General features: G+C 59.8%; 52 protein-coding genes, 2 tRNA genes and 2 pseudogenes. 26 read left to right on the top strand and 30 right to left on the bottom strand.

Annotation, left to right across the window (positions count from 1 at the left end; genetic code table 11):
• Positions 1 to 29 precede the first annotated feature (29 nt).
• The 4 genes from EOS_RS27625 to hslU all read left to right on the top strand — a co-directional run bounded on the left by EOS_RS27625 (position 30) and on the right by hslU (position 4,540).
• The gene (locus EOS_RS27625; RefSeq protein WP_047895367.1) at positions 30 to 1,109 is read left to right on the top strand and encodes a CobW family GTP-binding protein; all 1,080 of its coding nucleotides are present in this window, start codon (positions 30 to 32) and stop codon (positions 1,107 to 1,109) included.
• 688 nt (positions 1,110 to 1,797) lie between these two features.
• Entirely contained in the window at positions 1,798 to 2,217 is a 420-nt protein-coding gene (gene dksA / locus EOS_RS27620) for an RNA polymerase-binding protein DksA (protein ID WP_047895366.1), read from the top strand.
• A 405-nt stretch (positions 2,218 to 2,622) separates the two neighbouring features.
• Positions 2,623 to 3,159, top strand: coding sequence for an ATP-dependent protease subunit HslV (gene hslV, locus EOS_RS27615; protein ID WP_047895365.1), 537 nt, complete (start codon positions 2,623 to 2,625; stop codon positions 3,157 to 3,159).
• 43 nt (positions 3,160 to 3,202) lie between these two features.
• Complete coding sequence (hslU, locus tag EOS_RS27610) at positions 3,203 to 4,540, top strand: ATP-dependent protease ATPase subunit HslU (protein WP_047895364.1); 1,338 nt, start codon at positions 3,203 to 3,205, stop codon at positions 4,538 to 4,540.
• A gap of 85 nt (positions 4,541 to 4,625) precedes the next feature.
• Here hslU and EOS_RS27605 read toward each other — a convergent pair whose 3' ends face one another.
• Together EOS_RS27605 and EOS_RS27600 are read right to left on the bottom strand one after the other, a co-directional pair.
• Positions 4,626 to 5,168, bottom strand: coding sequence for a response regulator transcription factor (locus EOS_RS27605; RefSeq protein WP_047895363.1), 543 nt, complete (start codon positions 5,166 to 5,168; stop codon positions 4,626 to 4,628).
• On the bottom strand, positions 5,165 to 6,499 hold the full coding sequence (locus tag EOS_RS27600; protein ID WP_047895362.1) for an ATP-binding protein: 1,335 nt from the start codon (positions 6,497 to 6,499) through the stop codon (positions 5,165 to 5,167). Before EOS_RS27600 ends, EOS_RS27605 begins: the two co-directional genes overlap by 4 nt.
• A gap of 389 nt (positions 6,500 to 6,888) precedes the next feature.
• Between EOS_RS27600 and EOS_RS27595 the strand changes: the two are divergent.
• Positions 6,889 to 7,184: pseudogene (locus EOS_RS27595) on the top strand (hypothetical protein); the annotation flags it as partial.
• 63 nt (positions 7,185 to 7,247) lie between these two features.
• Here the strand turns inward: EOS_RS27595 and EOS_RS48815 are convergent.
• Positions 7,248 to 7,442, bottom strand: a complete 195-nt coding sequence (locus tag EOS_RS48815; RefSeq protein ID WP_047895398.1) for a cysteine-rich CWC family protein — start codon at positions 7,440 to 7,442, stop codon at positions 7,248 to 7,250.
• Positions 7,443 to 7,699: 257 nt separating this feature from the next.
• On the opposite strand from EOS_RS48815, the gene argB reads away from it, so the two are divergent.
• Both argB and EOS_RS27580 read left to right on the top strand, forming a co-directional pair.
• Positions 7,700 to 8,599, top strand: a complete 900-nt coding sequence (argB, locus tag EOS_RS27585; RefSeq protein WP_047895360.1) for an acetylglutamate kinase — start codon at positions 7,700 to 7,702, stop codon at positions 8,597 to 8,599.
• Between the two features lie 59 nt (positions 8,600 to 8,658).
• Positions 8,659 to 9,363, top strand: a complete 705-nt coding sequence (locus EOS_RS27580) for a pyrimidine 5'-nucleotidase (protein ID WP_047895359.1) — start codon at positions 8,659 to 8,661, stop codon at positions 9,361 to 9,363.
• A gap of 6 nt (positions 9,364 to 9,369) precedes the next feature.
• On the opposite strand, the gene EOS_RS47200 is transcribed toward EOS_RS27580, so the two are convergent.
• Positions 9,370 to 9,516, bottom strand: a complete 147-nt coding sequence (locus EOS_RS47200) for a hypothetical protein (protein WP_160312538.1) — start codon at positions 9,514 to 9,516, stop codon at positions 9,370 to 9,372.
• Between the two features lie 149 nt (positions 9,517 to 9,665).
• Between EOS_RS47200 and metX the strand changes: the two genes are divergently transcribed.
• From metX to EOS_RS27560, 4 genes are read left to right on the top strand one after another with little or no spacing between them, the layout of a single operon-like run.
• Positions 9,666 to 10,811 (top strand): homoserine O-succinyltransferase MetX, encoded by a 1,146-nt coding sequence (gene metX, locus EOS_RS27575; RefSeq protein ID WP_047895358.1) that lies wholly within the window; start codon positions 9,666 to 9,668, stop codon positions 10,809 to 10,811.
• Positions 10,808 to 11,416 carry a methionine biosynthesis protein MetW gene (gene metW / locus EOS_RS27570; protein WP_047895357.1) on the top strand — a complete coding sequence of 203 codons (609 nt, stop codon included), beginning with the start codon at positions 10,808 to 10,810 and terminating at the stop codon, positions 11,414 to 11,416. The genes metX and metW overlap by 4 nt, the downstream gene beginning before the upstream one ends.
• A 56-nt stretch (positions 11,417 to 11,472) precedes the next feature.
• Entirely contained in the window at positions 11,473 to 12,759 is a 1,287-nt protein-coding gene (locus EOS_RS27565; RefSeq protein WP_047895356.1) for an AmpG family muropeptide MFS transporter, read from the top strand.
• Positions 12,756 to 13,679: a M48 family metallopeptidase gene (locus EOS_RS27560; protein ID WP_082163542.1), complete on the top strand. Its 924-nt coding sequence runs from the start codon at positions 12,756 to 12,758 to the stop codon at positions 13,677 to 13,679. The genes EOS_RS27565 and EOS_RS27560 overlap by 4 nt, the downstream gene beginning before the upstream one ends.
• Here EOS_RS27560 and EOS_RS27555 read toward each other — a convergent pair.
• The 5 genes from EOS_RS27555 to gatC form a co-directional block, all read right to left on the bottom strand.
• Positions 13,676 to 14,449: an exodeoxyribonuclease III gene (locus EOS_RS27555; RefSeq protein ID WP_047895355.1), complete on the bottom strand. Its 774-nt coding sequence runs from the start codon at positions 14,447 to 14,449 to the stop codon at positions 13,676 to 13,678. The genes EOS_RS27560 and EOS_RS27555 overlap by 4 nt on opposite strands.
• A 24-nt stretch (positions 14,450 to 14,473) precedes the next feature.
• Complete coding sequence (locus tag EOS_RS27550; protein ID WP_047895354.1) at positions 14,474 to 15,310, bottom strand: polyphosphate kinase 2 family protein; 837 nt, start codon at positions 15,308 to 15,310, stop codon at positions 14,474 to 14,476.
• Positions 15,311 to 15,390: 80 nt separating this feature from the next.
• A complete protein-coding gene (gatB, locus tag EOS_RS27545) occupies positions 15,391 to 16,869 on the bottom strand; it encodes an Asp-tRNA(Asn)/Glu-tRNA(Gln) amidotransferase subunit GatB (protein ID WP_047895353.1) in 1,479 nt (492 codons plus the stop codon).
• On the bottom strand, positions 16,866 to 18,359 hold the full coding sequence (gene gatA, locus EOS_RS27540; protein ID WP_047895352.1) for an Asp-tRNA(Asn)/Glu-tRNA(Gln) amidotransferase subunit GatA: 1,494 nt from the start codon (positions 18,357 to 18,359) through the stop codon (positions 16,866 to 16,868). The genes gatB and gatA overlap by 4 nt, the downstream gene beginning before the upstream one ends.
• Before the next feature lie 132 nt (positions 18,360 to 18,491).
• Positions 18,492 to 18,791, bottom strand: coding sequence for an Asp-tRNA(Asn)/Glu-tRNA(Gln) amidotransferase subunit GatC (gene gatC, locus EOS_RS27535; RefSeq protein WP_047895396.1), 300 nt, complete (start codon positions 18,789 to 18,791; stop codon positions 18,492 to 18,494).
• Between the two features lie 372 nt (positions 18,792 to 19,163).
• Here gatC and EOS_RS27530 point away from each other — a divergent pair, with 372 nt between their 5' ends.
• Positions 19,164 to 20,207, top strand: coding sequence for a rod shape-determining protein (locus tag EOS_RS27530; RefSeq protein ID WP_017772379.1), 1,044 nt, complete (start codon positions 19,164 to 19,166; stop codon positions 20,205 to 20,207).
• Positions 20,208 to 20,249: 42 nt separating this feature from the next.
• Here EOS_RS27530 and EOS_RS47195 read toward each other — a convergent pair whose 3' ends face one another.
• A complete protein-coding gene (locus EOS_RS47195; protein ID WP_160312537.1) occupies positions 20,250 to 20,408 on the bottom strand; it encodes a hypothetical protein in 159 nt (52 codons plus the stop codon).
• On the opposite strand from EOS_RS47195, the gene mreC reads away from it, so the two are divergent.
• The 4 genes from mreC (at position 20,407) to rodA (ending at position 25,695) form a co-directional block, all read left to right on the top strand.
• The gene (mreC, locus tag EOS_RS27525; RefSeq protein ID WP_047895351.1) at positions 20,407 to 21,525 is read left to right on the top strand and encodes a rod shape-determining protein MreC; all 1,119 of its coding nucleotides are present in this window, start codon (positions 20,407 to 20,409) and stop codon (positions 21,523 to 21,525) included. The two genes, EOS_RS47195 and mreC, sit on opposite strands and share 2 nt — an antisense overlap.
• Positions 21,522 to 22,034, top strand: a complete 513-nt coding sequence (gene mreD / locus EOS_RS27520; protein WP_047895350.1) for a rod shape-determining protein MreD — start codon at positions 21,522 to 21,524, stop codon at positions 22,032 to 22,034. Before mreC ends, mreD begins: the two co-directional genes overlap by 4 nt.
• Positions 22,035 to 22,104: 70 nt before the next feature.
• Positions 22,105 to 24,525: a penicillin-binding protein 2 gene (mrdA, locus tag EOS_RS27515; RefSeq protein WP_047895349.1), complete on the top strand. Its 2,421-nt coding sequence runs from the start codon at positions 22,105 to 22,107 to the stop codon at positions 24,523 to 24,525.
• Positions 24,526 to 24,546: 21 nt separating this feature from the next.
• Positions 24,547 to 25,695, top strand: a complete 1,149-nt coding sequence (gene rodA, locus EOS_RS27510) for a rod shape-determining protein RodA (protein WP_047895395.1) — start codon at positions 24,547 to 24,549, stop codon at positions 25,693 to 25,695.
• 122 nt (positions 25,696 to 25,817) lie between these two features.
• Here the strand turns inward: rodA and EOS_RS27505 are convergent, their stop codons facing one another.
• The 14 genes from EOS_RS27505 to def all read right to left on the bottom strand — a co-directional run bounded on the left by EOS_RS27505 (position 25,818) and on the right by def (position 38,482).
• Positions 25,818 to 26,468 (bottom strand): tetratricopeptide repeat protein, encoded by a 651-nt coding sequence (locus EOS_RS27505; protein WP_235442989.1) that lies wholly within the window; start codon positions 26,466 to 26,468, stop codon positions 25,818 to 25,820.
• A 26-nt stretch (positions 26,469 to 26,494) separates the two neighbouring features.
• Entirely contained in the window at positions 26,495 to 27,277 is a 783-nt protein-coding gene (locus EOS_RS27500; RefSeq protein WP_047895347.1) for an HpcH/HpaI aldolase family protein, read from the bottom strand.
• A 174-nt stretch (positions 27,278 to 27,451) separates the two neighbouring features.
• Positions 27,452 to 27,898, bottom strand: coding sequence for a 6-carboxytetrahydropterin synthase QueD (gene queD, locus EOS_RS27495; RefSeq protein WP_047895346.1), 447 nt, complete (start codon positions 27,896 to 27,898; stop codon positions 27,452 to 27,454).
• A 27-nt stretch (positions 27,899 to 27,925) separates the two neighbouring features.
• A complete protein-coding gene (gene queE / locus EOS_RS27490) occupies positions 27,926 to 28,558 on the bottom strand; it encodes a 7-carboxy-7-deazaguanine synthase (protein WP_047895345.1) in 633 nt (210 codons plus the stop codon).
• Between the two features lie 2 nt (positions 28,559 to 28,560).
• On the bottom strand, positions 28,561 to 29,295 hold the full coding sequence (gene queC / locus EOS_RS27485) for a 7-cyano-7-deazaguanine synthase QueC (RefSeq protein ID WP_047895344.1): 735 nt from the start codon (positions 29,293 to 29,295) through the stop codon (positions 28,561 to 28,563).
• A 313-nt stretch (positions 29,296 to 29,608) separates the two neighbouring features.
• Positions 29,609 to 29,684 (bottom strand) — tRNA-Phe (locus tag EOS_RS27480).
• A gap of 89 nt (positions 29,685 to 29,773) precedes the next feature.
• Complete coding sequence (esaR, locus tag EOS_RS27475; protein ID WP_047895343.1) at positions 29,774 to 30,499, bottom strand: response regulator transcription factor EsaR; 726 nt, start codon at positions 30,497 to 30,499, stop codon at positions 29,774 to 29,776.
• Positions 30,500 to 32,887 (bottom strand): sensor histidine kinase, encoded by a 2,388-nt coding sequence (locus tag EOS_RS27470; protein ID WP_047895342.1) that lies wholly within the window; start codon positions 32,885 to 32,887, stop codon positions 30,500 to 30,502.
• Between the two features lie 31 nt (positions 32,888 to 32,918).
• Positions 32,919 to 33,527: a DUF4390 domain-containing protein gene (locus tag EOS_RS27465; protein ID WP_047895341.1), complete on the bottom strand. Its 609-nt coding sequence runs from the start codon at positions 33,525 to 33,527 to the stop codon at positions 32,919 to 32,921.
• Positions 33,524 to 35,008, bottom strand: coding sequence for a 16S rRNA (cytosine(967)-C(5))-methyltransferase RsmB (gene rsmB, locus EOS_RS27460; RefSeq protein WP_047895340.1), 1,485 nt, complete (start codon positions 35,006 to 35,008; stop codon positions 33,524 to 33,526). Before rsmB ends, EOS_RS27465 begins: the two co-directional genes overlap by 4 nt.
• A gap of 204 nt (positions 35,009 to 35,212) precedes the next feature.
• Complete coding sequence (htpX, locus tag EOS_RS27455) at positions 35,213 to 36,070, bottom strand: zinc metalloprotease HtpX (RefSeq protein ID WP_047895339.1); 858 nt, start codon at positions 36,068 to 36,070, stop codon at positions 35,213 to 35,215.
• Positions 36,071 to 36,201: 131 nt separating this feature from the next.
• Positions 36,202 to 36,855, bottom strand: coding sequence for a LysE family translocator (locus EOS_RS27450; protein ID WP_047895338.1), 654 nt, complete (start codon positions 36,853 to 36,855; stop codon positions 36,202 to 36,204).
• An 81-nt stretch (positions 36,856 to 36,936) separates the two neighbouring features.
• The gene (fmt, locus tag EOS_RS27445) at positions 36,937 to 37,929 is read right to left on the bottom strand and encodes a methionyl-tRNA formyltransferase (RefSeq protein ID WP_047895337.1); all 993 of its coding nucleotides are present in this window, start codon (positions 37,927 to 37,929) and stop codon (positions 36,937 to 36,939) included.
• A gap of 49 nt (positions 37,930 to 37,978) precedes the next feature.
• Positions 37,979 to 38,482, bottom strand: a complete 504-nt coding sequence (gene def / locus EOS_RS27440) for a peptide deformylase (protein ID WP_047895336.1) — start codon at positions 38,480 to 38,482, stop codon at positions 37,979 to 37,981.
• Positions 38,483 to 38,727: 245 nt separating this feature from the next.
• On the opposite strand from def, the pseudogene EOS_RS48320 reads away from it, so the two are divergent.
• The 4 genes and pseudogenes from EOS_RS48320 to EOS_RS27425 form a co-directional block, all read left to right on the top strand.
• Positions 38,728 to 39,068: pseudogene (locus EOS_RS48320) on the top strand (DNA-processing protein DprA); the annotation flags it as partial.
• Positions 38,980 to 39,363, top strand: coding sequence for a DprA-like winged helix domain-containing protein (locus EOS_RS47190; RefSeq protein WP_160312536.1), 384 nt, complete (start codon positions 38,980 to 38,982; stop codon positions 39,361 to 39,363). The pseudogene EOS_RS48320 and the gene EOS_RS47190, both read left to right, overlap by 89 nt.
• An 85-nt stretch (positions 39,364 to 39,448) precedes the next feature.
• Positions 39,449 to 39,826, top strand: a complete 378-nt coding sequence (locus tag EOS_RS27430; RefSeq protein ID WP_047895334.1) for a thioredoxin family protein — start codon at positions 39,449 to 39,451, stop codon at positions 39,824 to 39,826.
• 249 nt (positions 39,827 to 40,075) lie between these two features.
• Entirely contained in the window at positions 40,076 to 42,712 is a 2,637-nt protein-coding gene (locus tag EOS_RS27425) for a DNA topoisomerase III (RefSeq protein WP_047895333.1), read from the top strand.
• Positions 42,713 to 42,813: 101 nt separating this feature from the next.
• Here EOS_RS27425 and EOS_RS27420 read toward each other — a convergent pair whose 3' ends face one another.
• Both EOS_RS27420 and EOS_RS27415 read right to left on the bottom strand, forming a co-directional pair.
• Positions 42,814 to 43,926: a LysR family transcriptional regulator gene (locus EOS_RS27420; RefSeq protein WP_047895332.1), complete on the bottom strand. Its 1,113-nt coding sequence runs from the start codon at positions 43,924 to 43,926 to the stop codon at positions 42,814 to 42,816.
• 327 nt (positions 43,927 to 44,253) lie between these two features.
• The gene (locus EOS_RS27415) at positions 44,254 to 46,110 is read right to left on the bottom strand and encodes a phosphoenolpyruvate carboxykinase (GTP) (RefSeq protein WP_047895331.1); all 1,857 of its coding nucleotides are present in this window, start codon (positions 46,108 to 46,110) and stop codon (positions 44,254 to 44,256) included.
• 477 nt (positions 46,111 to 46,587) lie between these two features.
• Here EOS_RS27415 and EOS_RS27410 point away from each other — a divergent pair, with 477 nt between their 5' ends.
• Positions 46,588 to 47,601 carry a D-2-hydroxyacid dehydrogenase family protein gene (locus tag EOS_RS27410; protein ID WP_047895394.1) on the top strand — a complete coding sequence of 338 codons (1,014 nt, stop codon included), beginning with the start codon at positions 46,588 to 46,590 and terminating at the stop codon, positions 47,599 to 47,601.
• Here EOS_RS27410 and EOS_RS27405 read toward each other — a convergent pair whose 3' ends face one another.
• The 3 genes from EOS_RS27405 to EOS_RS27395 are packed head-to-tail and all read right to left on the bottom strand — an operon-like array spanning position 47,602 to position 49,394.
• Positions 47,602 to 48,078, bottom strand: coding sequence for an OsmC family protein (locus tag EOS_RS27405; protein WP_047895330.1), 477 nt, complete (start codon positions 48,076 to 48,078; stop codon positions 47,602 to 47,604).
• Between the two features lie 18 nt (positions 48,079 to 48,096).
• The gene (locus tag EOS_RS27400; RefSeq protein WP_047895329.1) at positions 48,097 to 48,972 is read right to left on the bottom strand and encodes a patatin-like phospholipase family protein; all 876 of its coding nucleotides are present in this window, start codon (positions 48,970 to 48,972) and stop codon (positions 48,097 to 48,099) included.
• 17 nt (positions 48,973 to 48,989) lie between these two features.
• Entirely contained in the window at positions 48,990 to 49,394 is a 405-nt protein-coding gene (locus EOS_RS27395) for a PaaI family thioesterase (protein WP_047895328.1), read from the bottom strand.
• A 239-nt stretch (positions 49,395 to 49,633) separates the two neighbouring features.
• Between EOS_RS27395 and EOS_RS27390 the strand changes: the two genes are divergently transcribed.
• From EOS_RS27390 to EOS_RS27370, 5 genes are all read left to right on the top strand, one after another.
• Positions 49,634 to 49,709, top strand: a tRNA-Lys gene (locus EOS_RS27390).
• 152 nt (positions 49,710 to 49,861) lie between these two features.
• A complete protein-coding gene (gene dndC, locus EOS_RS27385) occupies positions 49,862 to 51,004 on the top strand; it encodes a DNA phosphorothioation system sulfurtransferase DndC (protein ID WP_047895327.1) in 1,143 nt (380 codons plus the stop codon).
• The gene (locus EOS_RS27380) at positions 50,994 to 51,206 is read left to right on the top strand and encodes a DNA modification system-associated small protein (RefSeq protein ID WP_047895326.1); all 213 of its coding nucleotides are present in this window, start codon (positions 50,994 to 50,996) and stop codon (positions 51,204 to 51,206) included. Before dndC ends, EOS_RS27380 begins: the two co-directional genes overlap by 11 nt.
• 16 nt (positions 51,207 to 51,222) lie before the next feature.
• The gene (gene dndD, locus EOS_RS27375) at positions 51,223 to 53,295 is read left to right on the top strand and encodes a DNA sulfur modification protein DndD (RefSeq protein WP_047895325.1); all 2,073 of its coding nucleotides are present in this window, start codon (positions 51,223 to 51,225) and stop codon (positions 53,293 to 53,295) included.
• Positions 53,292 to 54,836: an FtsK/SpoIIIE domain-containing protein gene (locus tag EOS_RS27370; RefSeq protein WP_053064070.1), complete on the top strand. Its 1,545-nt coding sequence runs from the start codon at positions 53,292 to 53,294 to the stop codon at positions 54,834 to 54,836. The genes dndD and EOS_RS27370 overlap by 4 nt, the downstream gene beginning before the upstream one ends.
• Before the next feature lie 22 nt (positions 54,837 to 54,858).
• On the opposite strand, the gene EOS_RS27365 is transcribed toward EOS_RS27370, so the two are convergent.
• Positions 54,859 to 56,211 carry a DGQHR domain-containing protein gene (locus tag EOS_RS27365; RefSeq protein WP_047895324.1) on the bottom strand — a complete coding sequence of 451 codons (1,353 nt, stop codon included), beginning with the start codon at positions 56,209 to 56,211 and terminating at the stop codon, positions 54,859 to 54,861.
• Between the last annotated feature and the right edge of the window lie 709 nt (positions 56,212 to 56,920).

The raw sequence follows: 56,920 nt of genomic DNA, 5'->3' as shown, positions 1-56,920 counted from the left end.
CTTCGACTTTAAAGAACAGGGCGACCACCATGATTCCCGTTACCATCCTGACCGGCTTTCTGGGCAGCGGCAAAACCACGTTGCTCAAGCGCATCCTGAACGACAAGCACGGCATGAAGATCGCCGTGATCGAGAACGAGTTCGGCGAAGAGAATATCGACAACGAGATCCTCGTCCAGGAAACGAACGAGCAGATCATCCAGATGAGCAACGGCTGCATCTGCTGCACGATCCGCGGCGATCTGGCGCGCGCGCTGGAAGATCTCGCTGAGCGCAAGAAGGCCGGCACCCTGAACTTCGACCGTGTGGTGATCGAAACAACCGGCCTCGCGAATCCTGGCCCGGTCGCGCAGACGTTCTTCATGGACAACACTATCGCCGACGAATTCTTGCTCGACGCCATCATCACGCTGGTCGATGCCAAGCACGCCAATCATCAGCTCGACGAGCACGAAGTCGTGCAGCGCCAGGTGGGTTTTGCAGACCGGCTGTTTATCACCAAGTCCGATCTGGTCGACGCCGCAGCACTCGACGCGCTCAAGCACCGGTTGATTCACATGAACCCGCGCGCCGCGATCAAAGTGGTGAATTTCGGCGAAGCGGACATCAAGGAAATCTTCGATCTGCGCGGCTTCAATCTGAACTCGAAGCTTGAGATCGACCCGGATTTCCTGGCCGAAGACGACCACGCGCATGACGACGACCACGCCGGGCACGACCACGACGACGATCACGACCACGCCACCTGCGGCCACGATCACAGCCATGACCACGAGCATGGTCACGCGAATCACCATCACGCGCACCACGACGACAAGATCAAGTCGTTCGTATTCCGCAGCGAGCGCGCCTTCGATCCCAACCGGCTCGAGGACTTCCTGGGCGGCATCTTGCAGATCTACGGCGAACGCCTGCTGCGCTACAAGGGCGTGCTTTATATGAAGGGCGTCGATCGCAAGGTCGTGTTCCAGGGCGTGCATCAGATGATGGGCAGTGATCTTGCGGCCAAGTGGCAGCCGATCGAGAAGAAGAACAGCAAGATGGTGTTCATCGGTATCGAACTGCCGCAGGATTTGATCGTCGACGGGTTGACCGCCTGCCTGGTCTGATCGAGGAAATAGAAAGCGCGAAGCCGTCATACGGCGTCGCGCCGCTCTCGCCTTCCGAAAGCCTCAGTTTTGGCACACTTCTCGCTATTTCTCTCCTGCAGCGCAACCAATGCGACACATCGGCAAGGCTAAAATCGCTGCGCTTGCAGGAGCCAGCGCTTTTCGCGATGGACGTCGTTGCAATATGTGTTCGCGCCCACCAAGAACCATCGCTTTTTAAACGTCAGCGCGTTATATTTTTGAGATAACGAACGAATTGCGCCAGTGTTTTGCTCAGGTGTAGTACGCATTTGCGATTCAGTTACAATACAGCCCCACTGGAGAAGCCGGGAAACCGTCCCGCCTTGGCTATAGTGCCCGGCGCGAGTGGTACTGGAAAGCGCTCCCACCGTTGTTGCGCAAGCCGTACGAGGGAGTGGAAGTGAAAAGTAAGGTGTTGTTCCGAACATCGAGCACTGGCCGATTCGCTTGAAAATCGATCCTGAGGAATCAGTCCAGATGCATCGGCCCCGCGTGGCGCCATCCAGCGCCACGAGAATCGCAGCCCGTTTTAGCGTAGTAAGTGCATGCAGTAGTTGTTGGCGAGTATCGCTGAAGTGCGGGTAACCCGAACGACGGCGGCGGCGAGCGCGGCGAGCGACCGCGAAGATGGCGAACGACATCGCCCCACATTGAAGAAGCAAGCCAGATGACGACGAAACGATTGTTGACCGAAGACGAAATCCTGAAGATGGCCGACAAGGATTACATGAACGAGGATCAACTCGCGTTCTTCAGGGTCCGACTGGAACAGTTGCAGGCCGACATTCTCAAGAATGCGGGCCAGACGACGGAAAACCTGCGGGAAACCGTCATCGTTCCGGACCCGGCGGATCGCGCGACGATCGAGGAAGAACACGCCCTCGAACTGCGCACGCGTGACCGCGAACGCAAGCTGCTGAAGAAAGTGCAGCAGTCGCTTGCGCGGATCGAGTCCGGCGATTACGGCTGGTGCGAGGAAACGGGCGAGCCGATCGGCATTCCCCGCCTGATCGCGCGTCCGACGGCCACGCTGTCGCTCGAAGCGCAGGAACGACGGGAATTGCGTCAGAAGCTTTTCGGCGACTGATCCGCCGGTGCAGCGTACGCTGCGGCTCAGGTCGCGGCGGGAAACCTGCCGGCCGGGATTTGTATCGAAAAGACTGGAAAACACTTGAAAGCACAAAAAGGCACACGAAAAACGTGTGCCTTTTTGTTTTTGTGCACCGTTTTCGAGCCCGGCAAGGCTTATTCGGCAAGGCGGGCGAGCCGCAAACGCCATCGCGCACAAGATGCCGCAAGAAGCGTCTTGATAAATTCCGCAGCGCCCTAAAATGCACTGGGCGCGCTCTCGTAGCGCGGGCGTGACAAGAGTCGGTTCGAGCGCACATTGGCAGCGCACCCATGCTCTTCGCGCTTCCAAAGGATTCCCCGCGGCGCGGCGGCACACCGGTCAACCGGCGGCCGCGCCCACTCCGCTTTCAAAGGAATGCACATGGAACAATTTCACGGCACGACCATCGTCTCCGTGCGACGCGGCGACAAGGTCGCCCTCGGCGGCGACGGCCAGGTTACGCTCGGCAATATCGTCATGAAAGGCGGCGCGAAAAAAGTGCGTCGCATCTACGGCGGCAAGGTGCTGGTTGGTTTTGCGGGCGGCACGGCCGACGCGTTTTCGCTGCTCGACCGTTTCGAAGCGAAGCTGGAAAAGCATCAGGGCAATCTGACGCGCGCCGCCGTCGAGCTCGCGAAAGACTGGCGCACGGACCGCATGCTGCGCCGGCTGGAAGCCATGCTGATTGCCGCCGACGCGCAAACCACGCTCGTGATCACCGGTAACGGCGACGTGCTCGACCCGGAAAACGGTATTTGCGCGATCGGTTCGGGCGGCGCGTATGCCCAGGCCGCGGCTCAGGCGCTCGCCGAAAACACCGAACTCTCGCCACGCGATATCGTCGAAAAGGCACTGACCATCGCGGGCGATATGTGCATTTATACGAACCACAATCGCGTCATCGAGACGATCGAGTAACACGCGCTTTCGCGTCTTCGCGAGCACAGGACAAGGACCAACGATGACCACCATGACTCCCGCCGAGATCGTCTCGGAACTCGATAAACACATCATCGGCCAGGGCCGCGCGAAAAAAGCCGTCGCCGTGGCGTTGCGTAACCGGTGGCGGCGCCAGCAGGTTGCCGAGCCGTTGCGTCAGGAAATCACGCCGAAGAACATCCTGATGATCGGACCGACCGGTGTCGGCAAGACGGAAATCGCACGCCGGCTGGCAAAACTCGCCGACGCGCCGTTCATCAAGATCGAGGCGACGAAGTTCACCGAGGTCGGCTACGTGGGTCGCGATGTAGATAGCATCGTGCGTGACCTGATCGAAATTTCGATCAAGCAGACGCGTGAAAGCGAGATGCGCAAAGTGCGTTCGCGGGCCATCGATCGCGCCGAAGACCGGATCCTGGACATCTTGCTGCCGAGCGCGCGGCCGGTTGGTTTCGGTGCCGCCGACACGCACGACGACAGCCAGAACAGCACGCGCCAGACGTTTCGCAAGCGCCTGCGCGAAGGTCTGCTCGACGACAAGGAAGTGGAAATCGACATCGAAGCGCCGCAAGCGAGCATGGACATCATGGGGCCGCCGGGCATGGAGGAAATGACCGACCAGATCCGTTCGATGTTCGCTAATATCGGCGGCGGCAAGAAGACACAGCGCAAGGTGAAGGTCAAGGAAGCGCTGAAGCTGCTCACCGACGAAGAAGCGGGCAAGCTGCTCAACGACGAAGAGGTCAAGACGAAGGCGATTCAGAACGTCGAGCAGAACGGCATCGTGTTTCTGGATGAGATCGACAAGATCGCTTCACGCAGCGAGATGGGCGGCGCGGAAGTGTCGCGGGCCGGCGTGCAGCGCGACCTGCTGCCGCTCGTGGAGGGCACCACCATCAATACGAAATACGGGATGATCAAGACCGATCACATCCTGTTTATCGCGAGTGGCGCGTTCCATCTGGCCAAGCCGAGCGATCTGATCCCCGAGCTTCAAGGGCGTTTTCCAATTCGTGTGGAGCTGGATTCGCTGTCGGTAGAGGACTTCGAGTCCATTTTGAACACGACCGACGCGAGCCTCGTGAAGCAGTACACGGCGCTTCTGGCAACCGAAGACGTGCAGCTCGATTTCAGCACGGACGGTATTCGCAGAATGGCCGAGATCGCGTTTTCGGTGAATGAGAAAACCGAGAATATCGGTGCGCGGCGGCTTTATACCGTGATCGAAAAGTTGCTCGAGGAAGTGTCGTTCGCTGCGGGCAATCACACGGGACAGCCGGTGAAAATCGATGCGGCTTACGTCGATAAAGCGTTGAATGACGTCGCAGAAGACGAGGATTTGTCGCGCTACGTGCTGTAACGTACTCAAGTCAGAAAAAAGGGCGGCTCGCAATTCCAGCAATTTGCAGGAGTTGTGAGCCGCCCTTTTACGTTCTACATAACATTCATTGCCGCACGGGCTTCTTCGCCAGCTTGCGCTGCAGTGTGCGCCGATGCATGTTCAACGCGCGCGCCGTGGCTGAAATATTGCCGCTGTTCTCGGCCAGCACGCGCTGGATATGCTCCCACTCCAGCCGCGCGACGGACAGCAGCGCCGGGTGCTCGATAGCCTCCTCGGCCGTCTGCTCGCTCGCCTCTTCCTGCAGCGCGGACAAAATCGTCTCGACGTTCGCCGGCTTTGCCAGATAGTTATCGGCGCCGTCTTTCACGGCCTGGACCGCCGTTGCGATGCTCGCATAACCCGTCAGTACGAGAATCCGTGCGTCCGGTTGAAGGTCGCGCAAGGGCGCCACGAGCGTCAGGCCGGAATCGTTGCCGAGGTGCAAGTCGACGGTGATTTGCCCGAACTTCTGCGTATTCGCCAGCCTCAAGGCCGTAGCGGCGTCGTGCGCCTGATGCGGCGTATAGCCGCGCCGCGTCAGGCCGCGCGCGAGAATGCCCGAGAAAACTTCATCGTCGTCGATGACCAAAAAATTTGTATCGCTCATGCTCTTTTCTCCGAGGTGACGGAAGCGGCGACGCCGCCGCGGCCCGTCTTTGCTGCTTTTTCCCGCGATTCGGGAGCGCTTGTATCGGCGAGACGCAAGATGGCGTGCGTGCCGCGCGGGCTGGCCGGCGTGAGCTCGATCGACCCGCCAAGCCGCGTTGCCGCTGAGAATGCCAGATACAAGCCGACACCGTGGCCGCCTTGCGTGCTGTCGACCGGTGTCGCGCCGAGCGAACCCCGCAATGCGGCGGGGATCCCCGGGCCCTGGTCGCGGACATCGAATTGAATCACGGGTTCGCCAAGATGCTGGCTCGCCAACGTCGCGAGCGTCACCGAATCGCTGCTGGCCCGCGCCGCATTATCCAGCAGAATGGTCAGGATTTGCCCGACCGCAACGGGATCGCTGAGAAACAGCCCCGCGCGTTTGTGCTCTTCCGCTTCGATCAACTCGAAACGCACGTGCGGGTGGCGCAGACGCCATTGTTCGACAAATCCATGCAGCCAGTCATCCAGCGGTTGCCGCGGCGCGGGCCCGCTCGCTCGGCTGCGCAGGCGCGCGAGCGCCGACGTGCACAAAGTCATCTGCTGCTCGAGCAGTTCGATGTCCGCGGAATACGGCGCGAGATGCGGGTCACGGCGGGCGGAATCGCGCAACTCCTCGCTCAGCATGGCGATCGTTGATAGCGGCGTGCCGATTTCGTGCGCAACCGTCGCGGCCTGGACGCCCAGCGCCACGGCGCGCTCGTCGCGCAGAAGCCGCTCCTGGGCGTCGGCCAGAGCGAAATCCCGCGCTCGCAGCGCCCGCGACATCCGCGCCACGAACCAGCCGATCAATCCCACGCTGACCATGAAGTTCACCCACAGCCCGATGCGGAAATATTCGAACAAATTCAGCGGGTCTTCCATGTTCAGCGGCACATAGCTGACCGTCAGCAGCGAATAACAGGCAACGGCGAACAACGCGAGCCACACCGTCAGACGCCACGGCAGCACGGCCGATGCAATCGCCAGCGACGGCAGGTACAGCGTGACAAACGGATTCGTCGCGCCACCGCTCAGGAACAGCAAAGCGGACAGCGCACCGAGATCGACCCAGAGCTGCCCGAACAGTTCGAGATTCGTTTCAGGCTGCGCACGCGCGACGCGTATCCATGTCAGTGCGTTGAACAAGACCTCCAGCGCGACAATGGTCAGCATTGCAGCTAACGGGAGATGCGCGCCGTAAAACGTCTGTACGACGGCGATCGTCACCAGTTGACCGATGATCGCCAGGCTGCGAAGCCAAAACAGGTGGCCGAGATTGACGCGGCCTGTGTTCGTTATCCGATGCATCGCAGTGAATTTCGCCTCAAATTTCAGAATAGTCTACTGGCTGGACATAACGGGTTAGCGCAACATCGAGTGTTGTCTCGTCGAGTGTTGTCTCGTCGAGTGTTGTCTCGTCGAGTGTTGTCTCGTATAGGGCGGCCAGGCCGCACACTCAAATAACTCGCAGCCACTCGTCTCCCAGCCACGCCTGCAATCGGCTTCTCAGCGAAGCGCCGCAAACCAGTGCCGTCCAGGACGCCATTATCCCGTGTGCGCTGAACGCGTTCATCGACCACGCCCGAACCGCGAATGCGCAAGGCAATCAGGTCGAACTCGCCGTGTCGCTGCAGGCCGCCTTGAGGTTGCAATCCGATCGGCCGGAAACGGGGCTCGACCTGGTCGATTCCATGCTGATCGACCCACTCGATCTCGTGATTACCGTGTGCACGAGCGTGGCGCATCTGGCGGCAGCGCTCGGCAAGCCGAGACGGATTCTCCTCGACACCCATGCGCACTGGGTCTGGCAACTGGAGCGCACGGGCAGTCCTTGGGATCCGACGGCTACGCTGTATCGGCAAAAGGCATTCTCGAAGTGGGAGCCAGTGATGGACGACGTCGCGCGCGATCTGACCGCGCTCGCGGCGGCGCATAAGGGCACGGCACCGCGCCGGCGCGCGCCGAGGAAGGCCACGGAGTAAGGCGTTTGTAGGTTTTGTGTCGTGGGTTCGCAGACTCCAGCACACGCGGCAATGCCATCGAGAAATCGCGACGTTCATAGGTTTATGCTACGTTGCGTTGCTTCACGCAGACAATCCGGACAAAGGCACGTCATGCGCGGATTCAAGCGGTCGGCCCGCAAAACCGGAAGCGATGCGCACCAGCATTCGGCGTCGCCCATTTGCTGAGCGCAGTGGAACTGCGCACCGCACAGCGCGCAGCGTTGGGAAGCGGAATCGGTGGAATTCATGTTCGGAGCCAGCTTTTTGGAAACAAACCACGCAGTCACGAGCAGCGTTTCGCGCGATGCAGCCGTTGCCGAAGCGCCACGTTTCTGGCTCATCGGCACACGCTCGACCACATCATTATTTCACGCGCCAACCCCATACTGGTGCAGCCGGACGCCAACTTTTACCCGTCGCCGGAATGCTATCGGAAACGCCTGATGCAGCGCGTCACTCCTGTACAATTCCGCCTGTTTAAACTGCTCTTCGCCTTATCGCCGCCATGTCCGAGCTTCCCGACCTTACGCAGATCGCGCCGACCCTGAAAGCCGAAATCCTGGCCGAGGCGTTGCCCTATATTCGCCAGTATCACGGCAAGACGATCGTGATCAAATACGGCGGCAATGCAATGACCGAGGAGCGCCTGAAACAAGGTTTCGCGCGCGATGTGATCCTGCTGAAACTGGTCGGCATCAATCCGGTGATCGTGCACGGCGGCGGTCCGCAGATCGACCAGGCGCTCAAGAAGATCGGCAAGCAGGGCACGTTTATCCAAGGCATGCGCGTCACCGACGAAGAGACGATGGAAGTCGTCGAATGGGTGCTGGGCGGTGAAGTGCAGCAGGACATCGTCACGCTGATCAATCATTTCGGCGGCCACGCGGTCGGTCTCACCGGCAAGGACGGCGGCCTGATCCACGCGCGCAAACTGCTCATGCCGGATCGCGACAATCCAGGCGAATTCATCGATATCGGTCAGGTGGGTGAAGTCGAAGCCATCAATCCGGCCGTGGTGAAGGCGCTGCAGGACGACGCGTTCATTCCGGTCATCTCGCCAATCGGCTTCGGTGAAGACGGTTTGTCATACAACATCAACGCCGACCTGGTCGCGGGCAAACTCGCCGTGGTGCTGAACGCCGAGAAGCTCGTGATGATGACCAACATTCCCGGTGTGATGGACAAGGAAGGCAACTTGCTCACCGATCTGTCGGCGCGGGAGATCGACGCGCTGTTCGCCGATGGCACCATTTCCGGCGGCATGCTACCCAAGATTTCATCGGCGCTTGACGCGGCGAAGAGCGGCGTGCGCTCGGTGCACATCATCGATGGGCGGATCGAGCATTCGGTATTGCTCGAGATCCTGACCGAACAGCCGTTCGGGACGATGATCCGCTCACATTGAACGTGGACTCCGCTGGCGACCGGAGCGGGAGCGGTTTGGCGCGTGCTGGCAGACGCCGGATGAACACGCATGGTCGCCCCGTCTGGTTGTTCGATCTCGACAACACGCTGCATCACGCGTCGCATGAGATCTTTCCGGCCATCAATCGCGGGATGACGCAGTACATCCTTGATCGTCTAGGCGTCGATATCGATGAAGCCAACCGGTTGCGGACCGGTTATACCCAGCGATACGGCGCCGCCTTGCTCGGCCTGGTGCGCCATCATCGCGTCGATGCCGCCGATTTCCTGCACGTTGTGCATACCTTCGCCGATCTTGGTTCGATGGTTCGCGCCGAACGCGGCCTCGCGCGGATGATCCGCGGGCTGCCGGGACGCAAGATCGTGTTGACCAATGGGCCTTCGGTTTATGCACACGCTGTGCTTAATGAGCTGGGTATCGCCAGGCTGTTTGAACGCGTGATCGCCATTGAGGATATGCAGGATCGCAGCGGATACTGGCGCGCGAAGCCCGACGCGGCAATGCTTCGGCGCGCAATGCGGCGCGCTCACGTGCCGCTTTCCGATGCGGTTCTTGTCGAAGATACACGTGGGCATTTGAAACGCTATAAGCGTTTGGGGATTCGCACGGTCTGGATTACGGGGCATCTGCCGTCGGTCTTAAATGCCAGCGGCGCCACGTCCCTTCGATCGCCCAGTAGCGGACGACCGCATTACATCGATCTCAAGATCCGCTCGTTGAAAGGCTTGCGCGGTCTCGGTTGAACAAGATTAGACGTTCCGTCGCGCCCGGCCATCCTCCGGCAGCAAAGTAGTATGGACTTCAAACTTCATCGCCTGCCGCGCTGCTGCGGTCGGCTCTTCGCCTGCCTTTCCCGTTTTTCCGATATACTTCATCGCTATCTTGATTTGTTTCATCGCGCCGATTTGCTGACTCGATTGCGGGCGCGCGAACCCTGACCCGGTTCACTATAAATGCGGCTAAAGAGGTTGTCAGCCGCGCCGCTTATCTCCCCCCGCGCATCGCCGACGCCGTTTAGCCGCCCTGTTTTCTCTAGGCGGAATGAATGGAATCAATCGGCATCGTCACTGCCCAAACACTGCATTTCACCGAACCGCTGCGCATGCAGAATGGCAGCTTGCTCGGTGACTACGATCTCGTCGTCGAAACCTACGGCACGCTCAACGCCGCCCGCTCGAACGCCGTGCTGGTGTGCCACGCTTTGAACGCCTCGCATCACGTAGCGGGCGTCTACGCCGATGACCCCAAGAACATCGGCTGGTGGGACAACATGGTCGGTCCCGGCAAACCGCTCGATACCAATCGGTTCTTCGTCATCGGCATCAATAATCTCGGCTCGTGTTTTGGCTCGACCGGACCCATGAGCGTGAATGCCGCAACCGGCAAACCCTACGGTGCGAGTTTCCCCGTTGTTACCGTCGAAGACTGGGTCCACGCGCAAGCTCGCGTAGCGGACCAATACGGCATCGAACGTTTCGCCGCGGTCATGGGCGGCAGCCTCGGCGGCATGCAGGCGCTCGCCTGGAGCATGATGTATCCGGATCGTGTGGCGCATTGCATCGTGGTGGCATCGACGCCGAAACTCTCCGCGCAGAACATTGCGTTCAACGAAGTCGCGCGCTCCGCCATCCTCTCCGATCCCGATTTCCACGGTGGCGATTACTACGCGCATGGCATCAAGCCGCGTCGTGGACTGCGCGTGGCGCGGATGATCGGCCACATCACATATCTCTCCGACGACGACATGGCCGCAAAATTCGGCCGCGCGCTGCGCCGTGCAGAAGGCGCTCTGGATGCCTACAACTTCAACTTCGATGTCGAGTTCGAGGTGGAGTCGTACTTGAGATACCAAGGCGATAAATTCGCCGAATACTTCGACGCGAACACGTATCTGCTGATCACGCGCGCGCTGGATTACTTCGATCCGGCCAAAGCCTTCGAGGGCGACCTGACCAAGTCGCTCGCCCACACCACGGCGAAATACCTGATCGCCAGCTTCTCCACCGACTGGCGCTTTGCGCCTGCGCGCTCCCGCGAGCTGGTGAAAGCGCTGCTCGATCACAAACGCACGGTGAGCTACGCCGAAATCGATGCGCCGCACGGCCACGACGCCTTCCTGCTCGACGATGCGCGTTATCACAACCTGATGCGCGCCTATTACGAACGTATTGCCGCCGAGGTGGGCGCATGAACCAAATCACGCTGGACTCTCTTTCGCTACGCTCGGACTTTCGGGCAATCGCGCGCTGGGTTGAACCCAGCTCATCGGTACTCGATCTGGGTTGCGGCGATGGGTCGCTGCTCTCGCTGCTCGCCGAAGAACTCGATGTGACCGGCTACGGCATCGAAATCAACGACGCCGGCGTGCTCGCCTGCGCGCAAAAAGGCGTGAACGTTATCCAGCAGAACCTGGAAGACGGCTTGCGCCTGTTCGAAGACGACAGTTTCGACTTCGCGATCCTGTCGCAGACGCTGCAAACGATCCATCAAACGGCCGCGATCCTACGTGAAACCGTGCGCGTGGGGCGCGAATGCATCGTGTCGTTTCCTAACTTCGGCTACTGGCAGCATCGGCTGACGGTGTTGCAGGGGCGCATGCCGGTGTCGAAAACGCTGCCGTATCAATGGCATAACACGCCGAACGTGCGTGTTCTCACCATCCGGGATTTTGAGGCGCTCGCGCCGGAAGTGGGTATCGAAATCCTCGATCGCGCCGTGCTGCATGGCGGGCAGTCCATCCGGTGGGGCGCGAACTGGCGTGGTAGCCTTGCGGTCTATCGCGTGAAGCGAAGCTGAACTGAGCTTGCCGGTTCGCCGCTCGCGCACCGCTCACTGCATCAGACCTGTTCAATATGTCCAACTCGCCACACGAGGCGCCCGCTCTTACCGCTCACGAAGATCACCCCGGCTGGCGCGCGTTTCTCAACAAACGCATGCTGATTTGCGTGTTTCTCGGCTTCACGTCGGGGTTGCCGCTCTTCACGCTCATCTATCTGGTGCAAGCGTGGTTGCGCACCGAAGGCGTGAACCTGAAGGAAATCGGCCTGTTTGCGCTGATCCAGTTTCCTTACACCTGGAAGTTCATCTGGGCGCCGCTGATGGACCGCTACGTGCCGCGACTGCCCGGCTGGCGGCCGGGACGGCGGCGCGGCTGGATGATCGTCACGCAGTTGCTGGTGGCGGTGGCGATTGGCGCGCTGGGGTTTGTATCGCCGAAACAGGAGATCTGGACCGTCGCCGCACTGACCGCGCTGGTGGCGTTTTTCGGCGCGAGCCAGGATATTTCGATCGATGCCTACCGCCGCGAACTCCTCGCCGATACCGAGCAGGGACTCGGCAACGCGGTCTTCGTGAATGCATACAAGATCGCCGCGCTCATCCCCGGCTCGCTCGGGCTGATTCTCGCCGATCACTTGCCATGGTCCACGGTCTTCATCGTCACGGCTGCGTTCATGCTGCCGGGTATGGTGTTGACGCTCGTGGTCAACGAACCCGAAATTCATGGCACGCCGCCCAAGAATCTGCGCGATGCCATCATCCAGCCATTTCGCGAGTTCATCGCTCGGGATGGCTGGCGCACGGCGCTGCTGATCCTTGGCTTCATCTTCCTGTACAAGCTCGGCGACTCGATGGCGACCACACTCTCCACGTCGTTTTTCCTCGATATCGGCTTCAACAAGACACAGATCGGTGTGATCGCGAAGACGGTGGCGTTCTGGGCGAGCCTGGCAGGCGGGATTATCGGCGGCGTGTGGCTGGTGAAGATTGGCATTGGGCGCGGGCTCTGGATCTTCGGCGTGCTGCAGATTGTTTCCACGCTCGGCTTTGCGTGGCTGGCGAAAATCGGCCCGTCGCCTGTGGCACTGGCCGCGCTCTATGGCTTCGAGACATTTGCCACCGGCCTCACCACGGCGGCGTTCGTGGCTTACATCGCGAGCACGACCGATCCGCGTTATACCGCCACGCAATTCGCGCTCTTTACGAGCCTCGCTTCGGTGCCGCGGACGCTGGCGTCGGCATCGAGCGGCTTTGTGGTCGCGCAAACCGGCTGGTTCGAGTACTTCATGATCTGCGCTGCGCTGGCTATTCCGGGCATGTTACTGTTGCCGAAAATCGCGCCCTGGAGACCTATCCGATGAAGGTGCACGCCCTAATCCGCGTCGTGGCTTACGCCGTGACGCTGCATGCTGGCCTGACCTTCGCGGCGTCCGATGCAGCGCCGGCTTCACCGGCCGCTTCACAAGCGCCGTATTCCGCGGCGAGCGACCAGATCCGTTTTGGCAATGCGGCGTTGTTCCGCAACCTGATTCCATCGGCGACATTGGAACAGCAGTCCGCCGATGAATACGCTCAAATCCTGCGCGAAGCCCGGCGTACGAAGCACCTTCTCGGCGACGACAATCCGCTCGTGAAACGCGCACGCGATATCGCCAATCGCGAGATTCCGTTTGCGCTGAAGTGGAACGACCGCTCGAAGAACTGGAAGTGGGAAGTCAACGTGGTGCGCTCGGACGAGATCCGCATGTATTGTCTGCCGGGCGGCAAGATCGTGATTTATAGCGGGCTGATCGACCGGCTGCGTCTGAACGATAACGAACTCGGCATGATGATCGGCCACGAGATTGCGCACGCGTTGCGCGAGCACGCGCGCGACCGGCTGGGCCGTCAGCAGGCGGCGCAACTGAGCACGGGAACGATTCCGCCGCTATTCGGTTTCGCCGATATCAGCTCGACCACGCTGGGTATTGGCGAGCAATTGCTGGCCATGCGATACACGCCCGCCGATGAAACCGAAGCCGATGTGATCGGCAGCGAGATTGCGTCGCGTGCGGGTTACGATCCGCGCGCTGCCGTGACGTTGTGGAAGAAAATTGATGCGCGCACGCGGCGCACGCCGAACGGTTTTATCTGGATGCATCCGTTTGGCGCTGCGCGCGTACACGACCTGATGAAGCGCTTACCCGACATGATGCCGCTCTACGCAAAAGCGATCGGCAAGACGGTGGACCAGTTGCCGAATTACGCGGGAATGGGCCGGTTTAAAAAGCCGCGGCTTTAAACCTTCCAGTCGTAGTCAATAATCAGCGGCGCGTGATCGCTGAACTTGATATCGCGGAAAACGGAGGTCGCGCTCGCCGTGTGCGCAACACCCTTCGTCGCGATCTGGTAATCGATCCGCCACCCTACGTTCTTCGCGTAAGCCTGGCCGCGATTGCTCCACCACGTATATTGCTCAGGCCGCTGATCGAGCGTTCTGAAGACATCGACGTAAGCTTTTTCGTCGAACAGTTGCGTGAGCCACGCGCGCTCCTGCGGCAGGCAACCCGAGTTCTTCTGATTGCTCTTCCAGTTCTTGATGTCGATTTCCTTGTGCACGATGTTCACGTCGCCGCACAAAATCACTTCCCGTTTCTTAGCCAGCGCTTCAAGGTGCGGCATGAACTCGTCCATGAACCGGTACTTGGCCTGCTGCCGTTCTTCACCGCTGGACCCCGAAGGCACATACACCGAGATCACCGATAAATCCCCAAAGCGCGCCTCCACATAACGCCCTTCAGGATCGAACTCCTCACTCCCGAACCCGATGATCACTTCATCCGGTTCGTGCTTCGTATAGAGCCCCGCACCCGAATATCCCTTCTTCACTGCGTGCTGAAAGTAACCCTGAAAGCCATGCGGCGCAAGGAACTCCGGCGTCAGGTCGTCTTGCGAGCACTTGATCTCCTGCACACAGACGACGTCGGCATCCTGCTCGCCGAACCAGTCGAAGAAACCCTTCTTGGCGGCCGACCGAATGCCGTTCAAATTAGCGGTGATGACACGAAACATGAAGCATCCTTGTATGTTGGTGAACTACTCGACCTTGATCCCTTTCAGCGACTCTTTCGCCGGCGGATATTCGAGCTTCAAACCCTGCAGCGTACGCGCCATCAACTCCGCAACCATCACGTTGCGGTGCGTCTTCGAATCGGCGGGAATCACGAACCACGGTGCAATCTGCGTCGATGTCGCGCCCAGTGCGTCTTGATAAGCCTGGCGATAATCGTCCCAGAGTTTGCGGGCTTCGAGATCCGATGGGTCGAACTTCCAGTGCTTCTCCGGATTGTCGATACGCGCCTGCAATCGCGCTCTCTGCTCGTCCTTCGATATATGCAAAAAGCACTTCACGATCGTCGTACCGTTTTCGGCAAGCATCGCTTCGAACTCGCGAATCTGCCGATAACGGCGTTCGCATTCTTCCTGATCGATCTGTTTGAGCACGCGCGGCACGAGCACGTCTTCGTATTGGCTGCGATTGAAAATGGCGAACTCGCCCGCGGCCGGCACCTGTGAATGAACGCGCCAGAGAAAATCGTGCGCGGCTTCGCGTTCGGAAGGCGCCTTGAACGGCACGATGCGCAAACCGAGCGGATCGACGTCGTGAAAAACACCGCGAATCGTGCCGTCCTTGCCGCTTGTATCCATGCCTTGCAAGATAAGCAAGACGCGCTGCGAGCGTTGCGCGTGCAGCTTCTCCTGCAATTGATCGAGTGCGGCATTCAACTCGCTCAAACGCACGCGATCCTGATCTTTCGTCCCCAACGAAAACGGCTTCGCTGCGGTGTCGACGGAAGCAAGATTGAACGGCTTGAATTTCTTACCATCGAAATAAGGCACGCGATAATCGTCGAGATCAGGTTTTTTGGCCACGCGTGCGTTCCCGGTTAATAAAACAAAGGGTTGCTGCCAGAACGGACCGGCAGCAACCCGCGAATAGTCCAGCAGTCAGCTCAAGAGGATAATTTCCTCTTCAAAAGCTCGTTGACCTGCTGCGGATTCGCCTTGCCCTTCGTCGCTTTCATGGCCTGGCCGATCAGCGCGTTGAACGCCTTCTCCTTGCCTGAACGGTACTCGTCGACGGACTTCTGATTCGCGGCCATCACTTCGTCGATAATCGCCTCCAGTGCGCCCGTATCCGAAATCTGCTTCAAGCCCTTCGCTTCGATAATCCGGTCGGCGGCAGCGTCATCGGTGGCTTTCTCTTCCCAGATCGCCTGGAAAATATCCTTCGCGATCTTGTTCGAGATCGTGCCATCGGCCACGCGCTGAATCACGAGTGCGAGCTGCGCAGGCGACACCGGCGAGTTTGCGATATCGAGCGAATCGCGGTTCAACTGCGACGATACTTCGCCCATCAGCCAGTTGGCCGCGAGTTTCGCGTGCGCCGGCCCGACAACCGCGACCACGCTTTCGAAATACGCCGACATCGCTTTCGACGACGTCAAGCCCGCCGCGTCATACGGCGTCAGACCGTATTGCTCGACGAAACGCGTTTGCATCGCTTCGGGCAGTTCGGGCAATTCGCTGCGAACCCGCGCGATCCACGCTTCATCGATCACTAAAGGCATCAGATCAGGATCGGGAAAATAGCGGTAATCGTGCGCATCTTCCTTGCTGCGCATAGACCGCGTTTCGCGCTTGTCGGGATCGTAGAGACGCGTTTCCTGCACGACCGTGCCGCCGTCTTCGATCAACTCAATTTGCCGGCGCACTTCGTACTGGATAGCTTCTTCAAGAAAACGGAACGAGTTCAGGTTCTTGATCTCGGCGCGCGTACCGAATTCGGCTTGTCCGAGCGGGCGCACGGAGACGTTCGCGTCGCAGCGAAACGAGCCTTCCTGCATGTTGCCGTCGCAAATACCGAGCCATTGCACGAGGCTGTGCAGGCTTTTAGCGTAGGCCACGGCTTCAGCGGCGCTGCGCATTTCCGGCTCGGTCACGATCTCCAGCAACGGCGTGCCCGCGCGATTCAAATCGATACCCGTCATGCCCGCGAAGTCCTCGTGCAGCGACTTGCCGGCGTCTTCTTCCAGATGCGCGCGCGTCAGGTTGACGGTCTTTTCGTACGCGGCCGTGCCGGTTTTTTCGTTCGCCGGAACCTGGATCGTGACGCTGCCGCCCTGCACAACCGGGATTTCAAACTGACTGATCTGATAACCCTTCGGCAGATCGGGATAGAAATAGTTTTTACGCGCAAAAATGCTGCGCGGCGCAATGGTCGCGCCGATGGCGAGGCCAAGACGAATCGCACGCTCCACGGCGCCGCGGTTCATCACGGGCAACGAGCCCGGCAGCGCCAGATCAACAGGACACGCCTGCGTGTTTGGCTCTGCGCCGAACTGCGTGGCCGCGCCTGAAAAAATCTTGGAGACGGTGGATAGCTGCGCGTGCGTCTCAAGGCCAATAACGACTTCCCATTGCATGCTCATACTCCTGCCGGTGATTGCAAATGCCAGTCGCTCGCGCGCTGAAACGCGTCGGCGACCTGCAGCAACCGGGCTTCGTTGAAATAGTTGCCAATAATCTGCAAGCCTACCGGCCGCGTGGAATGCGCGCTGCCGGCCGCGCCGAAGCCGCACGGCACGCTCATGCCCGGCAAGCCGGCGAGACTGATCGACAGCGTGTAGATATCGGCGAGATACATCTGGACGGGATCGTCGGCTTTCTCACCGAGGTTCCATGCCACCGATGGCGCTACCGGCCCCATGATCACATCGCAGTGATTAAACGCTTCCTGGAAATCCTGCGCGATGATGCGGCGGATTTTCTGCGCCTGAAGGTAATACGCGTCGTAATAGCCGTGCGACAGCACGTACGCGCCGACGAGAATCCGGCGCTTCACTTCCGGCCCGAAACCTTCGGCGCGCGACTTCTTGTACATATCCAGCAAGTCGGTGTACTCGGCCGCGCGATGTCCATACCGCACGCCATCGAAACGCGATAGATTCGACGACGCTTCCGCCGGCGCGATGATGTAGTACACGGGAATCGACAACTCGGTTTTCGGCAGTGATACCTCGACCAGCGTTGCGCCGAGCGCTTCGTATTGCTTCAAGGCGACGTCGATGGCGCTGCGCACTTCAGCGCTCAAGCCCTCTCCGAAGAACTCCTTCGGCAAGCCGATGCGCAAGCCGGCGAGCGGTTTGGCCGCATCGTCGCCGGACCAGCGCTGGCCGAGATAGCGCGTGTAATCTTCGTCCTCGCGCTGGAGGCTGGTCGAGTCGCGCGGATCGAACGACGCAATCGCGTTGAGCAGCAGCGCGCAATCCGCGGCACTGCGGGCCATCGGTCCGCCCTGATCGAGCGACGACGCGAACGCGATCATGCCGTAACGCGAAACGCGGCCGTACGTGGGCTTGATTCCGGTGATGCCGGTGAACGACGCGGGCTGGCGAATCGAGCCGCCGGTGTCCGTGCCGGTGGCAGCGGGCGCGAGGCGCGCAGCGACGGCCGCAGCCGAGCCACCCGACGATCCGCCCGGAACAGCTTTCAAATCCCAAGGGTTTTTAACGGGACCGAAATACGAATTCTCGTTCGACGAACCCATCGCGAATTCGTCCATATTGGTCTTGCCGAGCGTCACCACGCCTGCATTCTTGAGGCGGTCGACGACCGTGGCATCGAATGGGCTCGTGTAGTTGGCGAGCATCTTCGAGCCGGCCGTCGAGGTCCAGCCACGCGTGACAAACACGTCTTTATGCGCGATCGGCAGGCCAGTCAGCACGCCTGTTTCGCCTTTGGCGATCAGCGTATCTGCAGCTTTGGCCTGGGCGAGCGTGAGGTCGTGGTCGACGCTGATGAACGCGTTGAGATTCTTCGCGGCTTCGATGCGCTGCAAAAAGAGCTGCGCAAGTTCGACGGCGGAGAGGGTTTTTGCGTCGAGTGCCGCGCGCAGTTCGGTCAAGCTTTTTTGATGCATTGCGTTCTTCCTGAGGGGCGCCGCGTCCCGCGCGCCTTTTAGTTTTCGTGCGTATATTGCGTTGCCCTTGCCTGGAGTCGTGCATGGGCTCAAGGCGCGACGTTCATTCGATCACTTATTCGATCACTTCACTTATTCGATCACCTTAGGCACGAGATACAGCCCGTCGCGCACGGCCGGCGCGGGCCGCTGGAACTCTTCACGGTCTACTTGCTCTGTAACGGCGTCGTTTCGCAAACGCAGCTCGGCTTTCTCGATCTGCTCGATCGGGTGCGCAAGCGGTTCGATACCGGTGGTATCCACCGCCTGCATTTGCTCGACGAGACCGAAGAAGTCGTTCAGCCGCGCCAGCGTGGGTTCGGCCTCGTGCTCGGGCAATTCGAGCCGCGCGAGGTGGGCAATGCGTTTTACATCGGTCAGGGTCAGGGTCAGGGACATTCGATCACCGGTTTTTTTCAACTTACGCGCTAGCAAAGAGCGCCACTGCAATTCGAGATAAAGGAGCCCTGAAAAGCAGGCTTGACGATGGCAAAATGTACCGTCCTTTTCCTTCGAACACCCCAAAATTATAAGGTATCATTACGCGTTCGACCCAAATCCGGATCGACTTACCAGCGGCCTGTTCTTAGTTACAGAATTTTAAGAAAAGTGCCCGCCTGGTTCGCTTGCATCCTCCGGTAGATTTCTTCGCAGTCTTGCAATTTGCGCGGCCAAAAATGGGTCTCGCTGCAGGCTGTCATTTTTTCCGCTGCCGTCCTTTGGCGCTCGAAGCGAGGCACGGCTCCCAGCGAGACAGGATTTTGAATGTTCGGTTTTTTGCGCAGCTACTTTTCAAACGATCTGGCGATTGATCTCGGCACCGCCAACACGCTGATCTACATGCGGGGCAAGGGCATCGTCCTTGACGAGCCATCGGTGGTTTCCATCCGCCAGGAAGGCGGTCCGAATGGCAAGAAAACCATTCAGGCCGTCGGCCGCGAAGCGAAGCAGATGCTCGGCAAAGTGCCGGGCAACATTGAAGCCATCCGGCCGATGAAGGACGGCGTTATTGCCGACTTCACCGTCACGGAGCAGATGATCAAGCAGTTCATCAAGACTGCGCATGAATCGCGGATGTTCTCGCCTTCGCCGCGCATCATCATCTGCGTGCCGTGCGGTTCGACCCAGGTCGAGCGCCGCGCCATCAAGGAAGCGGCACATGGCGCCGGCGCGTCGCAGGTGTACCTGATCGAGGAACCCATGGCAGCGGCCATTGGCGCCGGCTTGCCGGTGTCCGAGGCAACAGGCTCCATGGTCGTCGACATCGGCGGCGGCACGACCGAAGTGGGTGTGATTTCGCTCGGCGGTATCGTGTACAAGGGTTCGGTGCGCGTGGGCGGCGACAAGTTCGACGAAGCCATCGTCAATTACATCCGTCGCAATTACGGCATGTTGATCGGCGAGCAGACGGCTGAAGCGATCAAGAAAGAAATCGGTTCGGCTTTCCCGGGCTCCGAAGTCAAGGAGATGGAAGTCAAGGGCCGTAATCTTTCGGAGGGCATTCCGCGCAGCTTCACCATTTCGAGCAACGAAATTCTCGAAGCACTGACCGATCCGCTGAACCAGATCGTCTCGTCGGTGAAAATCGCGCTGGAACAGACGCCGCCGGAACTAGGCGCCGACATTGCCGAGCGCGGCATGATGCTGACCGGCGGTGGCGCGTTGCTGCGCGATCTCGACCGGCTGCTGGCGGAAGAGACCGGCTTGCCAGTGCTCGTCGCTGAAGATCCGCTGACGTGCGTCGTACGCGGTTCGGGCATGGCGCTCGAACGCATGGACAAGCTCGGCAGCATCTTCTCCTACGAGTAAGCCTTGACGCCTTTCACGAAGGCGCCAACAGCACGCACTCGCTCAATGCACCGACTGCGACGTGCGCGTAATATGCGACTCGCGCAATCGTTCATTCGGCCCGGCTTTAACCGGGCCGGTGTGAATGGCGCTGGGCAGGGCCGCGTTTCCACGCGGACCCGCAGCATCGAACCAACCGATCACGCCCTCGGCGCCGACCATGGAATACAGTCCGCCGCCACTTTTTAAGCAAGGTCCATCCGCTCTCGCGCGATTGATCTTCTTCGTGGTGCTTGCCCTCGCCCTGCTGATCTCCGACGCGCGCTTTAACACGCTCGAGATCGTGCGCGGCGTGCTGGGAGCGGGTTTGTATCCGCTACAGCGCGCGGCGCTCGTGCCACGCGACATTTTCATGGGCGCCGCCGATCTGGCCGTCACCAGTGCAACCCTGCGCAATGAAAACACCAAGCTGAAAGAAAAGAACCTCGAGTTGTCGGTGAAAGCGGGCGATGCGACCCAGCTCAACGCCGAGAACGCGCATCTTCGCGCGCTGCTGCAGCTCGGCTCGCGCGCGAGCACGCAAACCACGCCGGTCGAAGTCCAGTACGACACTCGCGATCCTTTCACGCAAAAAGTCGTGATCGGCAAGGGTGCGCAACAGGGCATCCAGAACGGCGCGCCGGTGGTCAACGAAGACGGCGTGATCGGGCAGGTCACTCGCGTGTTCCCGCTGCAATCGGAAGTGACGCTGCTCTCCGACAAGGATCAGGCCGTGCCCGTGCAAATCGTGCGGACCGGTTTGCGCAGCGTGATCTACGGCACGCCGAAGGGCGACACGCTCGACCTGCGTTTCGTGCCGATCAGCGCCGACGTGCAAACCGGCGACGAACTCGTGACGAGCGGCCTGGACGGCATTTATCCGCCGGGGTTGCCCGTGGCGAAAGTGGTTCGCGTGGATAAACAAGCCGATACCGCATTCGCCCGCGTGGTCTGCCTGCCGATCGCGCCGGTGCGCGGTGCGCGTCAGTTGCTCGTGCTGCATTACGAGATCAACCAGCCGCCAAATCCTGAAGAAGTCGAAGCAGCGGCTGCAGCCAAGGAAGCGAAGGACAGCAAGGGCAAGAAAGGCAAGGCAGCCGCGGCGAAAAGCGCCAGCGCGACCGCGACCGCGAATGCGGCGAGTACGCCCACCGCCACGGCCGCCGCTGCTACGAAAAACCCGGAACCGGCTGCCGTCGCGAAGAAAACCGAGCCCGCCGCCGCGAAGAAACCTGAAAAATCCGAGCACGCGAGGAAAGCTGAACCTGCCCGCAAGCCCGCGCCCGGAGCCGCACCATGAACCGTCCGCAATACATCCTGCAGCCGGTCAATCCGTACTTCATTACGTTCAGTCTGGCCACTGCGTTCCTGCTGAACCTGATGCCGTGGGGCCGGACCTTCGGCATCCCCGATTTCGTCGCGCTCGTGCTGCTGTTCTGGAACGTTCACCAGCCGCGTCGTGTGGGCATGGGTATCGCGTTCATGCTCGGCATGCTCATGGACGTTCACAATGCCAGCCTGCTCGGTGAGCACGCGCTGGCGTATACGCTGTTGTCGTATGGCGCCATCACGATTCACAGGCGCGTATTGTGGATGTCTCTGCCGGTGCAAACGTTCGTGGTCGCGCCCTTGCTGATCGGCGCGCAAATCGTGCCGTTCGTGATCCGCCTGCTGACGGGCGCGGCGTTTCCCGGTTGGGGCTATCTGATCGACGGGTTCGTGGAAGCCATTTTGTGGCCGCTCGCGAGTTTCCTGCTGCTGATTCCGCAGCGCCGAGCAACCGATCCCGACGACACGCGCCCCATCTGAGTAGATTCAAGCGCCTGCCGCAACTGCTGCACGCCACCTGGGCCACACACGCGCTCCCCGCGAAGATTGCATGACCGAATTTCAGAACGCCGAACAACAGTTATCGAAGTTTCGCCTGCGTGTGGCTGCCGCCGGCCTGTTCGTGTTCGTCTGCTTCGGGCTGATCGGCGTGCGGTTCCTGTATCTGCAGGTCTGGCATTTCAGCAAATACTCGCTGCAAGCCGATGAAAACCGCATCTCCGTCGCACCGATCGTGCCGAACCGCGGCATCATCACGGACCGCAACGGCGTGGTCCTCGCGAAGAACTATTCCGCGTACACGCTGGAAATCACGCCGTCGAAGATCGACACCACGCTCGACGATGAAATCGATCGCATCGCGACGGTCATTCCCGTCGATCAGCGCGACCGGCGGCGCTTTAAAAAGCTGCTGGAGGACTCGAAGAATTTCGAGAGCCTGCCCATCCGCACGCGCCTCACCGACGAAGAAGTCGCGCGTTTCACCGCGCAGCGGTTCCGCTTTCCGGGCGTGGAAGTGCGCGCGCGGCTGTTCCGGCAATATCCGCTTGGGCCGACAGCGGCGCATGTGATCGGCTATATCGGGCGGATTTCGCAGCGCGATCAGGAACGCATCGACGAAGCGAGCGACCAGAACGACGCCGATACCGATCACTACGACGCGCGTCTGGACGCGAACAATTACAAGGGTACTGACTACATCGGCAAGATCGGTGTGGAGCAGAGTTACGAGACGGAGCTGCACGGTTTGACCGGCTTCGAGGAAGTGGAAGTCACCGCAGGCGGCCGGCCGGTGCGCACGCTGTCGCGCACGCAAGCTACACCGGGGAACAACCTGGTGTTGTCGCTCGATATCGGCTTGCAGCAGGTCGCCGAACAGGCCTTCGCGGACAAGCGCGGTGCGTTGGTCGCCATCGAACCCTCAACGGGCGACGTGCTCGCGTTTGTCTCGGCACCGAGTTTCGACCCGAATTCGTTCGTCGATGGCATCGACCAGCAGACCTGGGATTCGCTGAACAACTCGCCCGATCACCCGCTGCTGAACCGGCCGCTGCACGGCACGTATCCGCCCGGTTCCACCTACAAGCCGTTCATGGCACTCGCCGCGCTCACGCTGCACAAACGCACGACTAGCTGGGGTTTCCAGGACCCGGGTTCGTACACGTTCGGCGGCCACACCTTTCGCAACGACGTGCGCGCAGGGCAAGGCTGGGTCGACATGAATCGCGCGATCGTGGTCTCCAACGACACCTATTTCTATATGCTCGCGCACGATCTCGGCGTGAATGCGATGGCCGGTTTCATGAAGCCGTGGGGATTCGGCCAGATCACGGGTATCGATATCAACGGTGAAGCGCGCGGCATTCTTCCGTCGACCGAGTGGAAAAAGAAGGCGTACCGGAAGCCGGAACAGCAGCGCTGGTATGAAGGCGAGACGATCAGCCTAGGTATCGGGCAGGGCTATAACTCGTTCACGATCCTGCAACTCGCGCACGCGACCGCTACGCTTGCGAACGACGGTGTGGTGATGAAACCGCACCTGGTGAAGGAAGTCGAGAATCCGATCAGCAAGGCGGTACGCATCACCGTGCGCGATCCGAGCGACAAGATTGCCGTCAAGCAAGCGGATGTCGACTTCATCAAACGGGCGATGGAAGGGGTGATCACTAGCGGCACGGGCGCCAAGATTTTCCGCGGCGCACCGTATGTGGCGGCCGGTAAAACCGGGACGGCGCAGGTTTATTCGCTGCAAGGCGCGAATTATTCGCACGGCGCGATAGCGGAACATTTGCGCGATCACGCGTTGTTTATCGCGTTCGCACCGGCGGATCATCCGACCATCGCCGTTGCGCTGATCGTTGAAAACGGTGGCTGGGGCGCCGAAGCGGCCGGGCCGATCGCGCGCAAAGTGCTCGATTATTATCTCGTCGACAAACTGAAACCCGGTGCGGAAGCCGCGGCCGTGGCAGCGGCGGCATCGGCGACGGAAGATGCAGGTGCTCCGGTGATCGGTGGCGCGCAAAGCCCCGTGGACGCAGCGCTGCCCGCTTCAGTGACGGCCGCCTCGCCGGCGTTCAAGCCGTTGGCGGCGTCCGATGCGGCGGCTGGGGCTGCTGCGTCCGATTCGGCTGCCTCGGCAAGCAGCGGAGCCGAAGCTGCGTCGGGCGCCTCGGCGGCATCCGCCGTTCCCGTCACACCGAGCATGTTGCGCGCGCTCGAAGCGCCGCGCGTGCCGATCCCGCCTATCGCGACGGAAGCGCGGGAAATAGCGCGGCCAGCAACTGCATCGAAAGCGCCGGCTGTGGCCATCGCGAAGGAAGCCACCCGCACCGCCGAGCCCCGCAAGGCCCCCGCCGCACCGACACCGCCGCCACCGCCGCCGAAGGAACCCGCGCCGACTGCCGCAATTCCCCGCAACACCGGCAAAGGCGCCATCCAGACGTTGACGCCGTCTGGCGGCATCGACGAGTAAAGGAGAATCGCCATGCAAGCACTGCAATTCGACAAGCGCGTCTGGCTCGAACGCACGAAGCGCTTGTTCGCGGGCTTCGACAAACCGCTCGCGCTGATCGTGTTCTTGCTGCTGTGCGTGGGCATCGTGACACTGTATAGCGCGAGTCTCGATGTCCCGGGCCGTGTGGAAGACCAGTTGCGCAACATCATGCTGACGTTCGGGTTGATGTGGATTCTCGCCAACGTGCCGCCGCCCACGCTGATGCGCTTCGCCGTGCCGCTTTATACCATCGGTATGGCGCTGCTGATCGCGGTCGCCACGTTCGGGCTGACCCGCAAAGGCGCGAAACGCTGGCTGAACGTGGGCGTGGTGATCCAGCCCTCGGAGATCATGAAGATCGCGATGCCGCTCATGCTCGCCTGGTATTTCCAGCGGCGTGAGGGCGGCATCCGCTGGTGGGATTACATCGTCGGCTTCGTGATCCTGATCCTGCCGGTGGCGATAATCGCCAAGCAGCCGGACCTCGGCACCGCCGTGCTGGTGTTCGCCGCGGGCCTCTTCGTGATCTATTTCGCGGGCTTGAGTTTCAAGCTGATCGTGCCGATTCTCGTTGCGGCTGTGATGGTAGTCGCGAGTATCGGTGTATTCCAGGAGCGGATTTGCCAGCCGGAAGTGAACTGGCCGCTGATGCACGACTACCAGAAGCACCGTATCTGTACCCTGCTCGACCCCACCTCCGATCCGCTCGGCAAGGGCTTTCACACCATTCAGGCCGTGATTGCGATTGGCTCGGGCGGGACCTTCGGAAAAGGCTGGCTAAAGGGAACGCAGGCGCATCTGGAGTTCATCCCCGAGAAACATACCGACTTCATTTTCGCGGTGTTTTCGGAGGAATTCGGGCTCGTGGGTGGGCTCGTGCTGCTCTTTCTCTACATGGCCTTGATCGCGCGAGGGCTGTTTATCGCGGCGAACGGGGCCACCTTGTTTGGACGCTTGCTGGCCGGGTCGCTGACCATGGCGTTCTTTACTTACGCGTTCGTGAACATCGGGATGGTGAGCGGGATTCTGCCGGTGGTCGGTGTACCGCTGCCGTTCATGAGTTACGGAGGAACCGCGCTCACGACCCTCGGCGTCGCGGTCGGGCTCATCATGAGCGTGTCGCGGCAAAAGCGACTGATGAAAGGCTAGGGGTTTCTCCAAATCACACGTTGTTACAGCCAAGCCCGCGATGATGTTTTCATCGCGGGCTTTTGTTTTATTGCGGTTTTATTGCGGTTTTATTGCGGTTTTATTGCGGTTTTATTGCGGTTTTATTGCGGCCGCTCGCGCGCGAGTTCCGCGCTGAGCTGCTGATACTTCAGCTTCGCCGCAGGATCGCCCTGCGCCGCTGCCGCTGCGTAATACGCGCGCGCCACGTTGATGTTCTTCTGCACGCCATCGCCACCGCGTTCATAAAACGATCCGGCCACGTATTGCGCCGTCATATCGCCGCCTTCGGCCGCCTTCTTGTACCAGACGAACGCCTGCGCGTTGTCGCGCGGCGTGCCGCGGCCATCGAGGAATTGATTCGCCAGCGCGAGCTCCGCCTGAACGTGGCCCTGGTTCGCTGCACGCAGGAACCAGCGGTGCGCCTCGACCGGATCGCGGTCAACAAACTCGCCGTCGTCGAACATCTTGCCGTACACGTATTGCGCTTGCGTCATGTCGGCATCGGCGGCTTTGCGCAGCCACTTCTTGCCTTCGTCCACATCCGCCGGGCCGCCCTCGCCGTTCACCAGCATCATCGCGTAATTGAATTCGGCGAGACGGCTGCCCTTCTTCGCCGCATGTAGAAACTCCGAGCGCGCCGCGCCAAAGTTGCCCGCGTTGTAATCGGCGACAGCACTTTGCGTCGCCAGGTCACTGTTCTTGATGGTCTGCGCGTTTGCTGCACTGCACGCCAATGTCACCGTCACCGCCATGAAAACTGCGCCCAATATTCCGGGTTTCATGCCCTTGCCTCCTGCAGCGCCTGTCGCGTTGCTTTTAACAGCCAGCCCACATCGGCCGACAACGCAATCACTTTCACGCCGGCTTGCGCATACAACCGCGCGCTCGCAACATCGAGCGCGAAGATACCGCTCGCGATCCCTGCGTGTTTCGCGGTATCGATGATCTTCGTGATCGCCGCCTGCACATCCGGATGTTTGGTATCGCCGAGATGGCCGAGACTCGCGGCCAGATCCGCTGGTCCGATGAACAGGCAATCGACGCCGGGCGTCGCTGCAATTGCGTCCACATTCGCGAGCGCCTGCTCGGACTCGATCTGCACGATCGTCGATATCTGCGCGTTGGCCGAACCGACGTAATCGCGCCGGATTCCGTATGCCGCTGCGCGCACAGCGCCTGCGGCGCCGCGCAAGCCCTCGCGTGCATCGGCGCTCGGATACTGCGTGAGACGCACAACGTGTGCCGCCTCTTGCGCCGACTCCACGTTCGGGAACATCAGCGTTCGCGCGCCCGCGTCGAGCACGCGCTTCACGAGCCAGCCTTCATGCGCCGGCACGCGAACGATCGGCTCAGTCGGCAAGTGCGCTGCGGCAATCGCGCGAAGCTGCGCGACGACGTCGCGGCTGTCGTTGGGCGAATGCTCCATGTCGATACAGAGCCAGTCGAAGCCCGCATGCGCCACGGCTTCGGCCACGTCCGCGCTGCCAAGCGACAGCCACAGGCCGAACAACGTGCCGGATTCGTTCAAACGCTGCTTGAGGAGATTGGTGTAGGTGCTCATCGCGGGACCCCGGGTAGAGCAAACGCGGCGGGATGGTAGGCAGGCATGTCTCGCTCCGATAGGGCTATGTCGCTGGAATGCACCGCAGCAAAACGTGCGGCTTGTCCAACGATCATACCGTGACAAAAGCGCGCTGGCAGGAGGCCCGCCTTGGAAGCTTAGGCGCGGGAGACTTTAGATGCCTTCAACGTCAGCCCAGCAATTCGGCGTTTCGTACAGGCGTATGCGCTTGAGCTTCAGATTGACGCCGTAGTGCGCGTCGTAGACGCCGGAGAGAATTCGGAACGCCTCGGCGGCGAGATTTTCGACGGTCGGAATACGGTCGAGCACGATGGTTTTATGCTCAGCCATGGACTCGAGAAAGCCGCGTACTTTTTCATCGCGTGCATAGACGATGAACGCGTGGTCCCACTTGTTGACCAGGTGTTCCATTGCCAGCGCCTTGACATCGGCGAAATCCATCACCATGCCCCGATCTGGCGCGCCTTCGGTTTCGACGAGTTCGCCTTGCAGCGTGATTTCGAGCACGTAGCGATGGCCGTGCAGGTTACGGCACTGGCTGCGGTGATCGGGGATGCGGTGGCCCGCATCGAATTCGAGTTTTCGGGTAATCGTCTGCACGTCGGCTCAGCTTGGGCGTGATTCGCGTTAGGGGATGTTGAGGTACTTGTGCGTCTGCATGGACAGGCGCCATTGCGGATGCCGCTTGCACCAGTCGATAGCGAGCTTCGTATTGATGTCGCGCGACGGGCCGTCCATGGGTTGCACAAGGAAATACTGGAAGTCGAGTTTCGCGTAATCGGCCAAGGGCTGATTGTCTTGTGGCACGACGACTTTCAACTCGTTGCCCTTCGTCACGACCAGCGGCGCGCCGGCTTTCGGGCTCACGCAAATCCAGTCGATGCTATCCAGCACCGGCAGCGACCCATTCGTTTCAATCGCCATTTCGAAGCCCGCTGCATGCAGGGCATCGACGAAAGGCTGGTCGATTTGCAGCATCGGCTCGCCGCCCGTACAGACCACGAACTTGTGCGCTTCGCCCTCGGGCCATTGCGATGCGATCATCGCGACGAGCTCAGCCGGCGTGCGATATTTGCCGCCGTTCTCGCCGTCCGTGCCGACAAAGTCCGTGTCGCAAAACTGGCACACGGCGTCTGCGCGATCTTCCTCGCGACCCGACCAGAGATTGCAGCCGGCGAAGCGGCAGAACACGGCCGGACGGCCGGCGTTGGCGCCCTCGCCCTGCAACGTGTAGAAAATTTCCTTTACTGCGTACGTCATGATTAAACCGGTTCGGTGGTGACTTGCTCGCCCGACTTGTAGGCTTCGTAGCCGCGCTTGCGCAGCTTGCACGCCGGGCATTGGCCGCAGCCGAAGCCCCACTCGTGGAGCTCGGCGCGCTCGCCGACGTAACACGTGTGTGTCTCGACGCGCACCAGTTCCACCAGCGCCTCGCCGCCTAGTTGTTCGGCTAGCCGCCAGGTATCGGCTTTATCGAGCCACATCAACGGTGTCTCGAGCAGGAAGCGGCTGTCCATGCCGAGATTGAGCGTGATTTGCAGCGACTTCATGGTGTCGTCGCGGCAATCGGGATAACCCGAGAAATCTGTCTCGCACATGCCGCCGACCAGCACCGTCAATCCCCGTCTGTACGCAATCGCGGCTGCGATCGTCATGAACATGAGGTTGCGCCCGGGTACGAACGTGTTGGGCAAACCGCTCGCGCTCGCCTCGATTTCGATCTCGCGCGTCATGGCGGTATCGCTGATCGCACCGAGAACCGACAGGTCGATCATGTGATCTTCGCCGAGCCGCTCGGCCCACTGCGGGAACTGCTGTTTCAACGACGTGCGAAAGCCTTCGCGGCATTCGAGTTCCACGCGATGCCGCTGGCCATAGTCGAAGCCGAGCGTCTCGACGCTCGTATAACGATCGAGCGCCCAGGCGAGGCATGTGGCCGAATCCTGGCCGCCGGAAAACAGCACCAATGCGCTGTCTTTAGCGTCTGTCCGAGTCACGGTGAAACTCCATGAATGAAGGCTTGAGTGGCGCGCCGTGGCGTGGCGTTTCGTGCCAGGCCTGGTGACTACCGTATCAGCGCCGGGCCACACCAGTATAGGTGGCGCAAGCGGGTGCGCTGCGGGCTCGCTGCGTGTTCATTGCGCCCCAAGTCTTTGAAGAACCAAGGATTTTACCATGGCGCCGTTTTGACGCACCGGGGCGGCATGGGACGACGAGCGTTGACAGATCCCTTGGCAGCTCAAACGCGTCTTCCGGACACAATGGAAAATGCCCGGAAACCTTGCGGTTTCCGGGCATTTTTTGCAACTGTGGTGGCCTGGGACGGAATCGAACCATCGACACGCGGATTTTCAATCCGCTGCTCTACCAACTGAGCTACCGGGCCACGAAGAACGAAAGTATATCAAAGTGGATTATGTCGCTCAAGTGCTTTTTGGCGCCTTTTTACTGTAACGATCCTGGAACCCAAGCCAGTCAAGCCTCGCTCTTGTTTTTACCAAGGTCGACGCCAAGCTGCTTGAGCTTGCGGTACAAGTGCGTACGCTCCAGTCCTGTCTTCTCCGCCACGCGCGTCATGCTGCCATTCTCACGGGCCAAGTGATACTCGAAGTACGCGCGCTCGAAGGCATCGCGTGCATCGCGCAGTGGGATGTCGAAGGAGATGGATGCCGTCGCGCCAGCCGGACCCGCCGCGGCACCCGCGCCCAACGCGCTACCATCGCCACCGCCCAAGTTCAGCGACGAAGCCACCGGCAACGCAGCCGATGCCGGCACCGTCGAACCGCTCAGCGGCAACGCCGGGCGCAGGGCCGCGTTTGCGATCGGCGCTGCAGCCGTTCCGCGAGCAAGCCCTTGCTCGACAGCCTTGAGCAATTTTTGCAACGCGATCGGCTTCTCAAGGAAGTTAAGCGCGCCGATCTTCGTGGCTTCAACCGCCGTATCGATAGTCGCATGGCCCGACATCATGATCACCGGCATGGTGAGCTTGCCCTGCGCCGCCCATTCTTTGAGCAGCGTCACGCCGTCGGTATCGGGCATCCAGATGTCGAGCAGCACGAGATCGGGCGCCTGCCGCAATCGATATTCCCGCGCATGCTGCGCATTCTCCGCCGTCTCCACCACGTGACCTTCGTCGCTCAGGATCTCCGAGAGCAATTCCCGGATTCCCATTTCGTCGTCTACCACCAGGATGGTTGCCATTTACGCTGCCCTTGTCTGCACTAATGCTTTTGTCGTTCCGTGGCTCGCAGCCGTCGAGGGCGGCGTCGCGCCCGGTTCGGCGGTATCGTCCGCGAGTTGCAGGAACAGAATCGAGATCTGCGCGCCTTCGATCACGTCAGCGGTCTTCGAACGATTACGGATGTCGATGCGCGCGCCATGCTCGTCGACAATCTTCTTCACCGTTGCAAGACCCAGACCCGTGCCCTTGGCCTTTGTCGTCACATAAGGCTCGAACGCGCGCGAGAGAATTCGCGCGGGAAAACCAGGACCGTTATCCGATACCGTCAAGCGCACCGCCACGCGGGCATGTCCTGAGGCATCGGGCTCGCCATATTCTACTGTCTTCGTTTCAAGCAGCACGCGCGGCTCGGCGACATCGGCCACCGCGTCCTGCGCGTTCTGCAAGAGGTTGTGAATCACCTGACGAAGCTGCGTGGCGTCGCCCCGAATCACCGGCAATTTTGTCAGCTCGATGGTGAGATGACTCTTGCCCTCTTCAATGCCATACAACGTCAGTACTTCCGTCACAAGATCGTTGAGCTGCAGGTTGCCAAGCACAGCCGGGGGCGTACGCGCGTATTCGCGGAAGTCGTCGACCATCTGCTTCATTGCCTGCACCTGATTCACGATGGTGGTCGCGCCGCGCTTGAGCACGTCAGCGTCGGCGGGGGTGAGCTTATCAGCCAGCTTCATCTGCAGCCGTTCGGCCGACAACTGAATCGGCGTGAGCGGGTTCTTGATCTCATGCGCAAGCCGCCGCGCCACTTCACCCCATGCGACCGAACGCTGTGCCGAGATGACGTCGGAGATATCGTCGAATACGACTACGTAGCCGGTTGTTTCGGCGTCGTCGGTATCGCTTTCGGTCAGGGTCAGCAACTGCGTACCGCGTACCAGCAAGGTCAGCGGATCGGTCTCGCCGGGTACGGGAACGGCAAGTTGTTGCTGCCAGTGACCGCGATCGCCGATCGGCCGGCCGCTGCCGCTTGCCGCCGCGTCGCGATCAGCGAAGGCTTTACGGACCATCGCGCCGAACTCCGCCAACACGCCAATTTGCTCCAGCGGCAGATTCAATGACCCATTGAACGGCTGCCGGAAAATACGCTCGGCGCCGCGATTGGCCGTGGTCAAACGGAACTGGCGGTCGAACACGAACACGCCCGCCGTCAGGTTCGCGAGAATACTCTCGAGATACGCCTTCGAATGCTCCAGCGCGATGCGATTGTTCTCGACCGCCGCGCGCGCCTCGGACAACTGCCGCGTCATTGCGTTGAACGACTGCGTGAGGAAACCGAGTTCGTCACGCGACTTCACTTCGCGCTTGGGCGTGTAATCGCCCTCGGCCACTTCCTTCGTCCCTTGCGCCAATAGGAACAACGGCCGCGCGAGCTGATTGCCGAGCGCGAGCGCGAGCATCATCGCAATGAAGGTCGCGAGGAACAACGCGAGCGTCAGCGTGCCGATGTACATCTTGCGCAAACCGGTGCGCCCAAGTGCCTTTTCCTGATACTCCCGATACGCGCGCTGCACAGCGTCGGCATTGCGGGCGAGTCCGGTACTAACCGGCTGTTCGATCTGCAGGAAACGTTCCGTTGGCTGCAACTCGGTGGTGGAACTGTCGGGAATCTTCACGATCACCCGCAGCCTCAATGCGCCTTTCGGCCCGGTCTGGCTCGAATCGCCATCCACCTCGCCTTCGATTGCCCCATAAGGCCGGCTGCGCGCCTGATTCAGTTGCAGGGGCGTCGGCAAATTGTCGGGCACGAGCGCGGCGAAGTTACTCGATGCCTGCGCCACCACGCGCACATCGGGCGCGGTGCCCGAGCCGCTTCTCGCCGGCTCGACGATGGTCGCGTCTTGCACGTTGAACTGATCGCGCAGGCGCAAGAGCGTGAGCGTGAGACTGGTTGGATCGGCGCTGGCAAGCTGGTCACCCATCAGACGGCCTTTGTTCTGCAGATCCGACAACGACGCGTCGAGCATGCCGCGCCCAAGATTCAGCCCCGAGGTGAGCGCGGTTTCCACATTCACGTCGAACCATGATTCGATACTGCGTGACACGAACTGATACGACACCACGTAGATGATCCCGCCCGGCACCACGCCCACGAGCGCAAAGATAAACGCGAGTTTCGCGAGCAGCCGCGTGCCGAACTTGCCCTGGCGCACCCGCGTGATGATGATCGCCAGCAGCCCGATGACGATGAGTATCAGCACGACCGCCACCGCGAGATTCGCGGCGTAGAGCCACTGATAATAGCGATCGAAGAACTCGGTGTTCGCGCTGGCGAGCGCCAGCATCACGAGCAGCAAAATGGCCGTGAGCGCGACCGTTGCCACGAGCACGCGAACCACGATGCCCGTCATGTTCGTGCGGCGCAGCGGCCGGCGGCGTAGTTTATTTAGCACTGGTCGCCGCCGTAAAAGTGAAACGCTTCCACTCGGAAGAGAGATTCCAGTCACGGTTGTTGACCGCGTCGATCTGGAACGGCTTGGGCATCAACGCGATGTCGAGCTGCATGCGCACCGACGCGTTATACGTCTCGCCGGGCTTGACCTGATTACGATCGATCACATGCCACGACGTTACGTGCTTGACAACCGCGAGCGCCTCCTGAAGCGTGGCAAAGCCGAGCTGCAAGCCTCCTGTGGAGACACGATACTCGCGCGTGAGCGGCTGAAACGAAAGCCTGATGCTTTGCGACACGCTCACCGGTTCTTCGTCGAACCAATACCAGCGTGGCCGCGACAAATTGAAATCGGTTGTGAAATACAAAGGCACGCCCTTGTTCACGGCGTCTTCAAGACTGCTGTTGAGATCGAAGTCGAAACGCGCGTCGAGGCTCCAGCCGGATCCGTCCGCCTGCAACGACGCGCGCTGCACAGCGACGGGATCGGCCTGCGCGGCCGAAACGGGCATGAACGACAGCACAAGGCTCAACAACAAGGCCAGCACGGCCTGGCCGGCAGGCGCGAGCCGCAGCGAAAAAAAGCGTTTGATCGTCACCGTTTCTGAAAGCGCGCGTAGAAGAATCCGTCGTGGTCCGCAAAGGCTTGCGCGTCCCGCGTTAATGTTGAGCGGGTACGTTGCGCCTCGCCTGAATTGTCCGTCAGCGAGTTCGTGACCGGGTCCGGTGATACTTGCAAGCCAGCCGTGCCGGCTCGGCTGACTGTCGGCAATAATTGCCCCGGCGCGTCCAATCGTACCGCATCTTCGTGCACCGCTCCAAACCACTGCGCCTGCAACTCGCCCTCTTCGGGAAAGATCGAGCACGTCACGTAGAGCAACTCGCCACCGGTCGCAACCAGCGGCCAGAGTGCGGCGAGAATGCGGCGCTGTTCTTCGACCAGCGCGGCGATATCGGTCGGACGGCGCAGCCAGCGAATGTCAGGATGACGCCGCACGATCCCCGAGGCCGAGCACGGCACGTCGGCAAGAATGCGATCGAACGGATCACCGTCCGACCAGCCGGCCGGATCTCCGGCATCGCCTACGCGAATCTCGGCTTGCACATTCAGACGCTGCAGATTCTCGCCGATACGCCGCGCTCGGCCTGCATCGCTTTCCACCGCGATCAGCTCGACGTTCGCGAGTTCGAGCACGTGGCCCGTTTTGCCACCGGGCGCAGCGCAGGCATCGAGCACACGCATGCCGTCGCGCGCGTTGAGCAACTGTGCGGCGAGTTGCGCGCCCGCGTCCTGAACCGAGACGACGCCGTCGGCGAAACCGGGAATCTTCTCGACCGCCATCGGCGTCTTGAGGCGTACCGCATGAATGCCCGCGGCTTCGGCTTCAATGTGCTCGGCCTTGAGGACGTCGAGATATTGCGCGACGCTCATGCGCCGTGCGTTCACGCGCAAGGTAAGCGGGCCTTGCCGATTACCTGCGTCCAGGATGTTTTCCCATTCGTCGGGCTGGCCACGCTTGACCGCGTCGATCCACCACGCGGGATAGTTGAAACGAGCGACCGGATCGCTTTGAACCTCGGTCAGCAGCGCGTCGCGTTCACGCAGGAACGAGCGCAACACCGCGTTGACCAGACCCTTCGCAAACGCAAATTCACGCCGCGCCGCGATGGCGTTGACGGCTTGATCGACGACGGTAAACGGCGTGTAAGCGGCCTCGGCTTCGTCGTCCACGAGCAGTGCGAACGCGCAGACCATCACATTCGATACGTGCGGCGGCGGCGCCTTGCGCACCAGCTTCACGAGCAGCGCGTCGGCCACGGCGAGGCGCCGCAACGTGCGATAAGCGATGTCCTGCGTCGCTCCACGCGATACCGCCACGTGCGTTGCCGCGATCACCGTCTGCAACGCCGCGGGCAGCGCGGAACCGGCGCGCACTGCGCCGACCGCTTGCGCGGCGGCATCGAGCGCGAACGCGAGTGAATCGGGAGCGAGGTGAAGCGTAGCGAGACGAGCGTCGAACGACGCTCGGCTGCTATCCGCAGATGAAACAGCGCGGCGTCGGGAAGGCTTTTCGGTCATGTCGGGGCGAAGGCGTTCGAGCCGGCCAATGCCGGTCCGCACAAACGAAGCATTGTAACTTGCGAGGGGTTTGGGCCTGAGATCGGCGCCTGCATGCGGGCCGAACGGACGGGATTGAAGGCGCTTGCGCTGTTTATGAGAAGACCCATCGCCGCTTGCACGGCAATGGGTCCATGGCCTGCGCCCTTAATGCACTTGTTGCAATCACTCCATCCGACCGGTTCGCGCCATCTCCATCAGGCGTGCGACGCGCTCTTCGGTGGCAGGGTGCGTCGAAAAGAGCTTGGAGATGCCACCGCCCGCCAGCGGGTTCATGATCATCATCTGCGCGGTGGCCGGATGTTGCTCGGCGGTCGGAAACGGCACGCCCGCTGCATAGGCGTGAATTTTCTCGAGGGCGCTGGCGAGCGCCTGCGGGTCGCCCGAAATCTGCGCGCCGCCGCGATCAGCTTCGAATTCCCGTGCCCGCGAGATCGCCATCTGGATCAGCGCACCGGCCAGCGGCGCCAGCATGGCGACAGCAATACTGGCGATCGGATTCGTGCGCCGGCCGTCGGAATCCCGGCCGCCAAAGAACATGGCGAAGTTCGCCAGCGCCGAGATCGCACCGGCCATGGTCGCCGATATTGTCGAGATCAAAATGTCGCGATGCTTCACGTGCGCCAGCTCATGGGCCATCACGCCGCGCAATTCGCGCTCGGACAACACTCGCAGAATGCCAGTAGTGGCCGCAACGGCCGCATGCTCCGGATTCCGGCCGGTGGCGAACGCGTTCGGCGCGGCTTCGTCAATGAGATAAACCTTCGGCATCGGCAACTGTGCGCGCGTAGCGAGATCGCGAACCATGCGGTAGAACTGCGGCGCGGTGGTTTCGTCGACTTCCTGTGCGTTGTACATCTTCAGCACGAGCTTGTCGGAGAACCAGTACGAGAAGAAATTCATCGCGAGCGCGACGATCAGCGCAAGCGCCATACCCCTGCTGCCGCCGATCATTCCGCCGATCACGACAAAAAGGGCCGTGATCGCAGCCATCAGCATCGCGGTTTTGACCCAATTGAACATGTCTTGAACTCCTCACCCAATATCAATGCGCGTTAAGCGCGAGCGGCCGAGACGGCCTTTTTGCCTGACCGAGCAGTTCGGCCACAGGTTGTAAGCAAAATGTTAGATAAGGGCATCCCGGAAAAATTCAATCACCTGTGCGAAGTCGCCAGCTTGATGCCCAATCCGACGAACGCACTCCCTACGACCCTATCCAGCCATAGCTTTACGCTCGGCTTGCCGGAGAAGCGCTGCGTCACGCTACCCGCAATCCAGGCAACGATCGTGTTCCAGAAAGTGCTGACGAGCACGAACACAAAACCGAGCGCGAGGAATGCAAGCGTCTTGTGCGCGCTGTCGGTGGCAACGAACTGCGGAATGAACGAAACGAAAAACAGCACCACTTTCGGGTTCAGCACGTTCGTGACGAAGCCTTGCGCGAACAGTTGCTGCAGCGACTTCGGCGCGGCGCGAACACGGGTTTCTTCGGCCTCGTTGTCACGCGCTTTGGCGGCTGCGGGTTTTGCAAAGACCAGTCGCACGCCCAGATAGATCAGATAAATCGCGCCGGCAAACTTGACGATGGTGAACGCCGTCGCCGACGCAGCCAGCAACGCCGTGAGCCCGAACGCACAAGCCAGCGTATGCACAATGCACCCAAGCGCGATGCCCAGCGCCGACACCACACCCGCGCCACGTCCTTGCGCGACACTCCGGCCAACGATGTACGCCGTATCCGGCCCGGGCGTGACGCTCAGCAACATGACGGCGACGACAAACAGCGTGAAACCGGTGATTCCAAGCATCGCGGGACCTTTGGTGAATTTTGTTTTCGGCTGACTTAGCCGTTGCGGCTACGGCGTGGGTGAATGCGCGCGGTCACCGTTTCAGGCTTCCGGCGCGACTTCCCGAAGTTCGAATCGTTGCCCTTTAACAATAGGCGATCCGGCAAGAAATTCGCGCGCAGAAAGACGTTTGCCGCCAGGCTTTTGCAACTGCGTGAGACGCAAGCCGCCCTGGCCACACGCAACCACGACACCCTGCGCGTCGCTTTGCACGATCACGCCGGGGTGCGCGTCGCCCGTCAATTCGACGGGCTCGGCCGCCCAGATCTTGACGACGACGCCCTCGAGCGTCCCGAACGCGCCGGGAAACGGATCAAAGGCTCGAATCTGACGTGCGAGGATGCTCGCCGGACGGCGCCAGTCGAGCGCCGCTTCGTGCTTGGCGATCTTCTCCGCGTAAGTCGCGCCGTCTTGCGGCTGCGGCGTGGCGGGCAAGGCGCCGTCGCGCTCGAGATCGCGCAACGCTTCGACGATCAGATCGGCGCCCAGTTCCGCCATGCGCTCATGCAGCGTGGCGGTGGTGTCCATCGGAGCAATTGTTATGCGGCCCTCGCGGATCATCGCGCCGGTATCGAGTCCCGCGTCCATCTGCATGAGCGTGATGCCCGTCTCGGCGTCGCCAGCTTCGAGTGCACGATGGATCGGCGCGGCGCCACGCCAGCGCGGCAACAGCGAGCCGTGAATGTTGATGGCGCCAAGCGGCGCGATGTCGAGCACTTCCTGCGGCAGGATCAGCCCGTACGCCGCAACCACCATGACATCGTGCGGCGTAGTCTTCAGACGCTCGATAGCAGCGGCCGCTTCCTCGGGATACTTGCCATGGCGCCTGAGCGAGCTCGGCTGCGCCACCGGCAAGCCGTGTTCGACGGCAAAGCGCTTGACCGGGCTTGCGGCCAGTTTCATCCCGCGCCCGGCGGGACGGTCCGGCTGCGTCAACACGAGCGGCACCTGAAAACCCGCCGCGTGAATGGCGGCCAACGCGGCGGCGGCGAATTCAGGCGTTCCAGCAAACACGACACGCAGCGATTGAGTCATCGATTCAGCAACCTGCAAATTCCAGCATCAATCTTCGTGAATCGACGCGTTACAGCGCCTTTTCGAGCTTTTTCATTTTGCCGCGAATCCGCGTTTGCTTGAGCGGCGACAAGTATTCGACAAACACGTGCCCCATCAGGTGATCCATCTCATGCTGGATGCACACGGCGAGCAACTCGTCGCAGTCGATCTCGAACGTCTCGCCCTTCTCGTTCAGCGCACGCACGCGAACCTTTTCCGGCCGCTCGACGAAGTCGTAAATGCCCGGCACCGACAAGCAGCCTTCCTCGTGATCCTTCTTCTCGTCGCTCGCCCAGATGATCTCCGGATTGATGAACGCCTGAAGCTGGTCGTGCGTGTCCGACGTGTCGATCACGACCACGCGTTCGTGTACGTCAACCTGGGTCGCGGCAAGGCCGACGCCGGGTGCCGCGTACATGGTGTCGGCCATGTCAGCGACGAGTTTGCGAATCCGGTCATCGACGACTTCTACGGGCTTCGCGACCTTGTGCAGCCGCTTGTCCGGGTACTTGAGTATGTTGAGCAGAGCCATGATTCAGATTATCGACGCACGCCGCAGCGCGCGATAGTCGGCCATTCGGCCAGGTTGTAAAAGAGTGCCGGTATCGAGAAGATGATTGGGCTGAAACGCGTCGATTCAACGCCGCGTCAGTGCTGCTCGTGGAGCGACAACGCCTTGCCCGAACGACCGGCAACATGACCGTTCGGCAATCCTTTCGTATTTCGGGATATGAAAATTTTAACATGACGCCTTTCCAGTTGCCGACGGCCGACGCCATGCCCCATCTGGGCGAAACCGATTCCCAGGACATGTCAGCCTGGCTGCGACTGGCGAATGCGAGCGGTTTGCCGCCCATCGCGCTACGTGCGTGGCTGGCAGAGTTCGGCGGTCCGCCGGCGCTTCTGACCATGCCCGATCCACCGCCGCTGCTATATGTAAAGGGGCTGTAAAGGGGCGGCTGGACCGGCTCCAGGCGCGGGCAGTCGCGATTGTCGGCCGCCGCAGCGCCACGCCGCAAGGTATCGAAGATGCCCGGCGCTTCGCCCACGCGCTATCGGATGCGGGGCTGGCGGTGGTGTCGGGGCTTGTGCTCAGTATCGATGGCGCAGCGCGTCGGCGCAGGCTCCCGTTCCGAAGCCACGGAGAACGGGGAAAAGCACGTCCAGCGGAGGAAGCCCTGCGCCGACCCCGCAACCAGCGAATTCGCGCGGGAACTCGATAAAACCTGCCAACCCCGAAGCCAAACGCCTGCTCGATGCACTCGGACACTCGGACACTCACCCGCGACGCTTGAAATACTTGCCGAACGCACCGAAATGGATGGGGCGACGCTACAAAGCCTGCTGCAACCCGAACTGGCGGGGCGGATCGGCGCGTTGCCGGGAGGACGCTTTACCCGGCTTGAACGCTGATTTTTCGACGTCATGCTACATTCGCGACAAAATCTGCTGCTTGCAACGCCAGACAAATCACTTACGAAGAGGACTGCAAGGAACCATGCCCGCGCTGAATCTCGACACCAACGCCGATCAGATTGCCGAGCGTCTGGCCAGCGCCGGCACGCTGCTCGTTGCCTGCCTGTGTGCCGAATGGTGCGGGACGTGCCGCGATTATCGCGAAAGTTTCGATCAGCTCGCAGACGCCCATCCGGACGTCTGCTTTGCGTGGATCGACATCGAAAACCAGGCGGATCGCTTCGACGATCTTGATGTGGAAAATTTTCCAACCATCTTGATAGAGGACGCCGTCACCACCCGTTTTTTTGGAACGGTGTTGCCACAAACGTCCATCGTTGCGCGGATGTTGACGGACTTCAGCGCGTTGCCGGGGGTCGTCGGCGCGCCGAAGATACGACCCGCGCTGGTCGCCGCTTAAATCGAATCCGACCGGCAAGACCAGGCTGCGCGGAGAACCTGCGCAGTTAAGCGCGTTCGTAAGCTGAAACGGCTTTCGCGGTCGCATCACAAAGCGCTCACATTCACCGTTCGGCATCCCGCGTTTCATCAAATGCCAGACCGCGCGCCGCACGCCATATGCTATAAAGCGGACGTTAACGGGTCCGAACCGTGGCGGCGCGAGCCACCCAAACCCGGCCTCATGCCAGTCCCTAACTAGAATCGAGTCATGTCCAAAGCCCTGATCATCGCTGAAAAGCCTTCTGTCGCGAACGACATCGCGCGCGCTTTGGGCGGCTTCACCAAGCATGACGAGTATTACGAAAGCGAAGACTACGTGCTGTCGTCGGCTGTCGGCCACTTGCTCGAAATCGCTGCGCCCGAAGAATACGAGGTCAAGCGCGGCAAGTGGAGTTTCGCCAATTTGCCCGTCATTCCGCCGCATTTCGACCTGAATCCGATCGCGAAAAGCGAATCGCGGCTCAAAGTGCTCACCAAGCTGCTCAAGCGCAAGGACGTCGATCGTCTGATCAACGCCTGTGACGCGGGGCGCGAAGGCGAGCTGATTTTTCGCCTGATCGCGCAGCACGCGAAAGCCAAGCAGCCGGTGCAACGCCTCTGGCTCCAGTCGATGACCGCCGGCTCCATCCGCGACGGTTTCGCGAATCTGCGCAGCGACGCGGACATGCAGCCACTCGCCGATGCCGCGCGCTGCCGCTCGGAAGCCGACTGGCTCGTGGGCATCAACGGCACGCGTGCGATGACCGCGTTCAACAGCAAGGGCGGGGGTTTCTTCCTGACCACCGTTGGCCGCGTTCAGACGCCAACGTTGTCTATCGTCGTGGAACGCGAGGAAAAGATTCGTCGTTTCGTGCCGCGCGATTATTGGGAAGTGCGCGCGGAATTTATCGCGGCGAAGGGGATTTACGAAGGCCGTTGGTTCGACCCGAAATTCAAGCGCGTCGAAGGCGATCCCGAGCAACGCGATTCGCGGCTCTGGAGCCTGCCGGCGGCCGAAACGGTCGTTGCAGCCTGTCGTGGCAAGACCGGTACGGTCACGGAAGAAGCGAAACCGTCCACGCAAATGTCGCCGCTGTTGTTCGACTTGACGAGCTTGCAGCGCGAGGCCAACGGCCGCTTTGGTTTTTCGGCCAAGAACACGCTCGGCCTGGCTCAGGCGCTGTATGAAAAGCACAAGGTGCTCACGTACCCGCGTACCGACGCCCGCGCGCTGCCCGAGGATTACATCTCGACGGTGAAAGACACGCTCGCGATGCTCAAGGAGAGCAACAACTATCTGCCGCACGCGAAGCAGGTCCTGGACAAAGGCTGGGTGAAGCCGAACAAGCGCATCTTCGATAACTCGAAGATCAGCGATCACTTCGCCATCATCCCGACCCTGCAGGCGCCGAAGGCGTTGTCCGAGCCCGAGCAGAAGCTGTACGACCTCGTCGTGAAGCGCTTCCTCGCGGTGTTTTTCCCGGCGGCCGAATTCCTGGTCACCACGCGAATCACCGAAGTCGCCGGCCATCATTTCAAGACTGAAGGCAAGGTGCTGGTCGAACCGGGCTGGATGCAGGTCTACGGCAAGGAAGTGAGCGGTGAAGACGCCAATCTCGTGCAGGTTCAGAAGGACGAGAAGGTCGATGTCGAGAAGGTCGCGGCGCACGGTCTCGTAACGAAACCGCCGGCACGCTACAACGAAGCATCGTTGCTCTCGGCCATGGAAGGCGCGGGCAAGCTGATCGAAGACGAGGAATTTCGCGAGGCGATGGCCGCGAAGGGTCTGGGCACGCCGGCTACGCGCGCGGCGGTGATCGAAGGGCTGCTCGGCGAGAAGTATATGGTGCGCGAAGGTCGCGAGCTGATTCCGACGGCGAAGGCGTTCCAGTTGATGACCTTGCTGCGCGGTCTGGGCGTAGAGGAATTGACGGCGCCGGAGCTGACCGGCGAATGGGAGCACAAGCTGTCGCAGATGGAACGCGGCAAGCTCCCGCGCGACGAGTTCATGCAGGAAATCGCGCGCATGACGCAGACCATCGTCAAGCGCGCGAAGGAATACGACTCCGACACCATCCCCGGCGATTATTCGACGCTCGAAACGCCGTGTCCGAATTGCGGCAGTCAGGTGAAGGAGAATTATCGGCGCTTCGCTTGTACGAAATGCGAGTTCTCGATTTCGAAGATTCCAGGCGGACGGCAGTTCGAAATTCCCGAAGTCGAGCAGTTGATCAAGGACAAGACAATCGGGCCGCTGTCGGGTTTCCGCAGCAAAATGGGCCGGCCGTTTTCCGCGATCCTGAAGCTTTCCTTCGACGACGAAATCAAGAACTTCAAGCTGGAATTCGACTTCGGTCAGGATTCGGGCGGTGAAGACGGAGAACCGCCGGACTTCTCGGAGCAGACGCCGGTTGGTGCGTGCCCGAAGTGTCAGTCGCGCGTGTACGAGCACGGCATGAGTTATGTCTGCGAGAACTCGGTCGCGAATCCGAAGACCTGCGATTTCCGTTCTGGCAAAGTGATCTTGCAACAGGAAATGTCGCGCGAGCAGATGTCGAAGTTGCTCGAAGAAGGCCGCACGGATTTGCTGACGGGCTTCAAGTCGTCGCGCACGGGCCGGAACTTCAAGGCGTTTCTCGTGAAGCAACCGGACGGCAAGATCGGTTTCGAATTCGAGAAGAAAGAGCCAAAGCCCGGTGCGAAGCCGGCCGTTAAGCGCGGTGCGGTAGCGGCGCCTGAAGTGGACGACGACGGTGACGGCGACGTGGCCGTGGCGGCGAAGAAAACGACGGTGAAGGCGGCGGCTAAGAAAGCGCCGGCGAAGAAGGTGGCGGCCAAGAAAGCGCCAGCTCGGAAAGCGGGCTAGGCTTCAGTCGTTCAGAAGCTCGCATCATTAAAAAAGCCGCTCATATCGAGCGGCTTTTTTTCGTTCAACTGCGCGCGGCCGCGGCACCACGGCGGCCGCCATCAAAACGGCGAAGGCATGGCCAGCGGCGAACGCGTGCGCGACTTCGACGGCTTGCTGCCGAGCTTGTCGTCATCGGCGGGAGGCGCTTCGAATCGTGAACCGCCCTCCGCCTCCGCATAGGCCGCGTGGGCGACCAGCGGCTCGGAATCGTGTCCATTGATTGCCGGCAGTCCCGGCTTGACGAAACCGTCCTTCACCCACTGCTCGCCAAGCTGATGATTCGGCGTCTGGCTGAAATGCTCGACGAGGTGGTCGATGAACGTGCGCACCTTCGCCGGCAAGTGCCGCCGGCTCGGATAGGCAACGTTGATCTCGACCTGCGGCAGTTGATAATCACTCAGCAGCCGCACCAGCTTGCCGCGCGTGGTGTCGTTGCCAATCAGATAACTCGGCAGGATCGCGATGCCCATGCCGAGCAGCGCGAACTGGCGCAGCATCTCGGTATTGTTCGCGACGATCACGTTCGTCGGGCGCACGCGCACTTCGCCATCCGGACCCGTGAACACGCGTTCATCGCCGAAATATTCCGACGGCAAGCTCAGCGACGGATGTTCGGCCAGGTCTTCCGGCCGCGTTGGCACGCCATGTTTCTCGAGATACCCGGGCGTGGCGCACACGGTCAGGCAACCGGTCGTGAGGCGCCGCGTAACAATGCTCGCACTGCGCATCTGGCGCGCGATCACAATGCCCACGTCGAAACCCTCTTCCACCAGATCGACTTGGCGATCGACCAGCGTGACGTCGGGAATGACTTTCGGATAACGTTCCGTGTACGTCTGCAGCACGGGCGCGAGATTGTGCAGACCGAACACGACGGGTGCGACAATTCGTAGCGATCCAACCGGCTCGTGGTTACGTGCAACCACCATTTGTTCGACGTCCTCGAGCTCATCGAGGATCTGCCGGGCGCGCTCCAGATACACCTGGCCGGACTCGGTCAACGACAAGCTGCGCGTGGTCCGGTTGAGCAAACGGGTGCCAAGACGCCCTTCCAGGTCGGCGATATGACGCGTCGCCACTGCATTCGAGATATCCATTGCGCCGGCTGCGCGGGCAAAACTGCCGAGATCCGCCACTCGGACGAATACTTTCATCGACTGCAAATGATCCATGAGACAACTCCTGCTGCTAGACGGCCTCTTTAAAATTCGAGAAGCAATTCGGAATTATCCTAGGACTCGCGTTTTCGTGCAGAAGTTGCCAGAAAAGTGACATTTTTCGACGAAAGTTTTCTGCTTTACCAATCGGTAAGGTAAAAGGCGCCGCATTGTTGCTGATATCGGAACGATGTGAATATTAATGGATGGTCGTCTTAATTCTGAAAAGCTGGCTGACGCAATTTTGACGCAGTACAGCGGGAAATGCATAAGGGCCGCTAATGCGGCCCTTATTTAATCGATTATGTCGACTTCCGTCACTAATCAGACTTAATAAAAAAGTTAAGCCACGAGCCGTTTTTCGATTTCGGCTTTCGTCTCTGCAAGCTCCGTGGGCAATCCTTGCGCGAGTTTGGTGAACAACTCATCGTGTAATTCAAGTTCTTCGCGCCATGCCGAGTCCTGCACGGAAATGACGCGTTCGAACTGCTCGCGGGTGAAATCGAGCGCGCCCCAGTCGATGTCCTCAAAGCGCGGCGAGAGCCCGAACGCGTGTTGCTCGCCCTGCGCGGTGCCTTCGATGCGCCCGATCATCCAGCTCAGCACGCGCATGTTGTCGCCGAAACCCGGCCACACGAACTTGCCGTCCGTGCCCTTGCGGAACCAGTTCACGCAGAAGAATTTCGGCAGCCTGGCGTCGAGTTGCTCCAGCCGCTCGCCCACTTTCAGCCAGTGGCCGAAATAGTCGCTCATGTTGTAGCCGCAGAATGGCAGCATCGCGAACGGGTCACGCCTGACCACACCTTGCTGGCCGGACGCGGCCGCCGTGGTTTCCGAGCCCATCGTCGCGGCCATGTAGACGCCCTCGTTCCAGTTGCGCGCCTCGGTCACGAGCGGCACGGTGTCCGAACGGCGGCCGCCGAAGATGAACGCATCGATAGCCACGCCCGCGGGATTCTCCCAATCGGCGTCGATAGACGGACATTGCGCGGCCGGCGCCGTGAAACGCGCGTTCGGATGCGCCGCCTTTTTGCCAGAGTCAGGCGTCCAGTCATTGCCCTGCCAGTCGATCAAATGTGCCGGCGGCGTGTCCGTCATGCCTTCCCACCAGACGTCGCCCTCGTCGGTGAGCGCCACGTTCGTGAAGATCACGTTTTCCTTGAGTGTCGCCATGGCGTTGAAGTTGGTCTTCTCGCTCGTGCCCGGGGCCACGCCGAAATAGCCCGCTTCCGGGTTGATCGCGTAGAGCCGGCCGTCACGGCCCGGCTTGATCCAGGCAATGTCGTCGCCGATCGTGGAAACCTTCCAGCCCGACATATCCTGCGGCGGGATCAGCATGGCGAAGTTGGTCTTGCCGCACGCCGACGGAAACGCCGCCGCGACGTGATATTTGCGCCCTTCCGGCGAGCTCACGCCGAGAATCAGCATGTGTTCGGCGAGCCAGCCTTCGTTGCGTCCCATGGTCGATGCGATCCGCAGCGCGAAACATTTCTTGCCGAGCAGCGCGTTGCCGCCGTAGCCCGAACCGAAACTCCAGATCTCGCGGCTTTCGGGGAAATGGACGATGTACTTCGTGTCGTTGCAGGGCCACGGCACGTCCTTCTGCCCCACCGATAGAGGCGCGCCAACCGAATGCACGCACGGCACGAACTCGCCGCCCGCACCCAGCACGTCGTACACCGCGCGGCCCATGCGCGTCATGATGCGCATATTGATCACCACGTACGGACTATCGGTCAGTTCCACGCCGATATGCGCGATCGGCGAACCGAGCGGCCCCATCGAAAACGGAACGACGAACATCGTGCGCCCGCGCATGCAGCCGTCGAAAAGACCGTCCAGCGTGAGACGCATTTCCTTCGGATCGATCCAGTTGTTCGTCGGACCGGCTTGCTCCGGGCGGGCCGAGCAGATGAACGTGCGATCTTCCACACGTGCGACATCGGACGGGTCTGAGCAGGCGAGATAGGAATTCGGCCGTTTGGCGGGATTCAGGCGTTTGAGCGTGCCGGCCTCGACCATCTGCTGGGACAAGCGGTCGTATTCCTCCTCCGATCCGTCACACCATTCGATCCGGTCCGGTTTCGTCAGCGCGGCGACCCGCTGGACCCAGTCGATGAGTTTTTGATTCTTCACGTGCGCCGGCACATCGCTGTCGTCGGCCACCACATTTTGATCTACTACTGCGGGCTGGTTCATCGAGCACACTCCGTTCTTAGATGAGAAAACGGTTTGCAACCCGCCGGCGCTGCTCGCGAGAGGCGCATTCCGGTCGCCTGATGATTGACTGCACGGACTCACTCACGTGGCAGACGGCGACACAAAAACAAGGCATGCGTCGGGAGTTGACTAGTCTGGTGGCGACTGCCGTCTGAATCGCGGCTTGCGTCGGCACGGAACAAACTGTTAAAAAGAGATAGGGTTGTCTCCGTCGTTGCCGGTTTTCCGGCGCTAGCGACGCGTGAATGGCTAAACTGCCGCATTCCGCATTCGATATTCTTTCCATTACGTATCCGGCGACCGGTAAATTCGTCGGATACACCAGCAGCTTAACGCGAGGCGATGCCCTTATTTCGGCGAATTTATACGTAATTACCCGAACTTAGCACATCGATCCCTGTCCATCTTCGAATTTCTGCAGCACGTTTGATGCCTATCAAAAGCCAATCCATGCCAATCAAAATTGCCATCCTGGACGACTATCAAGACGCCGTTCGCAAGCTCGATTGCTTCAGTCTTCTCGCCGATCACGAGGTGAAAGTATTCAATAACACCGTGCGCGGGCTCGGACAGTTGGCTAGCAGACTCTCGGAAGTCGAAGCCTTGGTGTTGATCCGCGAGCGCACCCGGATCAGCTCCCAGCTGCTCGATAAACTGCCCCGGCTGCGCATGATCAGCCAGACCGGCAAGGCGGGCGGCCATATAGAACTCGAAGCCTGTACCGAACGCGGAATTGCCGTGCTCGAAGGCACCGGTTCGCCGATCGCGCCGGCCGAGCTGACGTGGGCGCTGATCATGGCCGCGCAACGCCGGATTCCGCAGTACGTCGCGAACCTGAAGCAAGGCGCGTGGCAGCAATCGGGTCTGAAAACCTCCGCGTTGCCGCCGAATTTTGGCCTGGGCCAGGTGCTTCGCGGCCAGACGCTCGGGATCTGGGGCTACGGGAAAATCGGCCAGTTGCTCGCCGGTTACGGCAAGGCGTTCGGCATGAAAGTGCTGATCTGGGGACGGGAGCATTCGCAGGCCGCCGCGCGGGCGGACGGTCTGGATGTCGCCGAAAGCCGCGAGGCGCTGTTCGAACGCAGCGATGTGCTGTCGCTGCATCTGCGGCTGAACGACGACACGCGGGGTATCGTCACGGCGGCCGACCTGATGCGCATGAAGCCGACTGCGTTGTTTGTGAACACGAGCCGCGCCGAGTTGCTCGAGGAAAATGCGCTGCTCAACGCGCTGCATCACAACCGGCCGGGGATGGTTGCCATTGACGTGTTCGAAAGCGAGCCGATCCTGCAGGGCTATAGCCTGCTGCGCATGGAAAACGTCATTTGCACGCCGCACATTGGTTATGTGGAGCGCGAAAGCTACGAGCTCTATTTCACGGCGGCGTTCAAGAACATCCTCGCCTTCGATGCGGGCGATACGTCGAGCGTCGCCAATCCGGAAGCGCTGGTGGGCGGACGGCGGCGGTAGTCAGAGGGTGGAAATATCGGTGGATGGCTCGCATCGGACGGGGAAGTTGACCGAGTTCGCGATGAAGCAGAACTTATGCGCTTCCTCGTGCAGACGCTCGGCCAGCTTCACGTCGCCGCCCGCGCCGATGCGCACTTGCGGGCGCAGGAGGACATCGGTGAAACGGCCGCTTCCCTGCACCGTTTCCTCCATCGTGCCGACGGGGTCGTCCACATACCCCGTCACCACAATGCCGTTGACGGCGCACAGGTGCAGGTACCAGAGCATGTGACACGACGAGAGCGACGCGACGAACAATTCCTCCGGATTGTGGCGCGTGGCGTCGCCGCGGAACGCCGGATCGCTCGAGGCTTCGATGGCCGGTTTGTTCACTGCCCGCACCAGATGGTCGCGGGAGTAGGCGTCGTAGCGCGAGGTGCCCGAACCCTGATCGCCCGTCCAGACAACTTGCAGCGTGTATTTGTGATGTTTGACCATCGGTTCAAGACTCCCTATTTAAAGATGCGCGGCGGCGCTGAGCAGATCGGGCAAGCGCGTCAGGAATTGCTCGCCGTCTGTTCGGCCGAGGTCGTACGCGGGCCGCATCTGCGACGGACTCGTGTAATCCCACGCTGAGATTGGCACCTTGCGCGATGGCTGCACATACACGCGGCGCTGGTCGCGGTTCGCACCGTGCTCCACGACAAACATCTGCGGCCGCGGATACATGCGCGTCACCATCACGAGCACCAGTCCTGGCGATGCATCCAGCGCGCCGACCGGCACATTGTCGACCATTCCGCCATCAAGCACGGGCCGGCCGTGTCGGCGCATCACCGGCGTGAAGGGCGGCGTACACGACGACTGCAGGATCAGATCGGCGAGATCTTCGACGGTCGCACACTCTTGCGCCTTCACGAATTCCGGATGAAAACCGAGCGCCTGACCGAGCGTGGGATGCAGCTTCTTGCGCAGATACTTTTCGATGTTATAGGCGATCAGCCCCGCCGCCACCGCGCTGCGTGCGCCGAGCCAACGCGGCAAATGCGATACGCCGATACGAATTTCCGGCGCGTTTTGCAGCGTCGCAAACTCGGCGCCGTAGATGTCGAGCAAAGCCTGACGATAGATCCGATAGTGCGGAAACACCGATTCGCCGCGCAACAAATTGCTCCAGTACGCGTTCTTCGAGTTGTCGCGCAGCACGTGCGCGTAGTAGTCCATCACCCATTCGGAGTGGTTCATGTACAGCATGCAGGCGGTGGCCGCGCCGGCCGAGATGCTGGTGATCACACGCGGGCGCAGCTTGAGTTCCGGCTGGACAACGTCCCAGAAACCGGCTTGCCACCAGCAGCGGTTGCCGCCGCCGGCGAATACGACTTGATCGAACATAGGTGTGGTGTTTGGCCTTAGGCGAGGAGCATGACCGTGGTGGTGGCGTGCGCGGCGAGCGCGCCGGCTTCGTCGTGGAGTTCGATGTCGCCGAAGATCAGGTTGCGGCCACGGCGCAGGATGGAAGCGCTCACGAGGACATCGCCGGCTTTCACCGGGCGTAGAAAGCTTGTCGTGAGCGAAACGGTGGTCATCGGCTGGAAACCGCCGAGCGCGTGCGAAATGGCGACGATCATGGCTGTGTCCGCGGCGGCCATGAAAACCTGGCCGCAGATCACGCCGCCCGCATGGCGGAGTTTGTCCGCGTGAGGAAGGCGCAAGGTGACGCTGGTATCGGTAGAGCTTTCCAGTGCCAGGCCCAGATCGCGGATCCACGGCGCGAAAGTGGTGTCCAGCAAAGCGCGGATGGTGGATTCGTCCATGGGCGGATGACTTTTTGACGTTGATTCATTGACGTTAAAGCACGGCCGTTCGCCGCGTGAGCGTCATGATAACGGCTACCGGCTTCCCCCTGGGCGCCGCTTTTTGGGATCGCTAACGCACGGTTCCCCCATGTGCCGCGCGGCTTTCACGCGTCATCGAGACGGTATTTTAGGATTTTCTGTTCCGCACGGTTGCATGATCTGCGAAAACGTCGCTATAATTCGGATTCAGTTTTTCCGGGGCGTTAGCTCAGCTGGTAGAGCAGCGGACTCTTAATCCGTAGGTCGACAGTTCGAATCTGTCACGCCCCACCAAGTATTTCAGAAGGCCGGTCAAGCTTGCGCTGACCGGCCTTTTTCTTGTCCGGTTCATTTCCTGTTGCAAACCGGAGGACATAGGCGTTACGCTCGGCCAACGTATAATCCTCGAAGCCGAATTCGTGCCACCAAATGCGGGAACAGGTCATATGAGCAGCATTGAACTAGAAGTTCTGAACTCTGACGACGTTGTCGTTCGCTGGCAGTCCGTAGTCAGCGAAGTCCGGGAAGAATATCTTTCCGAAACACAGCATTTCCCTTGGATCATTGGCTTCTCAGGCGGCAAAGACTCCACCTTAGTGGCCCACGCTGTGTTTGAGGCGCTACTGTCGGTCCCGCCGTCCGCACGGAACCGCGAAGTCCATATCGTCTCAAACGATACGCAAGTGGAAAGTCCATTTGTAATGCTGCACTTAGACGAAGTGACATCCAAGATTCGGCAAGCTGCTGAGGACCTTGATCTTCCAATCACGGTCGCCCGCACACATCCTGACCTAGACAAAACGTTTTGGACCCTGCTAATCGGAAAAGGTTATCCAAGCCCGAACCAGTCAATGCGTTGGTGTACCGACCGCCTAAAAATAATGCCAACAAGCGGGTACATCAAGAAACACATATCGAACTTCGGCGCTGCAATCGTGGTCCTCGGAGTTCGTCGCGCAGAAAGTAACAAACGGCAACAAACGATCGACGCGCACAAAAACTTGCGTGCCTCGCGGTTAAACGAACATAGCGAAATATCCGGCGCCTATATTTACCGCCCGATCGTCGATATGACGACCGATGAGGTTTGGGAAACGCTAGGGACGTTTCACGCCCCATGGGGGGGGAGCCACGGCGCTCTTTTCAAATTGTATAGAGATGCGGAAGGCGGTGAATGTCCCGTCGTGCTTAGCAAGGAAGAGGCCCCTGGCTGCGGAACCTCGAACAGCCGCTTTGGATGCTGGACCTGCACGGTTGTCGAGAAAGATCGGAGCCTTCAAGGTTATATTGACTCCGGAAATCACCAATATCGGCCATTGGTCGATTTCCGAGATTGGTTGAAGTCAATTCGCAACGACCCGGAAAGGAGGCAAGCCGTGCGGCGGAATGGCAGACTTACCTTCGATCTGACGGGTAGGCACATTCCAGGTCCATTCACTATCCAGGCCCGTAAGGAGATCTTGGAGAAACTTTTGAGCACGCAAACGGAGTTCGGCAGCAAACTGATTTCCGATGCCGAACTAGATCTTATCCACGAGATTTGGGCAAAAGACCTCCAACAAGAAACGGGTGCAGCGAATGGACTTTAATGTTGACGAGATCTATCTGAGCGATCTTCCGCTTTGGTCGGAAGATGAGGCGCAAAAAATATTAGAAGAGATAAGCCTAAAGCATGGCATATCAGTTGACGTCATTACGGAGCTAGTGATGCTCCAGCGTGAACGGCAACACCAAGAACGAGCACACGGGATAAATTTACGCATCGAGGAAATTCTCGGGCGCGTCGAATAAAAATATCGGGCCAAGTATGTGGATTTCACGCATTGAGTTAACAAACTTTAAATCGTATCAGCATCAGGTTTTCGAATTTCCAGCTCCCGCCGATGGACGAAACCTCGTCCTAATTGGTGGATTTAACGGCTATGGCAAAACGTCAATTCTGGAGGCCCTTTATCTCTGCCTGTACGGTAAAGACGCGCTTGTTCATTTAGCCCGCGCAGGGCTAAATTCCGACGATACGCGTGGCTATCCAACGTTCCTGGAACGAGCGTTCAATGGGGAAGCGAAGCGCGATAGCCGCGACACGATGACGGTTCGTGTAGTTGTGCATCGGACGAAAACTAAAGCGGTCGATATCACGCGCAAATGGTACTTCCGTAGCAATGGGAGCTGGGCCGCGGACGAAGAAGCAATTGTTCGGAGCGTTATCCGCGACATCCCCGAGTCACCGCGAGTTGACGGGAAAAATGGCTTCCATTTGGCCGATTTTTTAGACGAGATATTTGTTCCTGCGCACGTCGCACCATTTTTCTTTTTCGACGGTGAGGAAGTCAAAAAATTAGCCGATCAATCGCGCGTCGAACAGGTCAAGCAGGGGCTTGAGGGTTTGCTTGGCGTCGTGCTTCTGCGAACTCTTGCAGATCGACTGAAAAACTTTGAAGCAACAAAGCGCGGCGACGTAACCTCGGTAAATGAAGAGAAACTAAGCCGGGTTCTGGACGAGCTAACGCGCAACGAAGATCAACTGAACACAATCAGCATCGAGGCGAAAGCCTGGGAAGATGAGACGAACCGCCTACGTGCCGAAAGGCAGGCACTGATTGGACGAATCACGGCTGCTGGCGGCGGCGGCGGCGACATTGCGACCGTCAAAGACCTCGTTGAAGAGCGTGAACAACTCCGCAATAAGCGAAAGGATTGCCTCAAAAAGATCGAAGAAGTGTTGGCTGGAAGGCTTCCGTTTCATCTAGTCACAAAAGACCTTATGTCGAGTTTCAAAGGTCAACTTGAGGCGGAAATCCGATGGTTTTCTTGGGAGAACGAGAAGAAAGCTCTTGAACCTCGCAAAGCGCAATTCGAACGAGCGTTCCTCGAGGAAACGTCTCCCGAATTCGCGCCCCCTCTATCAGATAGCCAAGTCCAATGCATCAGGTCGCGGCTGGAAGCTGCATGGGCGAGTTTATTTTACCCGCCGCCAGCCGATGCCGCAGCGGAGATCATTCACGACTATCTACAAGGATCGATGCGAGACGAAGCACTAGCTTTTCTCGACTCTATTCCTCTTGGACAACAAGAGGTACAAGAGCTTTTAGGCGAGCAGTCAGGTCTCAGTAAACGAATCGACGAACTCGGTCGTAAGGTTTCAAGGCTCGAAGGGATAGACCGCGATGGAACTCTCGCTACGCTGAAACAGCAACTTGAGGCGGTCCAATCTAGGTTGGATCAGATCTCTGAAAGCGCAAGAATCAGTGATAGGAAATTGGTGTCACTGGAGGCAAACGTCGCAAGCCAACGCTCCGAATATCAGCGCGAACGTCGCAAGCTCGACGAGTCGAGTCCTGTTCGCGCAATGATCCAGAAGTCTGAGCGCGTACGCAACATACTTGATGAGGTTATCCCAGCCTTGTTTCCGCTGAAGGTAAAACAGCTGGGGACCGCAATGACAACGGTCTACAAAGCGCTGGCTCATAAGGATCTAGTAGCCAAGATAGAGATCTTGGACGATGGGACCACGACTATCTTAGGCAAGTCAGGGAAGGAAATTTCTGTCGATAGATCGGCCGGCGAGAACCAAATTTTTGCTACGGCTTTAATTGCAGGACTCGCTAAGGTGTCAGGCGTTCGGGCTCCGATGGTAGTCGACACGCCGTTGGGACGACTCGACAGTATGCATCGTGCAAATATTCTCAAGTTCTGGACGAGCGATGCGAACAAGCAGGTAATTTTGCTTTCGCAGGACGAGGAAATTGATCATTCGTTTTACAAGCAAATCCAGCCAAATGTTTGTAAGAGCTACCTTCTTGAGCACGTGGACGTCGGCGACGGTATCGGCCGCACAACCGCCAAGGAAAACGCATATTTTGCTAAAGGGCGCAAATGAGTGATCTCTCCATCTCGCAAGTGTTGAGTTCGCGCTATCGAACGAGCGCGGAAGCCGATCGCTATACGAACGCATTGATGAATGGGCTCGGCCTTTCGACGCGCGCCGCTGTAGCTCGCTTAGCGCTCGGGCGTTCGCTTGCGCTTGGTGCGCTTCCTGAGGAGGGTGTGGACGCAAAGGGACTGGAAATTCCCGCGCAGATTCTTTTCAGTACCCAAGACATCATGGTTTGGGTAGGACTTATCGTGACACACGCCGTGCGGCATGCCGACAAACCGCTCAATTCTTCCGATGCGTTCAGAGCAGCAGTTCGTTCGCATTGGCATCGCGGAGCCTCCCTCTTAATGGAGGATTGGCTAGCGGCCAACGAAGACTATGATCGCTTTGTGGAAACACTGATCAATCGCCGTGCGTCTTTGCCAGAAATTGCCGAGCGAGGAGGTGCGGTTCCTAGCGTCAAGCAGCCGACTGAAAGTACGGACATTAGTGGCGAGCTACTCAAGGCACTTTCCGACATAGGAATTACTGGGGAAGCCCGTGGATATACTCACGGACCAAGAGTAACGCGCTACAAGATACTACTTCCAGATATCAACCAATTCGATAAGTTAAGGCGGGGTCTCGAACGCCTAGGACTTGTCCTTGGATTGAATGGTGCGCTTCCTAGCGTCTCGCCGGGCGACGAGGCAAAAACCGTTTTCATCGACGTGCCGCGACCAGTCGACACGTGGAAGAACACTGGCTTCTCCGACCTGAAAGCATGGTGCGCTGACGCCCCGGACGACCCTAATCGGTTGACAGTATTTCCAGGTGTCGATGTAATGGGAAAGCCATTCTCATTCGATTTGGCATCCGCACCTCACGTACTGGTCGGCGGCGCTACCGGCATGGGAAAGAGTGTTTGCGTCCATGCGCTGATCTTGTCCCTGCTTCTGAAGCACTCTCCCTCGACCCTTCAATTGGCGCTAATCGATCCGAAGCAAGTCGAGTTCGCGGTCTACGCTGACAGCGAATTCCTGTATGGCGGCGCGGTTGTCAGCGACGCGGCGAAGGCGCGCGATCAAATACGGGCATTAGTTCAGGAAATGGAAAGCCGCTACGCTCAATTTGCTAAAGCGGGCGCATCTAGTATTGCGGAGGCGAGAGCGAAAGGCATTCGCTTACCTTTCATCGTCGTATTTATCGAAGAGCTCGCCGATCTAATCGTGCAAAACCGGGATGTGGAAACCCATATCGTGCGCCTGGCACAGAAAGCACGAGCCGCTGGAATCCATCTAGTCCTTGCAACACAGCGCCCCGATGCTAAGACGTTTTCTGGCTTGATTAGAAGTAACATTCCGGCCCGCATTGCATTGACAGTACAAAAAGCAAGCGAATCCTCGATCATCCTCGATGAAACGGGAGCAGAGTCGTTGCTAGGGCGAGGTGACATGTTGATCAAGACCACCGGGTCGAGTCCTGTTCGCGTACACGGCGTCTACATTGCGCGCACGGATGCGCAAGAGCAAGTCCGCCGACAGAGAGCACCGATGCGCGCATAACAACTCGCTTGCGGAAGGACCGCTAGTGCTCTGGCGGAGGCCATATGCCCTCACGTATGGCTTGCTCTATCGCTGTCATGAGGTCGTTGCGTATCTCCGTTCTGCCAATACCAGACGCTTGGTACCGCGACCTGTCAAGTCCAACATCCTTGCAAGCCGTGAGCAAATCGAACAACGCCTTCTCCGAAAAGCTGACTGCGTTAATAGATGAAAGCGTTACGAGCCGCTGCAATACATCAAAAAGGGCCTGCACACCAACGGTCTTTCTGATGTAAGCGTCGGGTGAAGAGTTCTTCCAGATCGCATCTTCGACCGCTGCAAAGAAATGGTTCAATATGTCCAGGATCGCTCGATCGTTTCCTTTTAAGTAATAGTCCCGGAGAGGCAACCCAACGTCGGGAAGCAACGAGCGCCTACCCAACTTCAAATTTTCCGGTCTACGTATAAAGTAGCGATCGTCCTTAGGCTTGCGTGAGATAAGGCGAAGTATGCCATCAACAACTGTCGCCATTGAAACACGTATCACAGGCCGATTTTCATCTGCCTCCGCTGTCTCCGCTGTCTCCGCTGTCTCCGCTGTCTCCGCTGTCTCCGCTGTCTCCGCTGCCTCCGAGTTGTTCACGTTGACCTCGGTGCCCGGCTGGGCCGCAAGAAGGGCTTTTGCGTCGGTCGCGTGCGAGATGCGTTGAAAAAATGGCGAAGTCGGCTCGGTGTTTAATACACGGGCGAGGTAGACGGCAAGCGTCTCGGGCGCCCAAAGACTGGGTTCGCGCTGTTCTACGTCAAAGCCAAACAGCTCGTACGCAAGACTTCGATCGACCTTTTTTTGATTGAAGTTGATTGTCGCAAATACGTAGGCATGGTACGCGGTAGGCAGGTCGAGGAACACGACACATAACAATTCCATCTTCCGCTGTGGCGCACCGGGAGGAAGCTCCTGAAAGGCGTGAAGACGATGCTGCCCGTCAATGATCGACGCTACAGGGTGCCCTCCATTCGGGATAGACAAAACGTACCCACAATCGCCCTTTTCGACCGACCATCGCTCGGCCGGCTCTACGATCAAATTCCCGTCCTCGTCGTAATTTGCACCGAGAATTATGGCGTTAGGAAACGTCGCGTCGCTCGTCGCAATGAACTTCGCGATCTCAGCTAAGCGCGACAAACTCTCCTTACGCTGTGAACCGAATACCCCATATCCCGATTGATCGGAACTCTCACCCTTTATTTTGACCTCAGCACGTGCCGGTAGAGAGTACGCCACATGATTGAGCGTTTCGGCATCTAGTGAGAAGACAAAAAAACTTCCCATAGGCTGATTAATGAGAATTGCCGGACGACGGATCACTGCATCATTGACAGACGTCGTATTCATAACCCAGATCCATTGACGTTTTGTGTGCTCGGAGTGGCTCCGCCAAGGACGCTTTGCGGATCCTCGGTCTTAAACCTCCCAGTCTTACCCATCGCCAAGACCCAGACGAACAGCGAAACAACGACTCCGCCGGCGCCACATGTCCAAGCCACGATGCCCCCGTCCCTTACCAACGCAACAAGCGCCAGCACGCCAGCAATCGTTGAAATCATTAGGAGGACTATTCGCATGTCTTTGCTGACCGTTCGCAGTAGCGCCTCCGAATCTAAAAGCATGTCGGCGAAAAGTGGAGATAGAACGGCAAAAACGTAGGTCCCCAAAGCATCACTTCCAATGGAATGGCCAAGTATCGGTGGGAACCAAGCACCCATTCCGCCCCCGAGCAGAAGGGCGACTATTAGATAGCAGACCGCCGTCGGAGAGGACACAATCAGAGCGCAACACTCAGCAATCTCTATCCAAAGCAAAAGCCATTGACCCACGATTTAGCCTCCAAGATGTCCATCACAGTCGCCCAAAAGCGCAATTGAGCGCCAACAAAGCTACAAGTCTCCGATTGCCTCGCCATAAAGACACCAGACTACGCAGGTAATGCCCGCCACGGCGTCCATTTTGCCTTGGAAAAGATGCGATGCCAATGAGCTGCATCGTTTCTGTAATAACGGATATTGCAATATCACGCACGCTCAAGGCATTGCATCGTCTCTAG

The sequence above is a fragment of the Caballeronia mineralivorans PML1(12) genome (assembly GCF_001028175.1).
Classification (GTDB): domain Bacteria; phylum Pseudomonadota; class Gammaproteobacteria; order Burkholderiales; family Burkholderiaceae; genus Caballeronia; species Caballeronia mineralivorans.
Note: the sequence above shows the minus strand (reverse complement) of the source record. Positions and strands in the feature narration are given on the sequence as shown.

Excerpts from the sequence above, each read along its gene's own strand:
- EOS_RS27600 (WP_047895362.1), bottom strand. The coding sequence starts at position 6,499 with ATGCATCGGATAACGAACACAGGCCGCGTCAATCTCGGCCACCTGTTT.
- EOS_RS27395 (WP_047895328.1), bottom strand. The coding sequence starts at position 49,394 with ATGGACGAATCCACCATCCGCGCTTTGCTGGACACCACTTTCGCGCCG.
- dksA (WP_047895366.1), top strand. The coding sequence starts at position 1,798 with ATGACGACGAAACGATTGTTGACCGAAGACGAAATCCTGAAGATGGCC.
- def (WP_047895336.1), bottom strand. The coding sequence starts at position 38,482 with ATGGCTCTGCTCAACATACTCAAGTACCCGGACAAGCGGCTGCACAAG.
- mreD (WP_047895350.1), top strand. The coding sequence starts at position 21,522 with ATGAACCGTCCGCAATACATCCTGCAGCCGGTCAATCCGTACTTCATT.
- gatB (WP_047895353.1), bottom strand. The coding sequence starts at position 16,869 with ATGAGCATGCAATGGGAAGTCGTTATTGGCCTTGAGACGCACGCGCAG.
- mrdA (WP_047895349.1), top strand. The coding sequence starts at position 22,105 with ATGACCGAATTTCAGAACGCCGAACAACAGTTATCGAAGTTTCGCCTG.
- argB (WP_047895360.1), top strand. The coding sequence starts at position 7,700 with ATGTCCGAGCTTCCCGACCTTACGCAGATCGCGCCGACCCTGAAAGCC.
- esaR (WP_047895343.1), bottom strand. The coding sequence starts at position 30,499 with ATGGCAACCATCCTGGTGGTAGACGACGAAATGGGAATCCGGGAATTG.
- EOS_RS27420 (WP_047895332.1), bottom strand. The coding sequence starts at position 43,926 with ATGGATCATTTGCAGTCGATGAAAGTATTCGTCCGAGTGGCGGATCTC.
- EOS_RS27380 (WP_047895326.1), top strand. The coding sequence starts at position 50,994 with ATGGACTTTAATGTTGACGAGATCTATCTGAGCGATCTTCCGCTTTGG.
- EOS_RS27430 (WP_047895334.1), top strand. The coding sequence starts at position 39,449 with ATGCCCGCGCTGAATCTCGACACCAACGCCGATCAGATTGCCGAGCGT.
- EOS_RS47195 (WP_160312537.1), bottom strand. The coding sequence starts at position 20,408 with ATGGTCGGCGCCGAGGGCGTGATCGGTTGGTTCGATGCTGCGGGTCCG.
- dndD (WP_047895325.1), top strand. The coding sequence starts at position 51,223 with ATGTGGATTTCACGCATTGAGTTAACAAACTTTAAATCGTATCAGCAT.
- EOS_RS27560 (WP_082163542.1), top strand. The coding sequence starts at position 12,756 with ATGAAGGTGCACGCCCTAATCCGCGTCGTGGCTTACGCCGTGACGCTG.
- EOS_RS27565 (WP_047895356.1), top strand. The coding sequence starts at position 11,473 with ATGTCCAACTCGCCACACGAGGCGCCCGCTCTTACCGCTCACGAAGAT.
- EOS_RS27370 (WP_053064070.1), top strand. The coding sequence starts at position 53,292 with ATGAGTGATCTCTCCATCTCGCAAGTGTTGAGTTCGCGCTATCGAACG.
- EOS_RS27555 (WP_047895355.1), bottom strand. The coding sequence starts at position 14,449 with ATGTTTCGTGTCATCACCGCTAATTTGAACGGCATTCGGTCGGCCGCC.
- queE (WP_047895345.1), bottom strand. The coding sequence starts at position 28,558 with ATGACGTACGCAGTAAAGGAAATTTTCTACACGTTGCAGGGCGAGGGC.
- EOS_RS27530 (WP_017772379.1), top strand. The coding sequence starts at position 19,164 with ATGTTCGGTTTTTTGCGCAGCTACTTTTCAAACGATCTGGCGATTGAT.
- rsmB (WP_047895340.1), bottom strand. The coding sequence starts at position 35,008 with ATGACCGAAAAGCCTTCCCGACGCCGCGCTGTTTCATCTGCGGATAGC.
- EOS_RS27605 (WP_047895363.1), bottom strand. The coding sequence starts at position 5,168 with ATGAGCGATACAAATTTTTTGGTCATCGACGACGATGAAGTTTTCTCG.
- dndC (WP_047895327.1), top strand. The coding sequence starts at position 49,862 with ATGAGCAGCATTGAACTAGAAGTTCTGAACTCTGACGACGTTGTCGTT.
- hslV (WP_047895365.1), top strand. The coding sequence starts at position 2,623 with ATGGAACAATTTCACGGCACGACCATCGTCTCCGTGCGACGCGGCGAC.
- EOS_RS27505 (WP_235442989.1), bottom strand. The coding sequence starts at position 26,468 with ATGGCGGTGACGGTGACATTGGCGTGCAGTGCAGCAAACGCGCAGACC.
- EOS_RS27580 (WP_047895359.1), top strand. The coding sequence starts at position 8,659 with ATGAACACGCATGGTCGCCCCGTCTGGTTGTTCGATCTCGACAACACG.
- EOS_RS27405 (WP_047895330.1), bottom strand. The coding sequence starts at position 48,078 with ATGGTCAAACATCACAAATACACGCTGCAAGTTGTCTGGACGGGCGAT.
- EOS_RS47190 (WP_160312536.1), top strand. The coding sequence starts at position 38,980 with ATGCCCGGCGCTTCGCCCACGCGCTATCGGATGCGGGGCTGGCGGTGG.
- EOS_RS27470 (WP_047895342.1), bottom strand. The coding sequence starts at position 32,887 with ATGACGGGCATCGTGGTTCGCGTGCTCGTGGCAACGGTCGCGCTCACG.
- gatA (WP_047895352.1), bottom strand. The coding sequence starts at position 18,359 with ATGCATCAAAAAAGCTTGACCGAACTGCGCGCGGCACTCGACGCAAAA.
- EOS_RS27625 (WP_047895367.1), top strand. The coding sequence starts at position 30 with ATGATTCCCGTTACCATCCTGACCGGCTTTCTGGGCAGCGGCAAAACC.
- htpX (WP_047895339.1), bottom strand. The coding sequence starts at position 36,070 with ATGTTCAATTGGGTCAAAACCGCGATGCTGATGGCTGCGATCACGGCC.
- EOS_RS27450 (WP_047895338.1), bottom strand. The coding sequence starts at position 36,855 with ATGCTTGGAATCACCGGTTTCACGCTGTTTGTCGTCGCCGTCATGTTG.
- metX (WP_047895358.1), top strand. The coding sequence starts at position 9,666 with ATGGAATCAATCGGCATCGTCACTGCCCAAACACTGCATTTCACCGAA.
- hslU (WP_047895364.1), top strand. The coding sequence starts at position 3,203 with ATGACCACCATGACTCCCGCCGAGATCGTCTCGGAACTCGATAAACAC.
- metW (WP_047895357.1), top strand. The coding sequence starts at position 10,808 with ATGAACCAAATCACGCTGGACTCTCTTTCGCTACGCTCGGACTTTCGG.
- mreC (WP_047895351.1), top strand. The coding sequence starts at position 20,407 with ATGGAATACAGTCCGCCGCCACTTTTTAAGCAAGGTCCATCCGCTCTC.
- EOS_RS27415 (WP_047895331.1), bottom strand. The coding sequence starts at position 46,110 with ATGAACCAGCCCGCAGTAGTAGATCAAAATGTGGTGGCCGACGACAGC.
- EOS_RS48815 (WP_047895398.1), bottom strand. The coding sequence starts at position 7,442 with ATGAATTCCACCGATTCCGCTTCCCAACGCTGCGCGCTGTGCGGTGCG.
- fmt (WP_047895337.1), bottom strand. The coding sequence starts at position 37,929 with ATGACTCAATCGCTGCGTGTCGTGTTTGCTGGAACGCCTGAATTCGCC.
- EOS_RS27500 (WP_047895347.1), bottom strand. The coding sequence starts at position 27,277 with ATGAGCACCTACACCAATCTCCTCAAGCAGCGTTTGAACGAATCCGGC.
- EOS_RS47200 (WP_160312538.1), bottom strand. The coding sequence starts at position 9,516 with ATGAAACAAATCAAGATAGCGATGAAGTATATCGGAAAAACGGGAAAG.
- EOS_RS27400 (WP_047895329.1), bottom strand. The coding sequence starts at position 48,972 with ATGTTCGATCAAGTCGTATTCGCCGGCGGCGGCAACCGCTGCTGGTGG.
- EOS_RS27365 (WP_047895324.1), bottom strand. The coding sequence starts at position 56,211 with ATGAATACGACGTCTGTCAATGATGCAGTGATCCGTCGTCCGGCAATT.
- EOS_RS27425 (WP_047895333.1), top strand. The coding sequence starts at position 40,076 with ATGTCCAAAGCCCTGATCATCGCTGAAAAGCCTTCTGTCGCGAACGAC.